Genomic DNA, 56,715 nt, shown 5'->3' with positions numbered 1-56,715 from the left:
CCGGACGGCTGCCCTTCAGGCAGGCCGCGGCCGTCACCGATGTGCCGGGAGTGGTCGACGACTACATCGTCACCACCGAGATCGACGGCACCGACTTCGCGGCAGCGAAGATCGCCGCGATGCGGGCGCACGCCACCCAGATCGAGGTCGCCGAGCCGTACTTCGCCCTCTCCAACGCGCTGGCACAGCCCCTTTTGACCACCGAGTACTACGAGTTGGTACGCGGCAGAAGGGAAGGAGGGAGCCGGGAGAGCGACTTGTTCGAGGGGATTCCCGGCATTTCTTTTGAGGAACAGCAGAACGGAACGGCCCTGTGATGCGTACGCATGGGTATGAGAAACGAGTGGTGCGCCCGCCCGGCTGCCGAGAGGCGGGCCGGCGATGAAGCCGAAGGACCGGTCGGCGAACCGGCCGACGGGTGCGGGAGCGGGCGGACAAAGCAGCGCGCTCGCCCAGCCGTTGACGCTGCCCCCGCTGGGGCGGACCGCCGCCCACCTGGGACTCTTCGTCCTGGGAGCCGTGGTCGGGATGGCGGGCGGACTGCTCCAAGCCGCTTGGTTCCCCGGCGGATTGCTGCTCTCGCTGCTCGGCGCGGCCGGGCTCTTCCTGGGCGGCGCCCGGGCGACGGGCGGCAGATCCGGGGCCGTTGCGCCGGGCGCCGGGTGGATGATCTCCGTCGTCCTGCTGACGTCCACCCGGCCGGAGGGAGACTTCCTGTTCGGCGCGGGAGTCGGCTCGTATCTCTTCCTGCTCGGGGGCATGGCTGTGGCTGTGATGTGCGCCACCCTTGGGTGGGGGCGGCAACCGATCGGGCCCGACGCCCGACTTGGGAAGTGACGTACCACTTCGCCGCAGTGCTCGGGTGCGGGTCCCGTGTGGGTTTCCCACGCGGTCGTGGGATACGCGCCGGAAGTGGCCAGTATGGTGGTGCGCGCCGCCGAGCTGCCCGCTGAGTTGAGGTCGTGACGGGCGGCGGAGCAAACCGGGAGAACCTGCCTTGAGTCGTGAAACTGACACTTCGTCCTCCGGGGCCAATGGGCGCGGCAGCACCGCGTACCCGTCGGGGACACCGCCCTACGGCACGCCCATGGCCACCGAGGGCGGTGCCGACGCGGCCCGGACGGCCGGCGAGCGGCCGGACGGTCCCAAGACCGAGACCACACTGACGACGCGGGTCCGGATCAACATCCCCGGGTCGCGCCCCATCCCGCCGGTCGTCGTCCGCACGCCGGTCGGCGACAGGGAGAGCGGCGCGGACGACGCCGGGTCCGAGTCGCAGACCACCGGCACCATGGCCATGCCCGTGCTGACGGACACCCCGGCGCCCGCGCCGGAACCGCCCGCGCAGGCCGCCGACGACAAGCCGACGAGCGACTGGTTCGCGCCGCGCAGGAACTCGGCGCCGCCACCCACGAGGCCGGGCGGCGGCGCCAGTAATGGCGCCGGTTTCGCCACGGGCGGGATCGGCGGCCCGGGTGCCGGCGCGTCCGGCGGCCCCGGCACGGGCGGCACAGGCCCGCTGGCCGGCGGCCCTGGCGCGCCAGGCGGCCCCGGTGGCCCTGGTGGCGCACAGCCCGGCCCGCGCCCCGGCGCGGGCGCCGGCTCCCGGCCCGGCGGCATGACCGGCCCGGGAGGCCCGGGCGGAGCCGGCGGTACGAACGGCGCCGGGCTCCCCGGTGCCACCGGCGCCGGACCGGTCGCTCCCGGACACGGCGGCGGCACCGGCTCCTTCGACGTGTCGGCCGCGCTGGCCGGCACCAAGCCCGAGCGCGACGACCTGCCGTACTTCTCGGACAACGGCGGCGGCCTCGGCGGCCCGAACGGCCGGTCCGGCCCGGCCGGCCCGACCGGCGGCCCCGTCACCGGCGACAGTCCGCTCGGCCCGCCGCCGGGTCAGAACGGCCAGGGCAGCCCCTTCGGCGGCCCCTCGACGGACTTCTCCGCGCCCGGCGCCTACGCGGGCCCCGGCGGCGGCCTCAGCGACGACACCGCGGTCCTCACCCCGCAGCGGCCCGCCCCCGAACCGGGCACCCCCGGCTACGGCGGCCACGGCCATGCCGACAACCCCTCCGGGCACACCCTGACCAGCGGTATCCCGGTCGTGCCCCCCGGCACCCAGGGCCCGCCGTTCGGCGCGGGCGGCCCCGACGGCGCGGTGCGGCACACCCCGCCGAAGCTGCCCGACCCCGGCCCGCAGCAGAAGTCCGGTTCGCAGAAGTCAGGCTCCAAGAAGAACGCGAAGGCGTCGAAGCCGGCCAAGAAGAAGGGCCGCAGCAAGCTCGGGCTGCTCGTCGGCGGTGTGGTCGTCCTCGGCGGCGGTGTCTACGGCGCCGGGCTCCTCATGAACCACTCCGACGTCCCCAAGGGCACCACCGTGCTCGGCGTCGACATCGGCGGCGGCACCCGCGACGAGGCCGTCAACAAGCTCGACAAGGCCTTCGGCGACCGCACGAACGAGGCGCTGAAGCTCACGGTCGACGGCGAGGCCGTCTCCCTCAAGCCCGACCAGGCCGGACTCCAGTTCGACAAGCAGGCCACGGTCAGCGCCGCCGCCGTCAGCGACTACAACCCCATGACGGTGATCGGCTCGCTCTTCGGCCAGAAGCGGGTCGTGGTGCCCGCCATGCCCGTCGACGAGGAGAAGCTGGAGGCGGCCCTGGCGCGCGCCGCGGGCAGCTCCGGCTCGGCGACCGACGGCACCGTCAAGTACGAGGCGGGCAAGGCCGTCGCCGTCTACGGCAAGGCGGGCAAGGGCATCGACGTCGACGAGTCCACGGACGCCGTCGAGGAGGCGTACCGCACCCAGGTCGAGACCGGCAAGGCCGCCGCCGTTCAGCTCCCGACCACGACGAAGGAGCCGTCGGTCGACAAGGCCGAGGTCGACCGGTTCATGAAGGAGTTCGCGGGGCCGGCGATGTCGGCCAGTGTCACCGTGCAGACGGACGCCGCGCACAGCGTCCTGTTGAGCCCGCAGAACTCCCTGTGGAAGTTCCTCAAGGTCAAGCCGATCGACGGCAAGCTCGTCGATTCCTACGACGAGGCGGCGCTCAAGGAGCTCTACGGCGGCACCTTCGACGACGTCCTCATCACCCGCGCCAACGGCGAGAAGACCGCGGTCACGGTCGAGGACGTCTACGGCGCCCTGCGCCTGGCCCTGAAGAGCAAGACGGACCGGGTGGCGGTCATCGACACCGAACCCAGCTAACGGTTCCGGTCCACGGGGAGGGGGCATCCGGCGCACGCCGGGCGCCCCCTCCCCGTATGCCGGGGACATGCCGGACCATGCGGGGGCCGCGCCGGAGCGCGGATGTCACCGCCGCCGGTATGACTTCTGTCATCCCGCGTTCAGGACCGCCGACACTGCCGGGCACACCCCCGCCGCGACCACGATGGTCCCCATGACGACGACACCGACGACACCGACGACAGCCACGAAGGATTCGACGGTCACGACGACCACGACGACGAGGACCGCCGGCCCGGACGTGGTCGTGTTCGACCGGGTGACCAAGGCGTACGGCGACGTCCGGGCCGTGGACGGGCTGACGCTCACCCTGCACCCCGGGGAGACCGTGGCCCTGCTGGGGCCCAACGGAGCCGGCAAGTCCACCACCCTCGACCTCCTGCTCGGCCTCAAGCACGCCGACAGCGGCACGGTCCGCGTCTTCGGCACCGGCCCGCGCGAGGCGATCGTCGCCGGACGTGTGGGCGCCATGCTGCAGAGCGGCGGCCTGATGGACGAGGTCACGGTCGCCGAGCTGGTCAAGCTGGCCTGCGCCCTGCACCCCAGGCCGTACCCACTCTCCGAGGTGCTCGCCCGCGCCGGCGTCACCCGGATCGCCGACCGCAAGGTCGACAAGCTCTCCGGCGGCCAGGCCCAGCGCGTCCGGTTCGCGCTCGCGACCGCGGGCGACAGCGACCTGATCGTCCTGGACGAGCCCACCACCGGCATGGACGTCTCCGCCCGGCAGGCCTTCTGGGCCACCATGCGCGAGCAGGCCGACCGGGGCCGTACCGTCCTTTTCGCCACGCACTACCTCGAAGAGGCCGACGCCATCGCCGACCGCGTGCTCGTGCTGCACCGGGGCCGGCTGCTGGCCGACGGCACGGCGGCGGAGATCAAGGCGAAGGCGGGCGCCCGCAGGATCTCCTTCGACCTGCCCGACGGCCCGGTCGACGAGACCCGCCTGCGCGCCCTGCCGTTCCTCACCACCCTCGACGTGTCCGGCCGCACCGTCCGCATCCAGTCCACCGACGCCGACGCGACCGTTCACGCCCTCTACGGCCTCGGTGTCTACCCCCGCAACCTGGAGGTCGCCGGGCTCGGTCTGGAGCAGGCCTTCGTCGCGATCACGGCAGCCGAGGAGGCCCGCACATCATGAACGACCTGATCAAGCTGGAACTCACCCGCGCCCTGCGCAACCGCAAGTTCCTCTTCTTCTCGGTGCTCTACCCGTCGATCCTGTTCCTGCTCATCGCGGGCAGCGCCAGCACCACGGAGAAGGTCAGCGGCACCGGTCTGACCCTGCCGACGTACATGATGGTCTCCATGGCGTCCTTCGGCGCCCTCACCGCCGTCCTGATGGGCAACAGCGAGCGCATCGCCAAGGAACGTGAGAGCGGCTGGGTGCGGCAGCTGCGGCTGACGACGCTGCCGGGGCGCGGGTACGTCCTCGCGAAGACCGCGAGCGCCGCCGTGGTGAGCCTGCCGTCCATCGTCGTGGTCTTCGCCGTCGCCGCCACGGTGAAGGGCGTACGGCTCGACGCCTGGCAGTGGCTCGCGCTGACCGGCTCGATCTGGGCGGGCAGCCTCGTCTTCGCCGCCCTGGGCGTTGCGATCGGCTACCTGGCGACCGGGGACGCGGTCCGCCCGATCACGATGATCACCTACTTCGGCCTCTCCATCCTCGGCGGCCTGTGGATGCCGACCACGACCTTCCCGCAGTGGCTCCAGGACATCGCCAGGTGGGTGCCCACCCACGCGTACGCTGCCCTGGGGCAGGCGATCGAACAGAGCCGGGCCCCGCACATCGAGGACATCGTCGTCCTGGCCGTCTTCTTCGCCCTGTTCACGGGCGGCGCGGCCTGGCTGTACCGGAAGGACACGCTGAAGGCGTGAGCGGTTTCGGCATAGGACAGCGCCCGCGGACCTCCTTGCAGAAGAGCGTCAAGTTCTTCTGGATCAGCATCTGGCTCGTCTATCTGAGCGCGCCGGTGAACGACCTGCTGCACGGCGGGCACTCCACCGGCGTCCAGGTCCTCGGCTGGCTCGGCCTGGTGGCCTTCGTCAGCTGGTACTTCGCCCTGGTCTTCCGCGCCGGACGGGGCGAGGGCCATGCCGTGGTGGTCGGTTCGATCGTCGTCCTGACCACCCAGTCGACCGTCCTCGCCCTCACCCTGGGGCGCGAGTGGCTGGTGCTCTTCGTGTACGTGTCGATCTCCTCCGGCGCCGCGCTGCCCCTGCGCCTCGCCCGCTGGAGCATTCCGCTCGTCTCCGCCCTGCTCACCGGGGTCGCCCTCATCGTCCCCGACGGCACGAGGTTCCTGGCCGGACTGCTCCTCCCGGCACTGCTGGGTGGCTTCTCGATGACCGCGTACGGGAACTGATCCGCACCACCGTCGAGTTGCGGCAGGCCCGCGCCACCGTCGCCCAGCTCGCCGCCAACGAGGAACGCCTGCGCCTCGCCCGCGACCTGCACGACCTGCTGGGCCACTCCCTCTCGCTGATCACCCTCAAGAGCGAGCTGGCCGGCCGGATGCTCCCCGGCGACCCCGAGCAGGCGGCCCGCCAGGTCGCCGACATCGAGCAGGTCAGCCGCCAGGCCCTGGTCGACGTGCGCGAGGCCGTCACCGGTTACCGCCGCCCCCGCCTGGACGGCGAACTCGCCGCCGCCCGCTCCGTGCTGACGGCCGCCGACATCACCGCCGACCTGCCCGCCGAACCCGACCTCACCGGCGTCCCCGAGCCCAGCGAGACCGCCCTGGCCTGGGCGCTGCGCGAGGCCGTCACCAACGTCGTACGGCACAGCGGAGCCCACCGCTGCACGGTCGCCCTCGTCCGCCGCCAGACCCTCGGCGGCCTCGTCCTCGAACTCTCCGTCGAGGACGACGGCACGGGCGGCGCCCACCGCGCCGCGGGCATGGCCGACCACGACAGCGCCGCCGGCAACGGTCTGACGGGCCTCGCCGAACGCCTCCAGAAGGCGGGCGGCACACTGGAAGCGGGCCCCGCCCACCACGGCTTCCGCCTGGTGGCCAGAGCCCCCACCGCACCCCCCTGCTCGGACGTAGGATCCGGCGCATGAGCCGCATGATCAAGGTCCTCCTCGCCGAGGACCAGTCGATGGTCCGCGAGGCCCTGGCCGCCCTGCTCGGTCTGGAAGGCGACATCGAGGTCGTGGCCCAGGTGGCCAGGGGCGACGAGGTCCTCGCGGCGGCCCGCGCCCACGACATCGACGTGGCCCTCCTCGACATCGAGATGCCGGGCGTCACCGGAATCGAAGCGGCCGCCGAGCTCCACCGGGCCCTCCCGGCCGTCAAACTGGTCGTCCTCACCACCTTCGGCCGCCCCGGCTACCTCCGCAGCGCCATGGAAGCCGGCGCCGACGCCTTCCTCGTCAAGGACGCCCCAGCCGCCCAACTCGCCGCCGCCGTACGCCGAGTCCTCGCCGGCGAACGAGTCATCGACCCCACCCTCGCGGCCGCTGCCCTCGCCGAGGGCGCCAACCCCCTCACCGACCGCGAACGCGAGGTCCTCCGAGCAGCGGCCGACGGCTCCACCAACGCGGAACTCGCCAAATCCCTCCACCTCTCCCAGGGCACGGTCCGCAACTACCTGTCGACGGCGATCCACAAACTGGCGGTCAGAAACCGCACGGAGGCCGTACGGACCGCAAGGGAAAAGGGCTGGCTGTAGAAGGGATACGGCACTGGTGGCTCCGCCCGGGGACAGCGGAGTTCAGGGGCGCGGGGAACCGCGCGACCAGCCACAACCCACCCGCACCCGCCCGGCGACAGCCCCCGAACGGCGATCAGGCGACCTCAGTTCAGCAGAGCACGAGCCGCATCGGCCTGCCCCCGCACCCGCTCGGCCGCCTCCGCATCCACCCCCGCCACCACATCCGCGTACGCCTCCAACTCGACCGCCCCCCGCACGAACTCCCCCCGACGCACCAGCAACTGCGCCCACTCGTACCGCAACCGCGCCGGATGCGAGGGCAACGCCAACGACAGCTCCAGCGCCCACAACGCCACGTCGGACCGCTCGGGCCGGGCCGCCGCCCACGCCCGCACGTTGTTGAGGATCCGCAGCACCACGTCCAGCGGATCCGCCGGGCTCAGCGTCCCGGGGTCCAGCGGAGCCCCCGTCGCCCCGGCGACCAACAACTCCGCGTCGCCGCCGCTCAACACCCGCCCCCCGTCGAAGGGATCGGCCAGCACCTGCTGGTCGGGAGGCCCGAACCCCACCACGAAGTGCCCCGGCAGCGCGACCCCGTACACCGGAGCCCCCGCCCGCCGGGCCACCTCCATCCACACCACCGACAACAGGATCGGCAGCCCCCGTCGCCGCAGGAGCACCTGGTGCAGCAGTGACGACTCAAGGCGTTGGTAGTCCGCGCCGGAACCACGGAATCCGCACCGCTCACCGAGCAGCTCGGCCGTCGCGACCGCCCACTCACGGGGTCCGCCGGGCCGGAACGGCAGCATCCCGGCCAGCCGGTCGAGTTCGATCTCGGCGGCGTCGATGCCCGCCTCGTCCAGCGCCCCGTCGCCGGCCGCCCCCACCAGCACACACAGCAGGGCCAGGTCGGGCCGTTCGGCCCGTGCCTCCTCCGCGAACCGCCGCCGCACCTCAGCGGCCCGCTCCGGCTCCGGGGGGTGTGGGTCCCGCACAGCGGGGTGGTGCCCGCTCACGACGATCGATACGGCTCGGAACCGCCACGGGAACCATCACCGGATCCGGATCCGGATCCGCCACCGGCACCCTCGGGCGCCGAGTAGTGGTGGTACGAGTGATGCCTCGCGAACCCCATCCCGCCGTACAACGCCCGCGCCCCCAAGTTGTCCGCTTCCACCTGCAACCACCCCGCGGAGGCCCCCTCGTCCAGCGCCCGCCGGGCCAACGCGGCCATCACGGTCGTCGCGAGCCCCCGCCGCCGCTGGGCGGGATCGACCTCGACGGCGGCGAAACCGGCCCACCGCCCGTCCACCACACACCGCCCGATCGCGGCAGGCCCCTCGCCCGCCGCGCCCGGCACCGTCGCGAACCACACCGAGGGCCCGCTCCCGAGCACCTCGAGCGCGACGTCACTGACGCCCTTGCGCTGGTAGCGGCCGAGCCAGGCCTCGTCGGCCGTCCGGGACAGCTCGACCCCGGCCGCCTCCCGGTCCCCGACCGGCGCCAGCGCCCCGACCCACAGCTCGGCGGTGACCTCCCGACGCCAGCCCCGCTGCTCCACCTGGGCGCAGAGCAGCTCCTGCGTGCCCTCCGCGCCCGTGGCGAGCTGTATGTAGGCGGGCAGCCCCCGGGCCGCGTACCAGCCGCGTACGGCGGTCAGGGCCTCGTCCAGGGGCATTCCGGGGGAACCCAGGGGCAGCACCGAGTTGGCCCTCCGGGTGAACCCGGAGGCGGCCCGCAGCTCCCACTCGCCGAGCGGCTCACGCTCGGCCGGCTGCCAGGCCCGCGCAGAGACGTGCGCCAGCTCCGCGTACGAGGCGGCGGGCCCCCGTCGGCGGGCGGGCGCGGCAGGCACGACCTTCCCCGCGACCAGCGACGACTCCTCGATCCGCACCCGCTCGCCGTCGCGGCGCGTGATCAGCAGGACGCCGTCGTCCCATGATGTGAGAACACCAACCGTGTCGGTGAATTTCCCACCCTCGGCCCCACCCGGGTCGACGCGTCGCACCGAGACGCGTTTGCCCACGTCAGCAGCGGAGACACGGATCTCGAGACGTCCACCGGCAGAGATTTCCACAGGTCAGTTCACCCCTCCTGTTCGGATCATGCCCGGGAACGGAGATACTAGATGCGGGCATCGACGACGCCGCGCTCCCGCGCGCCAGGCGGCGGAGCCTGAGGAGGCCCGCCAGCGCCCTATCGAGGAGGAACGACAGCGTGACCTACGTCATCGCGCAGCCTTGTGTCGACGTCAAGGACAAGGCGTGCATCGAGGAGTGCCCGGTCGACTGCATCTACGAGGGCCAGCGGTCCCTCTACATCCACCCGGATGAATGCGTCGACTGCGGTGCCTGCGAGCCGGTGTGCCCGGTCGAGGCGATCTTCTACGAGGACGACACCCCGGAGGAGTGGAAGGACTACTACAAGGCGAACGTCGAGTTCTTCGACGAGCTGGGCTCGCCCGGTGGTGCCAGCAAGCTCGGCCTGATCGAGCGTGACCACCCCTTCGTCGCCGCACTGCCGCCGCAGGCCTGAGAGCGACGCCGCAGGCCCCGGGGTGATGCCCCGGCGGCCCGCATCCGCGCCGCCTCGGTCCCGTACGGCCCGATCACCATGATCGCCGTACGGGACCGAGGCGTTTGCCGTACGAGCAGTACGTAGGTTCCGACCCGCCGCTCGGGAACCTCGGAACGTACGTACGAGAAAGTGAGCCAGATCCCGTGTCCGCAGTCAGCGACCGCCTCCCCGCCTTTCCCTGGGACAAGCTGGAGCCGTACAAGGCGACGGCCGCCGCTCACCCCGGTGGCATCGTCGACCTCTCCGTCGGCACGCCGGTCGACCCGGTGCCCGAGCTGATCCAGAAAGCGCTGGTGCACGCGGCGGACTCGCCGGGCTACCCGACCGTCTGGGGCACGCCCGAGCTGCGCGACGCGATCACGGGCTGGCTGGAGCGCCGTCTCGGCGCCCGCGACGTCACGCACCGCCACGTTCTGCCGATCGTCGGCTCCAAGGAACTGGTCGCCTGGCTCCCCACCCAGCTCGGCCTCGGCCCCGGCGACCGGGTCGCGTACCCCCGTCTGGCCTATCCGACGTACGAGGTGGGCGCCCGGCTGGCCCGCGCCGACCACGAGGTCTACGACGATCCGACGGCCCTGGACCCGGCCGGCCTCAAGCTCCTCTGGCTGAACTCGCCCTCCAACCCCACCGGCAAGGTCCTCTCCAAGGCGGAGCTGACCCGGATCGTCGCCTGGGCCCGCGAGCACGGCATCCTGCTCTTCTCCGACGAGTGCTACCTGGAGCTGGGCTGGGAGGCCGACCCGGTCTCCGTCCTCCACCCGGACGTCAACGGCGGCTCGTACGAGGGCATCGTCGCGGTCCACTCCCTCTCCAAGCGCTCCAACCTGGCGGGCTACCGCGCGGCCTTCCTCGCCGGTGACCCGGCCGTCCTCGGCCCGCTCCTCCAGATTCGCAAGCACGGCGGCATGATGACCTCGTCCCCCACCCAGGCCGCCGTCGTCGCCGCCCTCGGCGACGACGACCACGTCCAGCGGCAGCGCGCCCGCTACGCCGCCCGCCGCGACGCCCTCCGCGACGCCCTCAAGGCCCACGGCTTCCGCATCGAGCACAGCGAAGCCAGCCTCTATCTCTGGGCCACCCGCGACGAGTCCTGCTGGACCACCGTCGCCCACCTCGCCGACCTCGGCATCCTCGTGGCCCCCGGTGACTTCTACGGCACCGCCGGCGACCATCACGTACGCGTGGCCCTCACGGCGACGGACGAGCGGGTGGCGGCGGCGGTGGAGCGCCTGCGGCAGGTGTAGTCAGGTGCGGGCATGCCGAAGGGGCCCGGGGAGAACTTCCCGGGCCCCTTCGGCATGCGAGAGGTCAGCCGATGGATCAGCCGAGCGGGCTCTGCACCGGCAGCTGGCCGGTCGGCAGAGAGCCGCCCTTGGCCACGGAGTCCGTCGGCAGCCCGCCCTTGGTGGCGGTCTTGCTGGTGTCGCCCAGGATCTCACCGGCGGAACCGGCGGTCTCCCCGGCGACCTTCTGCGCCGCGGGCGTCGCCTTCTTGACGGCCTTTCCACCGGTCTTGCCCGCGGCCGGTACGGCCTGCTTGACGGCCTTGCCGCCGGTCTCGCCGGCGAGACCGGTGACGTTCTGCGCCGCGCCGTCCACGGTGTTACCGGCGTTCGCGCCGTCCACGGCGGACAGACCGCCGAGGTTCGGGGTCGCCGGGAGTTCGGGCGCCGCGCTCGCGGAGCCGGCCGCACCGACCACGGAGGCCGCTCCCGCTGCGGTCAGCAGCGCGGCACGGGCGATCCGGCGGGTCAGGGGGAGGGACATGGTGCTCCTTTGACGGAAGAGAACGGTGAAGTGTCCGACTTCGCCCGGGAGTTGACCGTCGAGTGGATGTCGAATCGATCGTTCCGGGCTCGGACGCAGTGACTACCGCTCGAAGTCCGCGAAGGTTGCGGCGACCGGACGTAAAGAGTTGGTAATGCGTCGCATTATCGAATGCTGACAAAAGCGGGCGAATGCCGCCCGATCTGAAAGTCTGCCGAATCCTTACGGCCCTTTGTTCTCAAGGAATCCCGCGATACGAGGGTGAGGGGGCGAAAATCTGCGCACCCCGTCCACGCGACGCGCCGGGCGTACCCCGCACGGGTGAGCCCGAAGGCCTACTGTCCAGTGACGATTCGAACCTCGGTGGCGGAACCGGCCGCCGAGCCGCCCGCCGCGCCCTCGATCTTCCGCCACGCGCCGGCCCGGCCCTCGGCGACCCACTCCCGGCCCGCGAACGAGACGCGCTCGACGCCCAGCCGGGCGGAGTTGGCCACGGCCCAGTGCGCCAGCTCCCAGCCGCGCCGCCGGACCTCGTCGGTGTCCCCGGCGCCCGAGAGGGGGATGGTGACGATCCCGGCGGCGGCGGCGGCGGCGGAGGAGGAGGAGGAGGAGGAGGTCGGGTCGGGTGACGGGATCGCCTGGGCGGAGGGAGTGCCCTCGGAGCTCACCACCGCCGCGGCCGCCTCGAACGCGTCGCCGCCGAAGTCCCGAGCGAGCGCGGTGCGCACCGCGGCCGGGCCGCTCGTGTACGCCGTATCAGTCGTCTCCCGACGCCCCTCGCAGGTCAGCGTGGCCGCCGCGTGCCCGGTCAGCGCGGCGGCGAGCAGCGTGGCGTCCGGTTCGTGCTTGGCGTACGCCTCCGGATAGCCACTGCGCTGCACGCGCTGGGCGGCGACCGTCAGCGGCAGCTCCTCGTAGCCGTCGACCTTGGCGAGGTGCTCGTAGAACTCGCCCGACGCGTACACCGGGTCCTGGATCTGCTGCTCGGTGCCCCAGCCCTGCGACGGCCGCTGCTGGAACAGCCCGAGCGAGTCCCGGTCGCCGTGGCCGATATTGCGCAGTCCCGACTCCTGGAGCGCGGCCGCCAGCGCGATCGTCACGGCCCATTCGGGCAGATCGCGCGAGGTGCCGACCGCCGAGATCGTCGCCGCGTGCGCCGCCTGCTCGGGCGTGAACTCGTACGACGTCCCGTCGTCCTCCCCCGACACGACCACACACCGCGGTGTGCCGTTCCCCCCGGTCAGATACTGCACGGTGAGATACGCGCCGAGCGCGGCCAGCACGACGAGCGCCGCCAGGAAACGCAGCACACGACGGCCGCGGCGACGCGGGCGAGGACCGGGGGAATAGGGGTACGGCTCTGACACGCGGTCCAAGGTACTGGAGAGTAACGGCCGCCGCGCAAGGGTTGTGGACACAGGTACGGAGGTGGCCGGATCCGCTCGCCGGACGGCCTGTCGTACTGGCGCGTTAGGGTCTAGGACATGGCCGAGACCCCGATTGACCTCACGCAGGACGCCGCGCGGCTGACCGCGCAGCTCGTCGACTTCCCTTCCGAGAGCGGCACCGAGAAGCCCCTCGCGGACGCGATCGAGGCCGCCCTGCGCGCCCTGCCGCATCTCACGGTCGACCGGTACGGCAACAACCTCGTCGCCCGTACGAACCTGGGCCACGCGCAGCGGGTCATTCTGGCCGGCCACATCGACACGGTCCCCATCGCGGACAACGTCCCCTCCCGCCTCGACGAGGACGGCGTCCTCTGGGGCTGCGGCACCTGCGACATGAAGTCCGGCGTCGCGGTCCAGCTGCGGATCGCGGCCACGGTCCCGTCCCCGAACCGCGACCTGACCTTCGTCTTCTACGACAACGAAGAGGTCGCCGCCGAGCTGAACGGCCTGAAGCACATCTCCGAGGCCCACCCCGAGTGGCTGGCGGGAGACTTCGCGATCCTCCTGGAGGGCACCGACGGCGAGGTCGAGGGCGGCTGCCAGGGCACCCTGCGGGTCCTGCTGCGGACGAAGGGCGAGCGCGCCCACTCCGCCCGCGGCTGGATGGGCTCCAACGCCATCCACGCGGCCGCCCCGATCCTGGCCAAGCTCGCCTCGTACGAGCCGCGTTACCCGGTGATCGACGGCCTGGAGTACCGGGAGGGCCTGAACGCGGTCGGCATCTCCGGCGGCGTCGCGGGCAACGTCATCCCCGACGCGTGCGAAGTGAAGGTCAACTTCCGTTACGCGCCCGACCGTACGGAGGAGGAGGCCATCGCCCACGTCCGCGAGGTCTTCGCCGACTGCGGGGTCGAGGAGTTCGTGGTGGACGACCACAGCCCCGGCGCGCTGCCCGGTCTGTCCCACCCGGCGGCCGCGGCCTTCATCGAGGCGGTCGGCGGCACCGCCCTGCCCAAGTACGGCTGGACGGACGTCTCCCGCTTCAGCTCCCTCGGCATCCCGGCCGTCAACTACGGCCCCGGCAACCCGCACTTGGCGCACCGGCGCGACGAACGCGTGGACACCGCGAAGATCCTGGCGGGCGAGGAACGTCTGAGGGCCTGGCTGGCGGTGTGAAGTGTCCGGGGTGGCAGTTCATGGCGGACACGCTCGCGTCCCCCGTCCGTAACCCCTATGGATCTACGCTGAGGTGAACCACCAGCACGGCGGAGGGAGCGGACATGGCGACCGGCAACCCCGAGGGCAGTAAGCAGCCACCGGAGGAGCAGCGGCTTGGGCCGGTGCTGCGCAGACGCGCCCAGGTGCAGGCGAGCACGACGGACCAGCGGCTGCTGGACGCGGGCGGCCCCTCGGACTGGGTCCACACGGACCCCTGGCGCGTCCTGCGCATCCAGTCCGAGTTCATCGAGGGCTTCGGCACACTCGCCGAACTCCCGCCCGCGATCAGCGTGTTCGGCTCCGCCCGGACACCGGCCGGCTCACCTGAGTACGAGGCGGGCGTCAAGCTCGGCCGCGGTCTGGTCGAGGCGGGCTTCGCGGTGATCACCGGCGGCGGCCCGGGCGCCATGGAGGCGGCCAACAAGGGCGCCCTGGAAGCGGGCGGCATCTCCGTCGGCCTCGGCATCGAGCTGCCCTTCGAACAGGGCCTCAACCCCTACGTCGACATCGGCCTCAACTTCCGCTACTTCTTCGTACGGAAGATGATGTTCGTCAAGTACGCCCAGGGATTCGTCGTCCTCCCCGGCGGCCTCGGCACCCTGGACGAACTCTTCGAGGCCCTGACCCTCGTCCAGACCCAGAAGGTCACCCGCTTCCCCATCGTCCTCTTCGGCGAGTCCTACTGGGGCGGCCTCGTCGACTGGCTCACCAACACCCTCATCGCCCAGGGCAAGGCCAACGAGAAGGACCTGAGCCTCTTCCACGTCACGGACGACATCGACGAGGCGGTGGCGCTGGTGTCGAAGGAGGCAGGCCGCTAGATCCGTTCCCGCGCCTCTGGCCTTTTGCTTTCAGGGGCGCGGGGAACTGCGCGATCAGCCCCCACCGAACCCGCGGCCGAAATCGGAATTCGGGGGTCGAAGGGGCGCAGCCCCTGGAGGACGGGACGGGTAGGGGCGGCGGGGGCGAGAACCGCCTACGCCAGCCCCCGCCGGGCCACCGCCGGCGCCCGATACCCCGCGATGGACGCCACCATGTCCAACACCTGCCGAGTCTCCGCGACCTCATGCACCCGATACACCCGAGCCCCCAGCCAAGCCGACACGGCAGTGGTCGCGAGCGTCCCCAGCACCCGCTCCTTCACCGGCTTGTCCAGCGTCTCGCCCACGAAGTCCTTGTTGGACAGCGACACCAGCACCGGCCACCCGGTCTCCACCATCTCGCCCAGCCGCCGAGTCGCCTCCAGACTGTGCCGCGTGTTCTTCCCGAAGTCGTGCCCGGGATCGATCATGACGGACTCCCGGGGCACCCCCAGCGACACCGCCCGCTCGGCCAGCCCGACGGTCACCCGGAGGATGTCGGCCACGACGTCGTCGTACGCGATCCGATGCGGCCGGGTACGGGGCTCGGTCCCGCCCGCGTGGGTGCAGACCAGCCCGACCCGGTAGCGCGCCGCGACCTCCGCGAGCCGGGGGTCGACCCCGCCCCACGCGTCGTTCAGCACATCGGCGCCGGCCTCGCAGACAGCCTCGCCGACCTCGTGCCGCCAGGTGTCGACGCTGATGACCACCTCGGGGAACCGCCGCCGCACCTCGGCCACGAAGTCGACCGTCCGCCGAGCCTCCTCCTCGGCGGTCACCTCCTCGCCGGGCCCGGCCTTCACCCCGCCGATGTCGATGATGGCCGCGCCCTCGGCGACCGCCTGCTCCACGCGCGCGAGGGCGGGTTCGTCCTGGAAGGTGGCGCCCTGGTCGTAGAAGGAGTCCGGCGTCCGGTTCACGATCGCCATGATCACCGGCTCGTGCGCGCCGAATTCCCGCTTGCCCAGCCTGAGCATCCGCTGTGACCTCTCCCAGAACGTGCCGCTGACCGACCGTCTTACGCACCCGCCTGCGACCTTAACTGTCAGACTCGCATGGCACGATCGGAGCCGAACACACTTGAGGGGACCCAGCGATGTTCATGTTCTTGTTCCTGGTCGTCGCGCTCGCCGTCGTGGTCGCCGGGGTGACGCTCGCCCTGATGGGCGGCGGCGACAGCGCGGCACTGCCGGAGGCCGCGGGCGAGCGGCTCCAGGACCCGCTCCCGGCGGACCGCCCGGTCAACCGCGCGGACGTGGAGGCGCTCCGCTTCGCGGTCGCCCTGCGCGGCTACCGCATGGTGGACGTGGACGACGCCCTCGGCCGCCTCAGCGCCGAGATCGCCGAGCGGGACGCCCGCATCGCCGACCTGGAGTCCGCACTCGCCGGCGCCCGCGCGGCGACCGTGACCTCGCTGCACAAGCCCGAGGAGGGCCACCACCAGTGACCGACGGCACCGCCCTCGCCGGCCCCGACGGAGCCCTCCGCTGCCCCTGGGCCCGCTTTACCGAGGACTACGTGGCGTACCACGACGAGGAATGGGGCCGCCCCGTCCACGGCGACGACGCCCTGTACGAACGGCTCTGCCTGGAGGCCTTCCAGTCCGGCCTCTCCTGGATCACCATCCTGCGCCGCCGGGAGGGCTTCCGCGCCGCCTTCGCCGACTTCAAGATCGCCGAGGTCGCCGGCTTCACGGAGGCCGACGAGGCACGCCTCCTCGCCGACCCCGGCATCATCCGCAACCGCGCCAAGATCGAGGCGACGGTCGCCAACGCCCGCGTCCTGTCCGACTGGACGCCGGGCGAACTGGACACCCTGATCTGGTCCCACGCCCCGGACCCGACCACCCGCCCGATCCCCAGGATCCTCGCCGACGTCCCGGCGGTGACCCCCGAGTCCACGGCCCTCTCCAAGGCCCTCAAGAAGCGAGGCATCCGCTTCGTCGGCCCGACCACGGCATACGCCCTGATGCAGGCCTGCGGCTTGGTCGACGACCACTTGGAGACATGTGTGGCGAGGAGCAGCGTGCCTCTTTAGAGGTGCGGCGATGCCGTCAGGGGTGCGGCGATTCCGTCCCCGAACCGACTGGACTCAGCGGCCCAGATACTTCGGCTTCTCCTTGTTCACGAACGCCTGCACGGCGATCCCGTGATCCTCGGAGGACCCCGCCCGAGTCTGCAGCTCGTCCTCCTTCTCCAGAGCCTCCTCCAGAGAATGCGTGAGCCCGTACGCCAGCGACTCCTTCAGCGCCGCGTACGCCACGGTCGGCCCCTGGGCCAGAGACAGGGCCACCTTGCGAGCCTGTGCCGTCAGTTCCGCCGCCGGCACGATCCGGTTCGCGATCCCCAACTCGTACGCGTCCTGCGCGCTGATGCTGCGCGGGAAGAGCAGCAGATCGGCGGCCCGGCCGGGGCCGACCACGCGCGGCAGGGTCCACGAGATCCCCGAGTCGGCGGTCAGCGCGACCCCGGCGAAGGAGGTGTTGAAGGTGGCGGTGTCGGCGACGATCCGGTAGTCCGCGGCGAGCGCGAAACCCAAACCGGCCCCGGCGGCCACCCCGTTCACGCCCGCCACCACCGGCTTCGCCATGCCGGTCAGGGCCTTCACGACGGGGTTGTAGTGCTCACGGACGGTGGACATGGTCTGCCCGGAGCCGGTCTCCCGGTCCTGGATCAGCAGCCCGATGTGTTCCTTGAGGTCCTGGCCCACGCAGAACGCCCGGTCACCGGCGGCGGTCAGCAGCACGGCCCGTACGGCGTCGTCCCCGGCCGCGGCCTCCACGGCCTCGCGCAGGGCCACCTTGGTCGCGATGTTCAGCGCGTTCATCGCCTCGGGGCGGTTCAGCGTGATCGTCGCGAGTCCGTCGTGCACCTCGTAGAGCACGGTGTCGGCCATGGCGGTTCCCCTCCGGTGTCGCGGCTTCGACGTACTGGTCAGTAAGCTGTACGTCACAGCACAGCATGGCGGAGATCATCGGTGGTGGCGTGGGTGGGACGTGTGACCTGCGTCAAAGAATCGCGAACGGCCGAGCGGCGAACCGGGCCCCGCGGTGGCGAAGTATCGCAGTCACATCGCCGAATTGGGTGGTTTTGCTCGCGTGCGTTGCCCAAGCGATGCCGACTGATGTTGGTCATCGGGTCATGAGATGCGGGATAATGGCCTGGAAGCAATGTGTTCGATGCCGGTGGCGCGTGTCCCCAGGTGGGACCGTGCCTGCCCTCCAGGGCCGTCGGCTTTGACGATGAGCTGGTTTCAGGAAGGGGAACGAGCATGGCGGCCATGAAGCCGCGGACGGGCGATGGCCCGCTCGAGGTGACCAAGGAGGGGCGGGGCATCGTCATGCGCGTTCCGCTCGAAGGCGGCGGTCGGCTTGTCGTCGAGCTGACCCCTGACGAGGCCGACGCCCTGGGCGATGCCCTCAAGAAGGTCGTCGGCTGACACGCGGAGCGGCCGTACCCTTTCAGCTGCCCCGGCACCGCCCCACAAGGCGGTGCCGGGGCACTGTTGTACCCGGGGGCGATCCGGGGATGACCTTCGGCCGTCTCGGTCCGAGCGCGTCGCTCAGCGCTTGACCGCGCACAGCAGGCCGTCGCCCACCGGGAGCAGCGACGGCATCAGCTCGGGGCTCTCGCGGACCGCGCGGAGCAGCTCCCGCAGACGTATGACCTCGGTGGGCTGAGGGCCCGAGTCGACGGTGCGTCCACTGGCGAAGACGCCCTCGAACGCGACGAGTCCACCGGGCCTGAGAAGGCGCAACGATTCAGCGAGGTAGTCGAGGCACTCCAGCCGGTCTCCGTCACAGAAGACGAGGTCGTACCCCGCGTCCGCGAGCCGGGGCAGCACGTCCAGGGCGTGGCCCGGGATGAAGCGCGCGCGATTGCTCGCGAAGCCGGCCGCGCGGAACGCCTGCCGGGCGAACTGCTGGTGCTCCGGTTCCGGATCCACCGTGGTCAGCACACCATCCGGCCGCATGCCGTGCAGCAGGTGGATTCCGGAGACCCCGGTCCCGGTCCCGATCTCGGCCACCGCCTTCGCGTCCACGGTGGCGGCGAGCACCCGCAGCGCGGCGCCAGTGCCGGGCGACACCGAGCGCAGCCCTGCCTCCCGGGCCCGGTCACGGGCCCAGTGCAGCGCTTCGCCCTCGGCGACAAAGGCGTCGGCGAACGCCCAGCTCGTCAGCCGGTTGCCGGTAATGGCCCTCTCCTTATGTCCCCGTGGTTGCCTGGGCGTGACTGTATCCGTTGCCGTCGGGAACCTGCTGATGGGACCGGTCGTTTAAAGGGATGAGTGAGTGACGGGGGCCGCGACGGGGGGCACGGGATGGGTCGGTACGACGAGCGGGCGCAGGTGCAGGTGCTGACAAAGCCATATGAGCCGGATCAGCGGTATCAGTCATATGAGCCACATCGGCGCACATCAATTTCTTATAAAACCGCTTATCCGGAGCTAACGGGCGAGGTGGCTATGGTAGGGGCTCCACTGGACACCACCAGAGCCGACAGGGGAGGTGCGGCTGCGCCTGTGGATCGGGGAGGAGCGCTGAGGCGCTTTCTCGGATCGGCGGGCAGGCCGAAATCCGTGAACGACACCGCTGACCACCGCCACGCCGCCGACGGCGCACAGACCGCGACCTTCACCACGGACGCGCACGCGCAGGCGTGGACTCCGCCCACGTGGGAGGAGATCGTCAGCACCCACAGCGGCCGCGTCTACCGGCTCGCCTACCGGCTGACCGGCAACCAGCACGACGCCGAGGACCTCACCCAGGAGGTCTTCGTCCGCGTCTTCCGCTCCCTGTCGACGTACACGCCCGGCACTTTCGAGGGCTGGCTGCACCGCATCACCACGAACCTCTTCCTGGACATGGTCCGCCGCAAGCAGCGCATCCGCTTCGACTCCCTCGGGGACGACGCCGCGGAGCGCCTGCCCAGCCGCGAGCCCACTCCCCAGCAGATCTTCAACGACGCGCACTTCGACGCCGACGTCCAGCAGGCGCTCGACACGCTGGCGCCCGAGTTCCGCGCCGCCGTCGTCCTCTGCGACATCGAAGGACTGTCGTACGAGGAGATCGCCGCGACTTTGGGCGTCAAGCTCGGCACGGTCCGCTCGCGTATCCACCGAGGCCGCTCCCAGCTCCGCAAGGCCCTCGCGCACCGCTCCCCGGAGGCCCGGGCCGAGCAGCGTCGCGGGTTCTCGGTGCCGCGGGTGCCCGTGCTGGGAGGAGGGGGCGCGACCGCGTGAGTGGATCCCGTCCTACGCCTGCCGAGCAGCACCTGGGAGACCGTCTCTCCGCCCTCGTCGACGGAGAGCTCGGTCATGAGGCGCGCGACCGCGTCCTGGCACATCTGGCCACCTGCGCCAAGTGCAAGGTGGAGGCGGACGAGCAGCGCCGTCTGAAGAACGTCTTCGCGGAGGCCGCCCCGCCGCCTCCCTCCGAGAGTTTCCTGGCCCGCCTCCAGATGCTCCCGGCGGGCGGCGACACCGACGGCGGCTCACCGCTGGGCGGCCTCGGCGGAAGACTCGGGGGCACGGCCGGCGGGCCGGGGCTCCCCGGTGACCCCTCCGACTCCAGGGAATTCGCCGACTTCGGAGTCTTCGGACCCGGCCGCGACTCCTTCGGGTATCTACCGTCGGGACCACACGGCGGCGCTCTGACGCCGTCGGAGGGCCGTGGTCTGCTCGGTGGCAGGGGTTTCCTCGGTGACCGAGGTTTCCTGAGCGGCCGTGGCTTCCTGGGCGACCAGGGCTTCCCGCGTGACGGACGCGGTCTCTCCGGCGACGCGGACAGGCGCGCGGACGCCGGTGCCGATGAGCGCCGGGTCACGGGCGACCGTGGCTTTCGGATCCATGACGTGAGCCGGCACGAGGCCGAGCGTTCGGCCTCGCGCGGCATGCGGTTCGCCTTCGTGGCGGCCGGCGCCGTGTCGCTGGCCGCGATCGCCCTCGGCGGCATGACCACCGGGGTGCCCGCCGAGACGGCGGACGCCCGGGGCCCAGCCGGCTCCGGCAGCAATGTCACACCGCTGCGGACACAGGCCTCGGGAACCCTTCCTCCCGAGTCCCAGCGCCGCCGGGGAGCCGTCGGGCCACTGTTCGGACAGGGCCAGCGGGCCACCGGCGAGGTGCCGGTGGCGCCGACGGCGATCTCCGCGCCCCTGCTGCCCGGAGTCCCCGCTCCGGCTGCCGAAAGCCGGCAGACCGTGCATCCGCTGACCGCACCGGTCCTGGCGGGCGCCGCCGTCATGTCCCCGCTCATACGTCCGCTCACCGTCGCACCGCCGCTCCAGCCGGCCGGCTGGTCCCCGGCGCCCGAGCTCACCGGGCCGGGCCTGCTGACGGCTCCCGACACCACCTCGTCCCCCACTCCCACCTCGCCCGTCCTCCGCTGACCCCGAGATCTGCGCACCGGCCCGTGAACCTGGTTGAATCCAGAGTGGGCCGTGTCCGCCCGGGCCGGTTCCGGCCTGCGGCACTCGGCGAACGGTGGGCGGCGGGCCGGTCCATGAGACGGGCCCCAGTTGTGGGGAGAACATGAACGAGGGGAAGCCCACGAAGGCGAAGTGGTGGAGCCGACCCCGAGCGCACGGCGCGGGGGCCGGGACGACGGGGGACGACACCGGGCTTACGGGGACCACGGGGGTGCCCGTGGACGCGGTCCGCGCGGAGAGCGGCGGGGGCGATTTCGAGTTGGAGCGGCCCGCGACGGTGCCCGCTCCCGCCGAGGCCGACACCGACCACGACTTCGAACTGGCCCGCCCGGCCACCGAATCCGCGGCCCGCACCGGCACGACGCCGGGCGCCGGCCCGGACGGTGACTTCGAACTGGAGCGGCCGGACGGCGTCTTCGCGTTGGAACGGCCGGCACCGGCCGCGGGCCACGGGGCCGAGACGAGGACCGCTGAGGGAAGCACGTCGGCTTCGGGTGAGGCGACCACGCGGTTGGGGCTGGAGAAGCCGGCGCCGGAGAAGAGCACCCCGGTGGCCGCCACCGTGGTCGCCGACGCCCCGCCCTCGGCTGAGCCCGGCGCCCTGGAGGCCTCTGAGGCACCCTCGGAGCGGCCCAAGCCGCTGCACGCCCCCGATCCCTACAGCACCCCGCCCTACGGCGAGCCCGGCCCCTGGGCGCCCGCCCCGCCGGTCCAGCACCCGGCGACGACTCCCGCGCACGGCACGAACGTCCAGGCGGGGCCACCGGCGCACGCCGTGCCCGCCGCGGTCGGGGCGGGCACGGCACACAGCGTGGCGGCCCCGGCATACGCGGAGGCGACCCCGGCGGCAGCCGCGCCCTCGCCGGTGCCCCCGGCCCACGACACCGCCGTAACGCCCGCGACTCGGCAACCGGCGACGGCCGCCCTGTACCCGGACGCACCACAGCCCGGGGCGGCCCCGTACCCGGACTCCTCCCAGCAGCCTCCAGGGGCCTCGTACGCGTACCCGTCCCAACCGGCGCCGCCTCCCTACGGGGACGCCTCGCATCCCGCTCCCTCTCCGGCTTCGTACGCGGACGCGCGGCAGCCCACATCGCCCGCCTACGCGGACCCGTCGCAACCGCCCTACGCGGATGCCGCCCCAGGCGTCCCGCAGGGGCCGCACGGCCCGTGGCGGAACTACGACCCCTGGGCCGGATCGGGGTCGTTGCAGCAGAACGGGGCCGGTACGGCCGACGTGTCGCGGCAGCCGAGGCGGCGGGGGAAGACGCTGCTCGTCGGGGCCCTGCTGCTCACCCTCGTGTCCGGGGGCGTCGGCGGAGCCGTGGGCGCGTACGTGGAGCGCAACGGCGGGGTCGGGGAAGTCGAACTGCCGCAGTCCGACGGGGGCGTGACCGGGCGGGCGCCCGACAGCGTCGCCGGGATCGCCGCCAGCGCACTGCCCGGCGTCGTCACCCTGCACGTGAGCGGGACGGACGCGCAGGGCACCGGCACCGGATTCGTACTGGACGAGCGGGGCCACATCCTCACGAACAACCACGTCGTCGAGCCCGCCGGCACAAGCGGTGACATATCGGTGACGTTCAGCGGCGGCGAGACCGCCAAGGCCACCATCGTCGGCCGGGACACCGGCTACGACCTCGCCGTCGTCAAGGTCTCCGATGTCAGCGGACTCAAGCCGCTGCCCCTCGGCAACTCCGACGACGTCCAGGTCGGCGACCCGGTCGTCGCCATCGGCGCCCCCTTCGACCTGGCCAACACCGTCACGTCCGGCATCATCAGCGCCAAGGAGCGGCCCATCACGGCCGGCGGCGAGAGCGGTGACGTGAGCGACGTGTCGTACGTGGACGCGTTGCAGACCGACGCGCCGATAAACCCGGGCAACTCCGGCGGCCCGCTCCTCGACGGCAAGGCCCGCGTGATCGGCATCAACAGCGCCATCCGGTCCGCGGGCAGCGGCTCCGAGTCGGACGGCGGGCAGGCCGGTTCGATCGGGCTCGGCTTCGCGATACCCATCAACCAGGGCAAACGCGTCGCCGAGGAACTGATCAACACGGGCAAGGCGAGCCACCCGGTGATCGGCGTCTCCCTCGACATGGACTACACCGGCGACGGCGCCCGGATCGGCGACGAGGGCAGCAGTGGCGGGTCCGCGGTGACGGAGGGCGGCCCGGCCGACCGGGCAGGTCTCCGCTCGGGCGACGTCATCACCGAGGTCGACGGCCAGCGTGTCCACTCCGGCGAGGAGCTGATCGTCAAGGTCCGCGCCCACCGGTCCGGCGACCGGCTGGAGCTCACCCTCCAGCGCGGCGGCAAGGAACAGACGGTCACCCTGACGCTCGGCTCGTCCGACGGCGGCTGACCGAGGGTTCGCCCGCCGAAACGACAGCAACTTCACAGGAGGGGGTCCCGCACCCCCTCCTGCCAGGCAAACAGCTGGGAAAACCAGCTGTGCGGACGTGGTCGGAAGCCGCCCGAAGGTACCGGATCGACGGCATCGCCGGGTACCTTGGACTCGGCCCCGACCACGGAAGACCTGCCGAGGCCGGAGGAACGGGACCGAGGACGTCGCAAGGAGCTTCAGGTGTTCAATGACATAGGCACGTTCGAGCTGGTGGCGCTCGCCGTCCTCGCCGTGCTCGTCTTCGGTCCGGACAAGCTTCCCAAGGTGATCCAGGACGTCACGCGGACCATCCGCAAGATCCGGGAGTTCTCGGACAGCGCCAAGGCGGACATCCGCAGCGAACTCGGCCCGGAGTTCAAGGACTTCGAGTTCGAGGATCTCAACCCCAAGACGTTCATCCGCAAGCAGCTGGACAACGACGAACTGGGGCTGAAGGAGATCCGCAGCGGCTTCGACCTGAAGAAGGAGATGACCGAGCTGACGGACGCGGTCCACGGCCGCGAGTCCGAGTCCTCGTCCTCCTCGGCTGCCTCCGGCTCCGGCTCCGGTGGTTCGTCCGGCGCAGCGGTCGACATGTCCAAGAAGCGCGAGAAGCTCGAACTGGAAGAGCGTCCGCCGTACGACCTCGACGCCACCTGAGCCGTCCGCCCGGTCGCCGTCCGTACGGCCTGCGACCTGCCCTTCCACGCCGTACGCCGGTGTGCTGCCACGCCCCCGGTACGTGATGCGATTCATACCGTCACGCACCCTTGTACGGCCTCAAGCCGCCCGTACGCCGTCCCACGCGCCGGGCGCTTTCCCTGCTGCTCGGAGCGCTGTGGCTATGCTGCCCAGTTGTTGTGCGGACCGTATGGAGAGCGAGCGAGACGCCCGACGGGGGCGGGCCCGCTCCGGTCCGCCGAGAGCAAGGAGGCGTCGGGCAGATGGAGACGACAAGTCGGGTAGGCGCGCAGGCGTCGGCCGCGGAAGGTGGACAACAGGTTCCCTCCGCCCGTCGCACGGTCGACGGCTACCTGCTGGCGCCCTTCCCGTGGTACGGCCTCGATGAGGCCTTCACGGGGCCGCGCTGGCTGATGCAGGTCGGTACGTCGGCGGAAGGTGCCGTCGAGCACGGTTCGATCGGACACGGCGACGAGCCCTCGGTGCGCAACGAGTACACCGCCGCCGCGAGCGACGACGAGGTCAAGGAGCGGTTCGCGGTCGTGGTGACCGTCGCCGCGAACGACGTACGGCGCAGCGCGGACGGTACGGGGGTCCTGGAGGCCACCTCGGTCTCCTCCGCGGCCTGGCTCGCCGGGGTCGGACTGCTGTCCTTCACCTGGCCCGGGCAGCTGGACCACACCCGGCGGGACGACTGGCTGGACCAGCAGACCGAGACGGCGTGGGTCCTGGCGGACGACCTGGCCGGTCCCGACTGGTCGACGCTGTCCCTGCCGGTGGACGGGGTGCCGACGCCGTTCCACTACCGCGAGTCCGAGTTCGGATGGGTCCTCGCGGGGTCGACCTCGGAGGGGATGCACGTGGGGGCGTACGGGAGAGGGATGAGCGCTTATGGGCTCGGCTTCGCCATGATCAAGGACATCGGCTCCTACGACGCCTAGTCCTCACGGGGCAGGCTGAAGGGGGCACCGCGTTGTGGCGCTGCGGTGCCCCCTTCAGCCGTGTTCCCCGCGCCCCTTGAAGGCGCCCCCTGGCTTTGACAGGCGTCCTAGAACTTGTTCCTCGGGGTGATTCCCAGGCTCATGCCTGAGAGGCCGCGCTGGCGGCCGCCGAGCTTGCCCGCGATGGCTCGGAGGGCCGCGCCGGCGGGGGAGTCCGGGTCGGAGAGAACGACAGGGCGGCCCTCGTCGCCGCCCTCGCGGAGGCGGAGGTCGATGGGGATGTTGCCGAGGACCGGGACGGTGGCGCCGGTGGTGCGGGTGAGGCCGTCGGCGACGACCTGGCCGCCGCCCGTGCCGAAGACGTCGACCATCTCGTCGCAGTGCGGGCAGGGCAGGCCCGACATGTTCTCGACGACGCCGACGATCTTCTGGTGGGTCTGCACGGCGATGGAGCCTGCGCGCTCGGCGACCTCGGCCGCGGCCTGCTGCGGGGTCGTGACGACCAGGATCTCGGCGTTGGGGACAAGCTGGGCCACGGAGATGGCGATGTCGCCGGTGCCCGGCGGGAGGTCGAGGAGCAGGACGTCCAGGTCACCCCAGTAGACGTCCGCGAGGAACTGCTGGAGGGCGCGGTGCAGCATCGGGCCGCGCCAGACGACGGGCGCGTTGCCGGGGGTGAACATGCCGATCGAGATGACCTTCACACCATGCGCGGACGGCGGCATGATCATGTTCTCGACCTGGGTGGGACGGCCGTCGGCGCCCAGCATGCGCGGCACGGAGTGGCCGTAGATGTCGGCGTCGACCACGCCCACCTTGAGACCGTCGGCCGCCATCGCCGCCGCCAGGTTCACCGTCACCGAGGACTTGCCGACACCGCCCTTGCCGGAGGCGACGGCGTACACGCGCGTGAGGGAGCCCGGCTTCGCGAAGGGGACCTCGCGCTCGGTCTGGCCGCCGCGCAGCGCGCTCGCCAGCTCCTTGCGCTGTTCGTCGCTCATCACGTCGAGCTCGACGTCGACGCGGGTGACCCCCTCGACCCGCGAGACCGCCTCGGTCACGCGCTGGGTGATCGTGTCGCGCATGGGGCAGCCGGAGACCGTCAGGTACACGGCGACCGCGACCGCTCCGTCCGCACCGATCTCCACCGACTTGACCATCCCGAGCTCGGTGATGGGGCGGTTGATCTCGGGGTCGTTCACCGTCGACAGTGCTTCACGCACCGCGTCTTCCGTAGCCATAGGACGATGGTACGGCGCCCCGCGGGGGCCCTGGGAGCCCTGTCACCGGTCGCCCATGTCACGTCCGCGGGGATGTTCCGGCGGGAATACGGTCCGCGCCTCCCGCCGGCCCTCGCTGCCGTGCTCGTGCAGTTCCCTGGTCAGGTCCTGGAGCTCGGAGCGCAGCCAGTCGCGGGTGGCGACCTCGCCGAGACCGATGCGCAGCGCGGCGATCTCCCGGGTGAGGTACTCGGTGTCGGCGATGGAGCGCTCGTTCTGTTTGCGGTCCTGTTCGAGGTTGACCCGGTCACGGTCGTCCTGGCGGTTCTGCGCGAGGAGGATCAGCGGGGCGGCGTACGAGGCCTGGAGGGAGAGCATCAGGGTCAGGAAGATGAACGGGTAATGGTCGAAGCGCAGGTCGCGCGGGGCCGAGACGTTCCACACCACCCACAGGATGATGACGACGGTCATCCAGACGATGAACCGCCCGGTGCCCAGGAACCGCGCGATCCGCTCCGAGAGCCGTCCGAAGGCCTCCGGGTCCCACTCGGGCAGGAACCTGGCCCGGCGCGGCAGCGGCTGGTCGAGACGGGTGCGTGGGCGCGCGGTGGCCCCGGAGGGCGTGCGCTCCCGCAGGGGCGCCCCGGAGACCGGCGTGCGCTCGCGCATGCCCGCCGCACCGGCATGCGCCCGTTCCCGCCCCCTGTGACGCGCGTCCCGTCCGTCCCGCCCTTCGCGCTCGGACCGCTCAGGAGCCATGGACGACCCCTTCGGCGGGCCCGTCGTCCCGGTTCGCGACCTGGTCCGCTTCCGCGTCCGGGGTGTCGTCCTCGTGCAGATGGAACTCGGTCTCCCGCCAGTCGTCCGGCAGCATGTGGTCCAGCACGTCGTCCACGGTCACCGCACCCAGCAGCGAGCCGCTCTCGTCGACCACGGGCGCCGCGACCATGTCGTACGTCGCGAAGAACCCGGCGACGGCGGGCAGCGCGGCCTCCGGGTCCAGCGACTGGAGATCGTTGTCGAGGATCGAGCTGACCAGGGTGTACGGCGGGTCCCGCAGCAGCCGCTGGAAGTGGACCGTGCCGAGGTACTTGCCGGTCGGGGTCTCGTCCGGCGGCCGGCACACGTACACCTGGGCGGCGAGCGCGGGGGACAGATCGGGGTTGCGGACCCGGGCGAGCGCGTCGGCGACGGTCGCGTCCGGTCGCAGCACGATCGGTTCGGTGGTCATCAGACCGCCCGCGGTCTTCTCCTCGTACGCCAGGAGCCGCCGTACGTCCGCCGCCTCGTCCGGCTCCATCAGGGTCAGCAGGCGTTCCTGCTCCTCCTCGGGCAGCTCGGCGAGCAGGTCGGCGGCGTCGTCCGGGTCCATGGCCTCCAGGACGTCGGCGGCCCGCTCCTCCTTGAGCTTGCCGAGGATCTCGATCTGGTCGTCCTCGGGCAGCTCCTCCAGGACGTCGGCGAGCCGGTCGTCGTCGAGGGCGGCGGCGACCTCGGCCCGGCGCTTGGGGGAGAGGTGGTGCAGCACGTTGGCGAGGTCGGCCGGGCGGAGCTGCTCGAAGGTCGCGAGCAGGTTCTCGGCGCCCTGTCCGTGCTCCTCCAACGAGAAACCGGTGACCGCCGACCACTCCACGGTCAGCGTCTCGCCCTTGTGCCGCCGGAACGCCCCGCCCTTGCCCTTGCGGACGAACACCCGGTCGATCTCCCAGTCCCTGCGGGCCGGCAGCTGCTGCACCGAGATGTCGAGGACGGTGACCTCCTCGCCGGTCTCCACCAGCCGGACCCGGCGGTCCAGCAGCTCCCCGATGACGAGCCGTTCGGTGGGCCGCTGTTCGAACCGGCGCACGTTCAGGACGCCGGTGGTGATGACCTGGCCCGACTCCACGCCGGTGATCCGGGTCATCTGCAGGAAGATGCGGCGCCGCGTGGACAGTTCGACGACCAGCCCCAGCAGCCGTGGGGGCTTGCGGCCCACCCGCAGAATGGCCACCAGGTCGCGTACCCGGCCCACCTGGTCGCCGTTCGGGTCGAAGACGGCGACACCGGAGAGGTGCGAGACGAAGATCCGGGGAGCCACCGCCGCCATGAGCCGCCCCTTTCCTTCCCGTTTTCCTTCCCGTCGTACGGGATTGTCCGCCCAGGAGGGCTTCAGGCTAGCCCGTCCCGATCGGATATGCCCTGGTGAGCGGTGCGGACGGTCTGCCTCCGTGATACGTCCGGGGCCCCGGTACTCTGCGGTACGCCTGGACTCCCCACGAAGAGGTGCATCGCCTGTGACTGTGTTTCCCCGTACCCGAAGGGCCGCACTGGTGAGCGCCGTCTGCACCCTGGTGGCGAGCGGGCTGGGGCTCACCGGGTGCAGCGAGGATCCCGACGAGGGCACCAACGGGGTCGGCAAGCTGCCGCCCGCGACGATCCAGAGCAAGACCAAGGCGGCCGCCACGGCGGCGGAGACGGTCCGGCTGTCCGGCGCCGTGGTGAGTAACGGCAAGACCTACAAGCTGGACATGCGCCTGAAGGAGGACGGCGGCACGGGTTCGGTGACGTCCGAGGGGTCCACCTTCCGGCTGCTGAAGGTCGGCGAGCATCTCTTCCTGAAGGCGGACGCGGACTTCTGGAACCCCGCGGATTCGGAGTCGGGGAAGGGCTCGGAAAACGACTCGGGCAAGGGCGCCGAGGACGGCGACGAGTCGGAGACGGCCGCCGCGGACAAGCTGGACGGCATGTACGTGAAGGTCCCGACCGGCGACCCGGCCTACAAGCGCTTCAGCGGCTTCACCGACAAGGACGTCCTCCTCGCCGGTCTCCTCACCCTGCACGGCACCCTGTCCACCGACGGCCACCACGAGCAGTCCGGCACCCGCACCATCCGCATCACCGGCGACAAGGGCTCCGGCGGCACCCTCGACGTCTCCCTCGAAGGCACCCCCTACCCCCTGCGCCTCGTCCGCGCCGGCGACGCCGGCACGATCCTCCTCACCGACTGGGGCAAGAACTTCACCCTGGAGGAGCCGGACGAGAAGTCGGTCGTCGACTACGGCCAACAACTGCCGACGTCGTAGCCGGGCGGGTCACTCCATGCAGGACCCCGGCCTCGGCCGGACGCAAAACACCGTCCCGGTCAGAACGACTCCACCCCGGCCGGCAACCGGACCCCCGGCCCGGACCAGACACCCGCCCGCCCCGGCTACCCCCGCTTACGCCGCTTGAAGAGCAACCGAGGCACTCCCGCCGGAACCGGCTGACGCGTCGTCGCGGAGGTCGGCAGCGGGGCCGAGGCCAGGTCGTCGTCGGGCAGGGGCAGGGTCGAACCGGTCGGCTCCAGGCGGAGGACACGGCACTCGCGTGCCCAGCGGGCAGGCATCGCCTCGCCGTCGTGGGCGTTGAGGCGCTTGCCCTTGAGCTCGGCGACCGCCGCCTCCCACTCGGGGGAGTCCGGGGGCAGCTCGACGACGTTCGCGGCCCAGCTGACCAGCCGGCCGCCCTTGTCCTTGCTGCGGACGGTCACGACCGCGGTACCCCCGCCGACCAGCCCCGGCAACGGCTGCTCACCCGGCCCGTCGCCGACCACACACGCCGCGCCCTCGTGCCAGACATGCCACAGCGCCCGCGAAGGCGCCCCCGGCGCCCGGCCGTCCTCGCCCCGCACCCAGATAAGCCCGGACTTCTTGGTGGCCTCTTCGACGAGAGCCTGATCGAGCAGCGTGTCGGCGGTCATGGGGGCAGCCTAGCCGGGGCCCGGAAAGGCCCCGGTGGAAGGAAGCTAGAGCCACCCGTTCCGCTTGAGCGTGCGGTGGATGCCGAGGCAGAGCGCGACCGTGACGCCGAGGACGACCGGATAGCCGAACTTCCAGTGCGTCTCGGGCATGTAGTCGAAGTTCATGCCGTACACACCGCAGACCATCGTCGGTACGGCGATGATGGCCGCCCAGGAGGTGATCTTGCGCATGTCCTCGTTCTGGGCGACGGAGGCCTGCGCCAGGTTGGCCTGGAGGATCGAGTTGAGAAGCTCGTCGAAGCCGACGACCTGCTCCTGGACCCGCGCGAGGTGGTCGGCCACGTCACGGAAGTACTTCTGGATGTCCGGGTCGACCAGCCGCATCGGCCGCTCGCTCAGCAACTGCATGGGCCGCACCAGCGGCAGCACCGCGCGCTTGAACTCCATGACCTCGCGCTTGAGTTGGTAGATCCGGCCGGCGTCCGTACCCCGCGGCGTGCCCTTGCGGCCCGGCGAGAACACCTCCGTCTCCACCTCGTCGATGTCGTCCTGCACGGCGTCCGCGACCGCCACGTACCCGTCGACGACATGGTCGGCGATGGCGTGCAGCACGGCCGAGGGCCCCTTGGCGAGCAACTCCGGGTCGTCCTGCAGCCGGTGACGCAGCGCCCGCAGCGAACCCTGCCCACCGTGCCGGACGGTGATGAAGAAGTCCCGCCCGGTGAAGCACATGACCTCGCCGGACTCCACGACCTCGCTGGTGGCGGTGAGTTCGTCGTGCTCGATGTAGTGGATGGTCTTGAAGACGGTGAAGAGGGTGTCGTCGTACCGCTCCAGCTTCGGCCGCTGGTGCGCGTGCACCGCGTCCTCCACGGCCAGCGGGTGCAGCCCGAACTCGGCCGCGATACCGGCGAATTCGGCCTCGGACGGCTCGTGCAGGCCGATCCAGACGAAGCCGCCGTCGCGGCGCACCTGACGGATCGCCTCGTGCGGGGTCAGGTTCCGGTCGAACGCGACGCGCGCGCCGTCGCGGTAGACGGCGCAGTCCACGACGGCCGTCGTCGCCTCCGCCGGGCGCGTGGCGTCGTACACGCCGCCGTCCTTGCGCAGCGACAGGCGGGAGGGACGGGACGGGCGGACGGCGGCACGCAGGTTGTGGATCATCGACATGAGCAGGCTCCTTCACAACGAAAGGCCGTCGATGACGGTTGGAACTACCCGGAATGGGGACGTTTTGACTGCGGATGTTTGGCACGTCCACAAAGCGGGGAGCACCGCACCGTCGCGGTGACAGCTTCGCCTGATTCAGATCAGCGACATCGGATGGGTGACGTCTGATCGGTGATTCGGATCAAGTCAGGAAAGAAGTGCTCTTCCGTTGCGCGACGACCGAGGACCGACAACTGATGACGATCGACGAGCGGCACGACGCGAGTGAGGGTGGCAGCCGGCAGAGCGTGAACTACGGCTACAGCAAGAGCTACGGGACTCGGCGAGCGGAAGAGCGGGTGGTACTGCACGGTCGACTTCGGTCCATCGCAGCCCCACCTCCTCCGGCCGGTCCCCCGTAAGGGACGTTCCATACCCCGTCAGGGGTTCCCCGTAGGGGAGTCAGTCATCTCAGGTCGAGACGCGAAGGCTTGAGAGCGACGCTTCTGCGTGCTGCCCGCATGCTGTCTCGATCAGGCGCCCCAGACTAACAGTCGGCTGAAGTGTCAAGGCGCCCGTTTGCCGGTTCCTGACGAGTTCTATGCTCGGCTCATGGCTGATGTTCTTCCGTTGGTGGAGGCCCGTTTGCGCACCGCGCTGGGCGAACCGGACGCGCGCGCCGCGGTCACCTTTCTCGGCACGGACCGCATCGAGGTGCTCCGCTTCACCGCCGGCGGCACCGACGGTGACATCGTCCGCTACGCCACGCTCGGCATGTCCGCCCAGCCGATGGCGGACCCCACCGCGGTCCTCGCCGACCCCGTCAAGGGCCCCCGCGCCGAGCTCGTCCTCTCCGTGCGGCGCGGCATCGCCGACACCGGCAAGGTGCTCCGCCCGCTCGCCGTGCTCGCCGCATCACCGCAGGTCGAAGGCGTGATCGTGGCTCCGGGTGCCTCCCTCGACGTGGGCGGGCCGCTGTGGCCCGGTGCCCCCTTCACCTCCGTCCTCGTCGCCGAGTCCGGCGGTCTGGTGGAGGACCTCGAACTCGACGCCCCCGCCGACCCCGTACGGTTCCTGCCGCTCCTCCCGATGACCGCCAACGAAGCCGCCTGGAAGCGGGTCCACGGGGCCCAGGCGCTCCAGGAGCGCTGGCTCACGCACGGCACCGACCTTCGCGACCCGGTCCGCAAGTCCGTCCCTCTGGGCTGACCGACCCTCCTGCCGGTTTGCTCGGCACGTCTTCCCTGTGTGACGGACGGCACGCCGCACGTGACCGGAGGGCCGTCGGGAGGTGGCCGAAAATCGCCGCTTCCCTTGGTCGTGTGGGTAGTTGATCCCGTCGGCCGGCTGGCCGGACCGCCGCCGTCCGGAGCCCGCCGACCGTCCGTCGGCCGGCCGGCGGCTGTGCGCGGAATGTGACGCGCACGCGCCGGACGGGTGATCGTCCTTGACGCGAGGAAGCACGGGGAGGACCGTTGGGCCCTATGAGGGGCGAACCCAGTTGCCCGAAGTGTGGTGGCCGGGTCAGGGCTCCCGGCCTCTTTGCCGACTCCTGGCAGTGCGCCGTGCACGGGACGGTGCACCCGCTGCAGCCCGTGATCCCGCCCAGCGTCGAGGCCCTCAGCGTCGTCGTGCACCGCGCCAAGGTGCCCGTGTGGATGCCGTGGCCGCTCCCGGTCGGCTGGCTCTTCACGGGTGCCGCCTTCGCCGGGGACGACCGCAGCGGCGGTCGCGCCACCGCCGTGGCCTGCTCCGGACCGGGCCCGCTCGGCGGCATAGGCGAACTGGTGCTCATCGCCGAGGAACTCGGCGTCGGCCTCGGTGCGCGGTACGCGGGCATCGACGGCCCCGACCCCGGTCCGTATCTGAGTGTCGAGAAGCCGCCTCAGGCGAAGCTGCTCGCCGCGGGACGGCCGACGCCGCTGTGGCATGTCTCCGGCACGCCGGACGACCGCGCGGTCTTCGCGGGCGAGGCGCTCGGCCTGTGGCTGTGGGCGGTCGTCTGGCCCGAGCAGACGGGACTGCTGATGTACGACGAGCTGGTGCTGACGGATCTGCGGGACGCGGGGGCGGAGGTGGAGTTGCTGCCCTGCGGGGCGCTCTCGCCCCGGATCCTTGAACCGTAGGAGCGCTGGGATCGGAGGTCCGGGCGTTCCGGCGGCAGCGGGTGTCGGTAGACCTTTCCGCCGAGTGCCTGTAGGGGGCACTCGGCGGTTTCGGTTGTGACCGGAGAGCTTCGGAAGGGCGTTATCCTTGAGCGTCCGCTTCCGTTTCGTCTGCGCCTGGAGTCCACGTCGTGCGTATCGATCTGCACTGCCACTCCACGGCCTCCGACGGTACGGACACCCCCGCCGAGCTGGTGCGGAAGGCGGGGGCGGCCGGGCTGGACGTCGTCGCGCTGACGGACCACGACACGACGCGCGGTTACGCCGAGGCGATCGCCGCGCTGCCGGAGGGGCTCACACTGGTCACCGGTGCCGAGCTGTCGTGCCGGCTGGACGGCGTGAGCATGCACATGCTGGCCTACCTGTTCGACTCCGAGGAGCCCGACCTGTTCGCCGAGCGCGAGCTGGTCCGGGACGACCGCGTGCCGAGGGCCCGCGGAATGATCGCCCGACTCAACGAGCTGGGTGTGCCGGTGACCTGGGAACAGGTGGCGCGGATCGCCGGTGACGGTTCCGTGGGCCGGCCGCACGTGGCCACCGCCCTCGTCGAACTCGGCGTCGTAGCGACCGTGAGCGACGCCTTCACCGAGCAGTGGCTCGCCGACGGCGGCCGTGCCTTCGTCGAGAAGCACGAGAGCGACCCCTTCGAAGCCATCCGGCTGATCAAGGGCGCCGGCGGTGTCGCTGTCTTCGCCCATCCCGCCGCCGTCAAGCGCGGCCGGACCGTACCGGAGTCGGCCATCGCCGAGCTGGCCGCCGCCGGACTCGACGGTATCGAGGTCGACCACATGGACCACGACCCGGCGACCCGGGCACGGCTGCGCGGCCTCGCAAAGGAGCTGGGGCTCCTCACCACCGGGTCCTCGGACTACCACGGCAGCCGCAAGACCTGCGTACTCGGCGAGTACACGACCGACCCCGAGGTCTACGGGGAGATCACGCGCCGGGCCACCGGAGCGTTTCCCGTGCCGGGGGCCGGCGGAGCCCGGTAGCTCGCTCCCTCGCGGCTCGCCCTCTCGTCGTACGGCACCCGGCGCTGCCGGCGGTGCCTACCTTCCTGCGCCCACCGTGGTCAGCGGCCGACCCGCCCGCAGGCCACGGTGGTGAGCAGCCCTGTTGTTCTTCCTTCCTCTTCCCGCAAGGCATCCCTGTGCTCGATCCAGCCGTTTTCGGTTCCCTCTTCCTCACCCTCTTCGTGATCATGGATCCCCCGGGGATCACCCCGATCTTCCTCGGGCTCACCGCCGGCCGACCCGCTCGGACCCAGAAGCGGATGGCGTTCCAGGCCGTCTGCGTGGCCGGCGGTGTGATCACCGTCTTCGGGCTGCTCGGGCAGCACATCCTGGACTATCTGCACGTGTCCGTGCCGGCGCTGATGATCGCGGGCGGGCTGCTGCTTCTGTTGATCGCGCTGGATCTGCTGACCGGAAAGACGGACGAGCCGAAGCAGACGAAGGACGTGAACGTCGCGCTGGTGCCGCTGGGGATGCCGTTGCTGGCGGGTCCCGGTGCGATCGTGTCCGTGATCCTGGCGGTGCAGAAGGCGGACGGTGTGGCCGGCCAGGTGTCCGTATGGGCGGCGATCCTGGCGATCCATGTGGTGCTGTGGGTGACAATGCGGTACTCGCTGCTGATCATCCGCGTCATCAAGGACGGCGGGGTGGTGCTGGTGACCCGGCTCGCGGGCATGATGCTTTCCGCGATCGCCGTGCAGCAGATCATCAACGGCGTCACCCAGGTCGTACGCGGCGGCTGAGCCCCGTACCGCTTCCATACACAGGGCCCCGTACGGCATCGCTGCCGTACGGGGCCCTGAAGTGTGAACGGATCCGCGGTACTACGAGGCGGTCGCGTCGGTCGGGCGGATCCAGAGGCGCTGCCCGATGGCGGCGGCCTGCTGCACGATCCGGTTGACGGAGGCGGCGTCCACGACGGTGCTGTCCACGGGTGTGCCGCTGACATCGTCGAGTCGCAGAATTTCGAAGCGCATGGGCTTCTCCCTTCGTCTGGTCATCCTCCTGAGGAGAACTACTGGTGGTGGTACGCGGGTCGTCGGTGCCCGTGCTCCATGTGGATCCAACGGGATGCGTGTTACAAACATTCCCTACGCTAAGGAAATTTTTCGAGAAGCTAATTACTGCCTGGTAAGCGGAGTGTGCGCCAAGCTGTCGTGAGGGTGTCTACCGGGAAACTGGAAGACTGATTGGGACCGGTTGTGTTCGCAGCGTGACCGCCGGGACAATGGCTGCATATGAACACCGACGACCTCACGGCGCTCGGCGCCCGCATCGACCGTACGAACGAACTGCTCCATCGCATGCTCGCCGAGGTGGCGAAGACGCCCTCGACGCATTCGATCTTCGTCGATGCCGGGTACCTGTACGCGGCCGTGGGACGGCTCGTGGCGGGCACGGAGGACCGGCGGTCCTTCGACCTCGACGCCGAAGGGCTCATCGACGCCCTGATCGACAAGGCGCGCACGATCTTCGCGGACAGCCGGCTGCTGCGCGTCTACTGGTACGACGGGGCGCGCCGCCGCATCCATACGGCGGAACAGCAGTCCATCGCCGAACTGCCCGACGTGAAGGTACGGCTGGGCAACCTCAACGCCAACAACCAGCAGAAGGGCGTCGACTCCCTCATCCGCACCGACCTGGAGTCCCTGGCCCGGCACCGCGCGATCAGCGACGCCGCCCTCATCGGCGGCGACGAGGACCTCGTCTCGGCGGTCGAGGCCGCGCAGGGGTACGGGGCGCGGGTCCACCTGTGGGGCATCGAGGCACCCGAGGGCCGCAACCAGGCCGAGCCGCTGCTCTGGGAGGTCGACAGCCAGCGCACCTTCGACCTCGACTTCTTCAAGCCGTACGTGTCACGGCGGGCCGCCGCGACGTACGAGGCCACCGGCGGGGCCCGGCCCAGCCGCGAGGACGTCCGCTTCGTCGGCGCACAGATCGCCGCGAAGTGGCTCGCCGCCCGGGGCCGGGAGACCCTTCAGGAACTGCTCCACGGCCACCCGTACCTCCCCGGCTCCGTCGACCAGGACCTCCTCGTCGAGGCGGAGGGACTGCTCCAGTACTCCCTGCGGGGCCAGGCGGATCTGAGACGGGCGCTGCGGGACGGGTTCTGGGAGCACTTGCGCGCGCAGTACTAGCGCTCGGTGACCCTGGCCCCGACCCCGTCCCAGAAGCCGATGAGGGCGTCGGCCGTCGCCTTCGGCCGGTCCGTGTTGGGGGAGTGCTCGGCGCCGCGGATCACGGTGCGGTGGGCGCGCAGTCGTACGGCCATGTCGTCGAGGACCGGGATCGGCCAGGTGTCGTCGCGTTCGCCGGACAGGACGTGCTTGGGCAGGTCCACGGCGGCGAGTTCGGCGACGCGGTCGGGTTCCGCGCAGAGTTGGCGGCCCGTGGCGATGAGCTGGGCCGGCGTGGTGGCGAGCCAGCGGCGGCGGAGGTCGGAGCGGTCGTCCAGACCCTCGTCGAGGGCGCCCGTGGCGGTCTCCTCCGGTGTCTCCATCGCCTGGATGGCGTCCCACACCTGCTCCATGTCCATCACGGCCAGGGCGTCCCGCAACAGCTTCACGCGCTGCTGCTGGTCGGCCGAGATCTGGGCGGGGCCCGAAGCCATGAGGGTGAGCGAGGCGAAGGGGGTGGCGTCCCGCAGTACGGCCGCGCGGGAGATCTGGCCGCCGAGGGAGTGGCCGACGAGGTGCAGGGGGCTTCCGTCGCCCACCGCCGCAGCCTGGGCGAGGAGGTCCTTCGCCAACTCCGCCTGCGCGTACGGTGCCTCGTCGCGCTCGGCACCCGGGCTCTCGTACTGGCCGCGTCCGTCCACCGCCACCGACCGGTAACCCGCCTCCGCCAGCGGCTCGTGCAGCGCGATGAAGTCCTCCTTGCTCCCGGTGAACCCCGGCACGAGCAGCACGGTCCCCTTCACCGCCGTCCCCGCGTCGATCACGGCGAACTCCCCACGAGGGGTACGCAGACGGTGGGCGCGGGCGCCGGGGGGTGGGGTGAAGGAGGGGGGACGGCTCATGGGGGGAGGGTAGCCGGAGGGGTTCGCCCCCGCCGCCCCTACCCGTCCCATCCCGTTCCTGGGGGCTGCCGCCCCCCAGATCCCCGCTGTCGGCCGGAACGCCTCGTCCTCGAACGCCGGACGGGCTGGGGGCGCCTGGGGCGGGCCGTGCAGCGCAGACCGTAACCAATTCAGCTCCGACCGCGATCATTTCAGCCCCTCCGGCGTTTGAGGAGCGGGGTCCGGGGCGGAGCCCCTGGGATGGGACGGGTAGGGGCGGCGGGGGCGAAGAACGCCCCTGGCAACGCCGAAGGCCCGGCCCCCGCAAAGGGGAACCGGGCCTTCGGCGTTGCGACTGGTCAGCCCTCCGTGGACTCCACGGCAACCGCAGCCTTACGCGTGCGACGCGGCTTCGTGGCCTGCTCCTCCGTCGGCTGGGCAGGCACCACGGCCTCGGCCGCAGCCGCGACCTTGCGCGTCCGGCGACGCGGCTTCGCGACCTCGACCGTGTCGACGGCGACCTCGACAGTGGCCTCGGCGGCGTCCACGACGGTCTCCGCGACCTTGCGCGTCCGACGACGCGGCTTGGCCGGAGCCTCGTCCGCCGACTCGGCGGTCACGGCCTCCGGAGCCTCAACCACGGGCTCCGCGGTCTTGCGGGTCCGGCGACGGGCCTTGGGCGCGGCCTCTTCGACGACGGGGACGGCGACGGCCTCTTCGACCACGCTCACGACGGGTTCCGCGGTCTTGCGGGTCCGGCGACGGGCCTTGGGCGCGGCCTCTTCGACGACGGTGACAGCAGCGGCAGCGGCCTCCTCGACCACGCTCACGACGGGCTCCGCGGTCTTGCGGGTCCGACGGCGGGCCTTGGGCGCGGCCTCTTCGACGACGGTGACAGCAGCGGCAGCGGCCTCCTCGACCACGGCCTCGGCGGTCGCCGCAGCCTTACGGGTACGACGGCGCGGCTTGGCCGGGGCCTCGGCCGTGTCGAGCGCGACCTCCGCGGCGACGGCGGTCTCGGCGACGGGTTCGATCGCCGCCTCCGCCGTCTTGCGCGTGCGGCGCCGACGCGGCTTGGGGTCCTCTTCGACGGCCTCGACCGGCTCGGCGGGCGCAGCGGGCGTGGCCTCGACCGTTTCGACCACGGCCTCCGCCCGCTCCGACGGCCTACCCGCGACCGCTTCGTTCGCTCCGGCCCGGGTGCGGCGCCGACGCCGGGGCGTGCGGGGCTCGGACTCGGCGGTGTCGACGACCGGGGTCGTCACGGACGACGAGGGCGCGGTCGCCGTGGCGGCGGCCCTCGCCTCCGGGGCACCGCCCTCAGAGGCCGTGCCGTTGCGCGTACGGCGGCGCTGGCGCGGGGCGCGAGCCGGGCGCTCGCGCTCGGCGGCCGGGGCGGCGGAACGGCCGCCACGACCGCGGGCGCCGCGGCCGCCCGGCTCGCCGAGGTCTTCCAGCTCCTCGGCGTCCAGCCCGGCCCGGGTGCGCTCGGAGCGCGGCAGGACACCCTTCGTGCCCGCGGGGATGCTCAGTTCCTCGAAAAGGTGCGGGGACGTGGAGTACGTCTCCGGCGGGTCGTTGAACCCGAGGTCCAGCGCCTTGTTGATGAGCTGCCAGCGCGGGATGTCGTCCCAGTCGACGAGGGTGATCGCGATGCCCTTGGCACCCGCGCGGCCCGTACGGCCGATGCGGTGCAGGTACGTCTTCTCGTCCTCGGGGGACTGGTAGTTGATGACGTGGGTGACACCCTCGACGTCGATACCGCGAGCGGCGACATCGGTGCAGACGAGGACGTCGACCTTGCCGTTGCGGAAGGCACGCAGGGCCTGCTCGCGGGCGCCCTGTCCGAGGTCGCCGTGGACCGCGCCGGAGGCGAAGCCACGCTGCTTGAGCTGGTCGGCGAGGTCGGCGGCGGTGCGCTTCGTACGGCAGAAGACCATGACCAGTCCCCGGCCGTCGGCCTGCAGTATGCGCGCTACCAGCTCGGGCTTGTCCATGTTGTGCGCGCGGTAGATGTGCTGCGAGGTGTTCGCGACCGTCGCACCCTGGTCGTCCGGCGCGGTGGCGCGGATGTGCGTGGGCTGAGACATGTAACGGCGGGCCAGACCGATGACCGCGCCCGGCATGGTCGCCGAGAACAGCATGGTCTGGCGCCTGGCCGGAAGCATGTTGATGATCTTCTCGACGTCGGGCAGGAAGCCCAGGTCGAGCATCTCGTCGGCCTCGTCGAGGACCAGGCACTTGACGTGCTTGAGGTTCAGCTTCTTCTGGCCGGCAAGGTCGAGGAGTCGTCCCGGCGTGCCGATGACGACGTCGACGCCCTTCTTGAGGGCCTCGACCTGGGGCTCGTAGGCGCGGCCGCCGTAGATCGCGGTGACGCGTACGTTGCGCACCTTGCCGGCGGTCTGGAGGTCGTTGGTGACCTGCGTGCAGAGCTCGCGGGTGGGGACGACGACGAGCGCCTGCGGGGAGTCGACGAGGTCCTCGGGCTTGGCGCGGCCGGCCTCGACGTCGGCGGGGACGATGACGCGCTCGAGGAGCGGGAGGCCGAAGCCGAGCGTCTTGCCGGTGCCGGTCTTGGCCTGGCCGATGACGTCGGAGCCCGAGAGGGCGACCGGGAGCGTCATCTCCTGGATGGGGAAGGGGTTGATGATGCCGACGGCCTCAAGGGCCTCGGCCGTCTCGGGAAAGATGCCGAGATCGCGGAAAGTCGTAGTCAGGGTGCTGCCTCTTCTGTGTACGCGGTGTGAGGCGAGCGCGGGGGTCGTGTCGGACCGTGCCTGGGACGTCGGCCGCCTCACGGGCGGACCGTGTGGCACGGGACCACTGCCGACGCTCTAGCGCTCATACCGCTGAGGGGGTCCCCTCCGGACGCCGTACGCATCGATGCCGTACGGAAAAGGAGGGCTGTCGGGTCGGAGCCGATCGGGCCACCGACCGGGCATCCTCATACGTGCGGCCTGTCGAGATTCCGTCGAGATACGTCGACGTACCAGCAGGCGCATTACCACCATACCCCGGAATCGCGCATATGCGATGGCCGATTTGGTCACGTAGTCGTCGTCACACTGAATGACCAGGCCCTTCCGCCCTGCGAGGAGCGGGCTATTGTGCGCTTCATGACCACGTCTGACAAGCCTGAGAACCCCACCGGCAGCGAGTCCACCGACACCACCGACACCACCGAGGTCACCGGGATCGCCGCCCAGGACTGGGCCCGGGCCGCCGGCGACCCGCAGTATCGTGCTGCGGTCGTGGATCTGCTCGGAGCGCTGGCGTACGGGGAACTGGCCGCGTTCGAACGGCTCGCGGAGGACGCGAAGCTGGCGCCGACGCTCGTCGACAAGGCGGAGCTGGCCAAGATGGCGGCGGCCGAGTTCCACCACTTCGAGAGGCTCCGGAACCGGCTCACCGAGATCGGCGCGGAGCCCACTCGGGCCATGGAGCCGTTCGTCGACGCGCTCGACGGCTTCCACAAGCAGACCGCGCCGTCGGACTGGCTGGAGGGACTCGTCAAGGCGTACGTCGGCGACTCGATCGCCAGCGACTTCTATCGGGAGGTCGCCGCGCATCTGGACTCGGACACCCGGGGGCTGGTGCTCGCCGTCCTCGACGACACCGGGCACGCCGGGTTCGCCGTCGAGAAGGTGCGGGCCGCGATCGACGAGGACCCGCGGGTGGGCGGGCGACTGGCGTTGTGGGCGCGTCGGTTGATGGGGGAGGCGCTGTCGCAGTCGCAGCGGGTGGTCGCCGACCGGGACGCCTTGTCCACGATGCTGGTGGGCGGGGTCGCGGACGGGTTCGATCTGGCGGAGGTGGGGCGGATGTTCTCGCGGATCACCGAGGCGCACACGAAGCGGATGGCCGCGCTGGGCTTGGCCGCTTGAGCGCCTAGTCGCCGTGGGGTGATTTGTCGTTGTGCGGGTGCGGGTGTTTCGTGGCTGGTCGCGCCATTCCCCGCGCCCCTTCAGGGGCTTGGCCCCTACGCGGGTGCTGAGCTGCTGTGCCGAAATCGCCCCGTCGGGCGCAGCAGCAGGGAGAGTGACGCCGCGGCGACGATCAGGGCGCCGGAGAGGACCAGCAAGTAGTTCGCGGAGCCGAGCGCGGTGTGCGTGAGGAAAGCGCCGAAGAGGGCGCCGGCGATGCCGGTCGGGAGGACCAGGGTCCGCGACGGCAGGCGGTGCGGGAGCCGATAGGCGGCGGCGCAGGCCAGGGCGAAACCGAGGATCGCGGATCCGAGTGCTTCCAAGAACATGATCGGGGTCCCTCCCGCACGGCCTGGCCTGGGCAAATCGGTCGTAGCCGGTCCTACCCGCGAGTCACGGAACGCAATCATTCTCTGTGGATGAGATGTGATCGATCCGTGCGGTTCGGGCCTTGCGGGCCATGAGGTGCGGGCATACGGAAGGGGCGCGGTGGTTTCACACCACCGGGCCCCTTCCGCACGCCTCTTGACGCCCCTTGACTACAGCGCGCTGAAGCCGACCTTGCGGACGGTCGGCTCGCCGATGTCGATGTAAGCGAGACGGTCGGCAGGGATCAGCACCTTGCGGCCGTGCTCGTCCGTGAGGCTCAGCAGCGCCGACTTGCCGGCCAGCGCCTCGGCAACGGCACGCTCGACCTCCTCGGCACTCTGACCGCTCTCCAGAACGATCTCGCGGGGCGCGTGCTGCACGCCGATCTTGACCTCCACGGCTATGTCCCTCCGACGGTCAGTGAAGTGCGCGGGCATCCGCGCCGTACGCAGCACACATTAGCCCGGTGAGGGGACGTACACGCTCCGCCTGAGAACGCCAGGAGCGAACAGGGCGGGGGAACAAAACCTCGGGCCCGGTGACGTGGTCACCGCACGGGCCCGGGGCCGTGCCGTGGTCAGTGGTGGTCGATGCCGTGCAGGGGGAAGCCGGCGATGCCGCGCCAGGCCAGCGAGGCGAGCAGCTGGACCGCCTGCTCCCGCGGGACGCTGCGGTCGCTGTGCAGCCACGACCGGGCCACCACCTGGGAGAGGCCGCCCAGACCCGAGGCGAGGAGCATCGACTCCGCGCGCGAGAGACCGGTGTCCTCGGCGATGACGTCGCAGATGGCCTCGGCGCACTCGTTGGCGACTTTGTCGACGCGCTCGCGCACGGCGGGCTCGTTCGTCAGGTCCGACTCGAAGACCAGGCGGAAGGCGCCGCCCTCGTCCTCGACGTACGCGAAGTAGGCGTCCATCGTGGCCCGGACGCGCTGCTTGTTGTCGGTCGTCGACGCGAGCGCGCCGCGTACGGCCTGGATGAGGGACTCGCAGTGCTGGTCCAGCAGGGCCAGGTACAGGTCGAGTTTGCCGGGGAAGTGCTGGTAGAGCACCGGCTTGCTGACGCCCGCGCGCTCGGCGATGTCGTCCATCGCGGCCGAGTGATAGCCCTGCGCCACGAAGACTTCCTGGGCGGCGCCCAGCAACTGGTTCCGTCGGGCTCGGCGCGGCAGGCGTGTGCCCCGCGGGCGCGCCGCCTCTGTCTGCTCGATGGCTGTCACGCCGCCTCCCAAGATCGTCCACATGCGGTGTGCGCCGCGTCGCCATCGTACTTTTCGGTAACCCCGGTGTGCGCGGTACGAGCGCAGAATTTCATGGACCGGACAGCGGGGAAAGTGCCGCGGACCATATCAAACACGGGCAGGGCGGGCAGGAGGAAGCCCTTTCTCATCACCGATCGTCGCCTTTCGCGTCCCCGGTGGCCGTCCCCGGTGGCCGTCCCGGGTGGTCGTCCCAGGTGAGCGCCGGGTTACCGGTAGTCGTCCTCGTCGAGGGAGACGACCCGGGCCTGTTCCGCGAGATCGGCCTCGTTCGCGGCGCCCGGGTCGGCGTCGGTCAGCGGGTCGTCCCGGTCCTGTGCGACGTCCGTGCGCTGCTCGGCGGCATCGGCCTCGGGGGCCTCGACGTCGTCGATCTCCATGGAGTCGTCCTCGACGAAGGTGTCGGGATCGGTCGGGTCAACGGCCATCGCGGGTTCCCCTTCCTGATGCTGCCCCGGTACCGCCGGAATGTCCTGGCTGTCCTTGACATTCCCGATGTCGTCAAGGCGGCACGGGCCATGTACGGGTGCCCTGGTTACGAGCCTAGGAGACAGCCGATCGGGACGCTATGTGATTCGGCCGTCGTCTCGCGGTGATCCTTCCGTACGGCCCGAGTGCTCCCTCCGGGCCCGTCAGCGCTCCCTCCGTGCTCGTCCGCGTTCCCTGCGCGCCCCGGTCTAACCCGTGCGTACTGGCGCGATATCCGCCGCGACATCTGGCGAGATCTGTGACGGCGAACACAGGCGAACACATGAGCCACTGCGTGATCGTCTCGTAACATTGCCGCATGTCTTCGACCGAGCTGCCGTCCCTGCTGACCGCCACCGCGTCGCCGAAGGCGAGTGCCGTGCGGGTGGCGCCCGGGGAGCGGATGAGATCGGTCCGGCTGCCGGGGATCACACTGGCGGTGCGGTCGAGACCGCCGGCCCGCGAGGGACTGCCGCCCGCCCTGTACGTCCATGGCCTGGGCGGCTCCTCGCAGAACTGGTCCGCGCTGATGCCGCTGCTCGACGGGCTCGTGGCCAGTGAGGCGATCGACCTGCCCGGCTTCGGCGACTCGCCGCCGCCGGACGACGGCAACTACTCGATCACGGGACACGCGCGCGCGGTCATCCGTCACCTCGACGCCGCCGGGCGCGGCCCCGTGCACCTCTTCGGCAATTCCCTCGGCGGCGCGGTCACCACCCGCGTCGCCGCCCTGCGCCCCGACCTCGTCCGCACCCTGACCCTCGTGTCGCCCGCGCTGCCGGAGCTCCGCGTCCAGCGGGCCGCCCTGCCGACCGGGATGCTCGCCCTGCCGGGCGCCGCCGCCCTCTTCACCCGCTTCACCAGAGGCTGGACCGCCGAGCAGCGCGTACGGGGGGTCACGGCCCTCTGTTACGGCGACCCCGGCCGCGTCACGGAGGAGGGCTTCCGCAACGCCGTGGAGGAGATGGAGCGGCGCCTCCAACTCCCGTACATGTGGGACGCGTTGACGCGGTCCGCGCGCGGGATCGTGGACGCGTACACGCTGGGCGGACAGCACTCCCTCTGGCGCCAGGCCGAGCGCGTCCTCGCCCCGACCCTGCTTGTCTACGGCCGCCGCGACCAACTCGTCGGCTACCGAATGGCCCAGCGCGCCGCCCGCTCCTTCCGCGGCTCCCGCCTCGTCTCCCTGCCGGACGCGGGGCACGTGGCGATGATGGAGTACCCGGAGGCGGTCGCCGCGGCGTTCCGTGAACTGCTGGTCGACACAGGGAATTTGAGTGACGGCGGCCCGGTCCGTGGCCCCGGACCGGGCGGCGCTGACGGTGACACGACTGCAGCGGAGGGGTCCGCCACGGGCTCTCCAGGTGTGGGGAGCTGAGGCGCGCGTGGGACGGCACAGCCGCAAGGGGCGGGCGCCGAAAGGCGATACGAGCGGGAGGGCGGGGCCCCGGACGAACACGTCCGCGGAGCCGGACGACGGCGCGCCGGCGGCGCCGCGGCCACCGGAGGCGGCCGGGCCTCCGGGAGCCCGCGCGCCTGCTCACGGCGGCCCGCGCTATCCCGGCGGCACGCCCGCGCACGGTTTTCCCCGGCTTCCTGACGGCACGCCGGCGCACGGTATGCCGCGTTTCCCCGACGCGACGCCTTCGCACGGTTTTCCCCGAGCGCCTGATGGCACGCCCTCGCACGGCGGCCCGCGCTATCCCGACGGCACGCCTTCGCACGGTTTTCCCCGCCTCGCCGACGGTGCCCCGGCCCGCGGTTTTCCGCAGAGCCGTGGTGATCACCCCGAGCAGCGTGAAGCGGGTGGGGGCTGGGGGCAGTCGGGTGGTGGTGGGCGCCAGACGGGTGCCGGACGCGGCGTGGCGCACGGGGCTCCCGCGGAGGCCCCATATGGTGTGCCGCACGAGGCGGCGGCTCCCGGCGCCCCGTACGGCGTGCCCCCTGAGAGTTCTGGCCGCCGCGTCCCCATTCCCCGGCAGCGGCAGGAGACCATGCCCCCCGGTGGCCCCCGCCAGGCCTATCTGGATGCCTTCAACGAGGTCGACGACGTCTTCGCGCCCGGCCGGACGCACCGCGCCGCGTGGGATGCCGATGCCGGCGTCCGGGTCGAGACGGCTCTCGAAGAGAAGCCGCTGCGCGACGGCGACCCGCCCACGGTCGTCGAGACGGCGAAGGGCGGAAAAGGGCGGACGTTCGCCGGGATCGCCGCCGCCGCGGTCACGACCGTGCTGGCTGTCATCGTGGGCGGACAGGCGGTCGGCGGACAGGACGACACCGCCACTCGGACGCAGGCCGCCGAGGCGGGCGACCGCGATGTGCGCGACACCTCACGCAGCGACAACCGGCCCACACCGTCCAGTACGCCGAGCGCGAGCGTGACCCCACTGTCGTACGACGAGAAGATGGGCAAGAAGTACACCCTCGCCGCGGACCTGGAGGGAAACGGGAAGTTCGAGGCGGCCAAGGGCTTCGACAAGGCGCCGGGCAAGGGGCAGAAGTTCCGCTACCGGGTCGATGTCGAGAAGGGGCTCGGACTGGACGCCGAGCTCTTCGCCGAGGCCGTGCAGAAGACCTTGAACGACGAGCGCAGTTGGGCCCACGGCGGTGGCCGTACGTTCGAGCGGATCTCCTCCGGGACGCCGGACTTCGTGATCACGCTGGCGAGCCCTGGCACCACCGCGACCTGGTGCGCCAAGTCGGGCCTCGACACGACCGTGGACAACGTGTCCTGCGATTCGGCCGCCACCGAACGCGTGATGATCAATGCGTACCGCTGGGCCCAGGGGTCGAAGACATACGGTGATCAGATCCATGCGTACCGGCAAATGTTGATCAACCATGAAGTCGGTCACCGTCTCGGCTACAGCCATGTGACCTGCGACAAGGACGGCGAACTCGCGCCCGTCATGCAGCAGCAGAGCAAGTTCCTCACCTATGACGGGATCACGTGCAAGGCCAACCCGTGGGCGTACCCCGGGAGTTGAGGGGAGTTTCGCCTCGGTGGGGCCTGGTGGGGCCTGGTGGGGCCTGGTGGGGCCTGGTGGGGCCTGGTGGGGCCTGGTGGGGCCTGGCGACGCACGATGCCGATCCCGTTCGCGTGCGCACGAGTTCAGCGGCGGCAGGCGCCGGCGCGTCGGCATAGCGCGTGCCCTCGCTGCCGAGCTGACGCCAAGTAGTCGCTTGATCCCCTAGCGCGACAAAACGCGTTCCGCTAGGGAAAGTTACGACCGTTCACCCCTTTTGGTGGTGCGATGGACAACCGTCCGTCGCGCCACCGCCTTGTCCGCATACGTTCGTCCCGCTGCGAGCCGCCGGGTGAACGGCGGCTCCCCAAACGGGAGATCGGGGGTGCACGCGTGCGCATCGGACTGCTTACGGAGGGTGGCTATCCGTATGTGAGCGGTGACGCCAGGCTCTGGTGCGACCGACTCGTACGTGGGTTGGAGCGACACGAGTTCGACATCTACGCGCTCAGTCGGAGCGAGCGGCAGGAAGACGAAGGCTGGATCCCGCTGCCGCAACAGGTCAGCCGGGTCCGTACGGCCCCGCTGTGGACGGCTGAGGACGACGGCGTCGTCCATGGCCGCCGGGCGCGCAGGCGCTTCGCGGAGGCGTACGGCGAACTGGCGGCGGCGGTGTGCTCCGGGGGCGGGGGCGGGCCGGTCGGCGCTGCCGGGTTGCTCGAAGTGGTGGGGGGAGCCGGGGCCGATGGGACCGGGGATGCCGCGAAGGCCCGGGATGCCCGGGATGCCGGGAAGGCTTCCGAGGGTGGTTCCGATGTCGAGGCGGACCGTTTCGGCAATGCGCTGTACGGGTTGGCCGAGTTGGCCCGCGACGAGGGCGGACTGGTGGGTGCGCTGCGCTCGGAAGTCGCGGTGCGGACACTGGAGCGCGCTTGTCGTGCGCCGGGCGCACTACGCGGGGCCCGCGAGGCGCGCGTACCGGATCTGCTGACAGTCGCCTCGCACCTCGAACGCGCCCTACGCCCCCTCTCGCTCGACTGGTACGAGGACGACGGGCTCGGCTCGGTCGACCTGTGCCACGCGGCGGCGGGCGGCTCGGCCGCACTGCCCGGGCTGCTGGCCCGCCACTTCCACGGGGTGCCGCTGCTGGTCACCGAGTACGGCGTGCCGCTGCGGGCGCACTACCTCGGCGCCTCCGGGGAGGCGCCGGTGCGCGCCCTGCTCGCGGCCTTCCACCGGCGGCTGACCGCCGAGGTCTACCGACAGGCCGCCTGCCTCACCCCCGGCAACACCCACGCCCGCCGCTGGCAGGAGCGCTGCGGCGCCGACCGCGCCAGGATCAGGACGGTCTATCCCGGCATGGAGGCGTCCCGTTTCGCGGAGGTCGGCGAGTCACCGGAGTGCGCTGACCCGCACACGCTGGTCTGGGTCGGCCGCATCGAACCCGCCAAGGACCTGATCTCCCTGCTGCACGCCTTCGCCGAGGTCCGCCGGGCCGAGCCCAAGGCGCGGCTCAGGATCGTCGGGGCCGCCGCGGGCACCGAGGGGGCCGCCTATCTGGGCCACTGCAAGGCTCTGGCCGCACAGCTCTTCCCCGACGAGGCGGACGGCATCCACGCGGTCGGTGACAACCCCGTCTCCTTTGAGGAGGTCGGCGACCCGGCCGTCCCCGACCTGGCCGATGCGTACGCGGCGGGTGCCGTGGTGGTGCTGTCGAGCGTCGTCGAGGGCTTCCCGATCAGTCTCGTCGAGGCGATGTTCTGCGCCCGGCCGACGGTGTCCACCGACGTGGGCGCGGTCGTGGAGGTCATCGGCGGCACCGGGCTCGTCGTCCCGCCGCGCAATCCGCGGGCGCTCGCCGAGGCGTGCGTGGCACTCCTGCGTGAACCCGAGCGCCGCGCGCGCCTCGGCGCGGCCGCCCGCGCACGAGCCCTCGAACTCTTCACCGTCGAGCAGAACGTCGCGGCATTTCGTGGCATCTACCTGGAGGTCGTCTCCCACGCCCCGGTACGCAAGGTCGTCCTCGACGACACCGGCGAACCACTGCCGTTCGGAGCCCCCGCCGAGGCCCATGTGCCCGGCCGGTGGACCGAGTCACGGCTGGTGGCGGGGAGCCTCGGGGTGGCCGGGGTCGCCGGAGTCGCAGGCCTCGGCGGAGTCGTCGCCGGCCGCCCGCGCTGGGCCCTCGACGAGTCGGCCCGGGCCACGACACCGGTCCGCGCCACGACCTCGGGGATGACGACGCCGGATGCGACGCCGGTACCGGCTTCGGCTACAGCACCGGTTCCGGCTCCAGCCGCAACGCCTGGCACGGCTTCGGCTTCGGCTTCGATTTCGGCTTCGGCTTCGACTCCGGCACCGGTCGGGGCCGCTGCGGCGTCTCCTGACGCGGCGGCCGGGGAGCCGGTGCCCGCGGTGGAGGGGGCGCGATGAGCGAGCTGAAGCTGGACGGGCTGCACAGGTGGGACAGGCTGGAGGGGCTACACGAGGGGGACGGGCTGGACCGCTCGGGCGCACTGAGTGGAGCGGGTGAGCCGAGTGAGCTGAGCGAGCCGGGGCATCGGAAGCTGCCGGGTGACACCGATGCCGGGACCTTGCCCGGTCCGGAGTCCCCCCTGGATGTCATGGGCTCACCCGGCGCCGTCGGCCCACCGGATTCCGCCGGCATACCGGGCGTGATGGTTCCCCCGGCCGACGGCTCCACCGCTGCCGTCCCCAAGCCCGCCACCCCCAGACGCGGTGGCGTCGACCCCGTGAAGGCCTTGATGCACCGGCACCGGGAGCTCTGCGAGCGGGCGGTCGACCCGCTGGAGATCGCCGCCGGGCTGGAGGCGCACGGGGTGACCGACCGGACGGCCGCCCGCTTTCGGCACCGGGACGTGTTCTCCCTCGCCGAGGAGATGTACGCACGCGTGTCCCGAGACGCGCAGGCATCCACGGAGCGCGAGCCGATGACGAGTGCGCCCGGCGCGCGTGGCGGATGGGCCGTGCTCGCCCTGCTGCCGGGCGCACTGTGCGCGGCGGCCGTGACCGGAGTACGGCTCACCGACGGCCAACCGCGCCTCGCGGTAGCCGCCGGCGGTGCGCTCGCCGTGGCGCTCGGCCTCCGCGTGGCCCTCCGACGGGGCCCGCTACGCACCCCGTCCGGCACGACGAGCCGTATCCGCGTCTGGACCTGCTGGCTGATCGCGTACGCCCTCCTCGGCGACGGTCTGCTCGCCGCCGGACTCGACGGCGGCCCCCACGGCCTCTGGCCCCTGGCCACCGCGCCCCTGCTCGCGCTCGCTCTGTCCTGCGCCCCCGCCATCTGGTGCGCCCACCTCCTCTCCGTACGAGCCCGCCGCAAACTCGCCGCCAGCCGAGGCCTCGCGGAGTTCGCCGACTCCGTGAAACCCCTGATCCTCGGCGTGTTCGCGCTCCACCTGTGCGTCCTGGGCGCCCTGCTCGCGCTGTGCGGAGCGGTCCTGGGCGAGCCCGCCGAATACGCCGGAGCGGGCGCCCTCGGCGCACTCCTCCTGCTCGCCCGCCTCCTCACCGCGCACGGCTTCGCCCACGCGCCGGCCATCGCCCTCCACACGGCCGCCCTGGCCGAGGCGATCGCGTTGGCCACCGTCTTCGCGAGCCGCCTGCCCGGCTGCTCCTTCCTGGCCGCCCCGGTCGAGACCGTCGCCGACGTCTGGGGGCCCGGCGCCGTCCCGGCCCTCGTCTGCGGCACCGCGGCGCTCGTCCTGCTAGTCCACGCCACCCGCACGCTGACCCGGGCCTCGGCCCACGTCCTGCCTTCGGAGGCGACCTGACCCCACCTCGGTCTTCGCCACGGCGGTCGCACACCGCGGTGGCGGATCCGAGCCCGACTGACGCGCGGGACTTCCGTCCCGTCCGTCCCCTCCCGCGGGGCCGACACCGCGGGCCCACCTCAGCACTCACGGCACCACCCCAGAAGGAGAACGCCAGATGATCACCTCCCGAACCGGAGAACCCGCCCCGGGAGCCGCCCGATGAGGGTCCTGCTGATCGGAGCCAACGGATACCTCGGCCGCTTCGTCGCCGAACGTCTGCTCGCCGACCCGGCCGTGCAGCTCACCGCTCTCGGCCGGGGCGACGACGCCGACGTACGGTTCGACCTCGCCACCGGCAGCCCTGGAGCGCTCACCCGCTTCCTGGACGCCGTCCACCCCGGAGTCGTCGTCAACTGCGCGGGCGCCACCCGCGGCGGAGCCCGCGAACTCACCCGGCACAACACGGTCGCCGTCGCCACCATCTGCGAGGCCCTGCGCCGCAGCGGCTGCGGGGCACGCCTGGTGCAGCTCGGCTGCGGCGCCGAATACGGCCCCAGCCAGCCAGGCTCCTCCACCCCGGAGGACGCCGTGCCCCGTCCCGGCGGCCCGTACGGCGTGAGCAAACTCGCCGCCACCGAACTCGTCCTCGGCTCCGGCCTGGACGCCGTGGTCCTCCGTGTCTTCTCGCCCGCCGGACCCGGCACCCCCGCCGGCTCGCCGCTCGGCCGCCTCGCCGAGGCCATGCGCCGCGCCATGCAGTCCGGCGACGGCGAACTCAAACTCGGCGGACTCGGCGTCCAGCGCGACTTCGTCGACGTACGCGACGTCGCCCGCGCCGTCCACGCCGCCTCGCTCTCCGCCGCCCAAGGCGTGATCAACATCGGCTCGGGCCGTGCCGTGCGTCTCCGTGACGCCGCCGCCGTCCTCGCCCGCGTCGCCGGCTACGGCGGCGCCCTGCACGAACTCGACGCCCCGCCCGGCCCCCTCAGGCCGACCATCGGCCACCCCCGTCCCGAACCGGACCACGCCGGCCCCGTCTCCTACCCCTACCCCGACGGCTGCGGCAGCTGGCAGCAGGCCGATGTGCGCACCGCCCGCGACCGGCTCGGCTGGCGGCCCCGGATCAACCTGGAGGAGTCCCTCGCCGACATCTGGATGGAGGCGGCATGCCGTATCTGACCCCCGCCGCGTCCGGCACCGCGAGCACCGACTTAAGCCTCGGCTTCGGCATTCCCGGCTATGCGCACCCCCTCGTCGCTCCCCTGGAATGGGGCGAACTCACCCGCCCCGGCACCCCACTGCACTGGGTCGTCCTGAACATCTCCGACGGCCCCGGCACCCGCCCCGACCCCCGCTGCCTGGAGGCCGCCGGACGGCTGCGCAACGCGGGCATCCGTGTCCTCGGCCACCTCGACCTGACATATGGCGCGCGTGCCTTCGGCGAGATCTTCACCGACGCACAGCGCTATCTCGACTGGTACCAGGCCGACGGCTTCCTGCTGGACCGCTGCCCCACCGAGCCCAGCGCGCTCCCCGAGATCCGCCGCACGGCCACCACGCTCCGTGCGGTCCTCGGCGGCGGCCACATCGTCCTCGGCCACGGCACCCACCCGTACCCGGGATATGCCGAGACAGCCGACCAACTGGTGACCTTCTCCGGCCCCTGGAGCGACTACCGCTGGTCGCAGGTGGCCGAATGGACCGCCGACCATCCGCCCGAGCGCTTCTGCCACTTCGTCCACGGTGTCCCGCGCGGCCACCTCGACGAGGCGCTGCGCATCGCCCGCTGGCAGGGCGCCGCCACGATCTACTTCACCGACCGCACGGACCGCGGCGGCCGGACCGACCCCTGGGAGACGATGCCCGGCTACTGGGACGAAATCGTCTCGCTGGTTGGAACAGGTGTCTCGGAATGAAAGAGGGCGTGGCAGTGTTACGGGGAGAACAACTGTAGTGATTGACCGACCAACGGAGTCCCCGTGTCGCTGCCACCCCTGGTCGAGCCCGCTTCCGAGCTCACCGTAGACGAGGTCCGCAGGTACTCCCGCCACCTGATCATCCCCGACGTCGGGATGGACGGGCAGAAGCGGCTGAAGAACGCCAAGGTGCTCTGTGTGGGCGCGGGCGGCCTGGGCTCGCCGGCGCTGATGTACCTGGCCGCCGCGGGCGTCGGCACGCTCGGCATCGTGGAGTTCGACGAGGTCGACGAGTCGAACCTGCAGCGCCAGATCATCCACAGCCAGGCCGACATCGGCCGCTCCAAGGCCGAGTCCGCGCGCGACTCCGTCATCGGCATCAACCCGTACGTGAACGTGATCCTCCACGAAGAGCGGCTTGAGGCCGAGAACGTGAAGGAGATCTTCAGCCAGTACGACCTGATCGTCGACGGCACGGACAACTTCGCGACCCGTTACCTGGTCAACGATGCCGCCGTGCTGCTGAACAAGCCGTACGTCTGGGGCTCGATCTACCGCTTCGACGGCCAGGCCTCCGTCTTCTGGGCCGAGCACGGCCCCTGCTACCGCTGCCTCTACCCGGAGCCCCCGCCGCCGGGCATGGTCCCCTCCTGCGCCGAGGGCGGTGTCCTCGGCGTGCTGTGCGCGTCCATCGGCTCCATCCAGGTCAACGAGGCGATCAAGCTCCTCGCGGGCATCGGCGAGCCCCTCCTCGGCCGCCTGATGATCTACGACGCCCTGGAGATGCAGTACCGCCAGGTCAAGGTCCGCAAGGACCCGAACTGCGCCGTCTGCGGCGAGAACCCCACCGTCACCGAGCTCATCGACTACGAGGCCTTCTGCGGCGTCGTCTCCGAAGAGGCCCAGGAAGCGGCCGCCGGCTCGACGATCACTCCCAAGCAGCTCAAGGAGTTGATCGACGACGGCGAGAACATCGAGATCATCGACGTCCGCGAGATCAACGAGTACGAGATCGTCTCCATCCCGGGCGCCAAGCTGATCCCGAAGAACGAGTTCCTCATGGGCACCGCCCTGGAGACCCTCCCGCAGGACAAGAAGATCGTCTTGCACTGCAAGACGGGTGTCCGCAGTGCGGAAGTCCTCGCGGTCCTGAAGTCGGCCGGCTTCTCCGACGCCGTCCACGTCGGCGGCGGTGTGATCGGCTGGGTGAACCAGATCGAGCCGCACAAGCCGGTCTACTAGACACAGGCCTTCCTGGAAGGGGCTCGGCACCACGGGTGCCGGGCCCCTCTCCGCTGTGGGGCCGACTACGTGCAGACCTTGCCGTCCTTCGGCACACTCCCGTCCAACAGATACGCGTTCACCGTCGAGTCGACACAGCTGCTGCCGCTGCCGTACGCCCCATGGCCCTCGCCCTTCCAGGTGAGCACCACACCGACGCCCTCGCCCAACTCCTCGGCCATCTTCTGCGCGCCCTCGTACGGTGTCGCCGGGTCCCCGGTGTTGCCCACCACGAGGACGGCCTCCGCGCCAGGTGCGCTCACCTCCGGGGAGTCCGTCAGGCCGGACACCGGCCAGTCGTGGCACCAGCCCGCGGTGTCCCAGCCCAGGTACTCGCCGAAGACGGGCGAGATCTCCCGGAATTCGGGGAGCAGCTTCTTCGTCTCCTCCGGTGTGGGCCGCTGCTTCTGGTCCAGGCACGATATGACTCGTTGTGAGTGGGTCGTCGTGCCGTAGCTGCCCGACGGTTCGCGCTCGTTGTAGCCGTCGGCCAGCGCGAGCAACTCGGTGCCGTCGCCGTCCTCGGCCGCGTCGAGCGCGCTGGTCAGGGTCGGCCAGCTCTGCTCGCTGTAGAGCGGCAGAACGATGCCGGTGATCGCCAGCGTCTGGGTGAGCTCACGGCCGGACGTCGTCGCCAGCGGCTCGGCGTCGATCCGCTCCAGCAGGTCCTCGATCTTCCGAGTGCCTTCCTTCGGGTCCTGGCCCGTGGACGTGAGGTAGTTGTCGAGAGCGCGCTGGAAGCCCAGGGCCTGGTTCTTCGCGTGACCCACCGTGTCGGCGGTCGGGTCGACCACCGCGTCCAGGACCAGCCGCCCCACATTTTCGGGGAACAGGTGGGCGTAGACGCCGCCGAGTTCGGTGCCGTAGGAGATGCCGAAGTAGTGGAGCTTGTCGTCGCCGAGGACCTGGCGCATGAGGTCCATGTCACGAGCGGTCTCGGTGGTCGAGACGTGCGACAGCAGCTTGCCCGCCGCCTTCTCGCAGCCGGCGCCGAAGTCGGTCGCGTCCTTGAAGAAGGCCGTCTCCTCGCTCGCGTCGTCCGGTGTGGCGTCCACCGACTCGCCCGCCTGGATCTCCTTGTCGCTACGGCAGCGCACCCCCTCGCTGTCGGCGACCCCGCGCGGATCCCAGCTCACCAGGTCGTACCGCTTGTGCAACTCGTCGGTGAGCGCCGCGTAGGACGGCAGCATCGACACGCCGGAGCCGCCGGGGCCACCGAAGTTGAACAGGAGCGAACCGAGTCGTTCACTGTCGCCGCCGGTCGCCTTGCTGCGGATCAGCGCGAGCCCGATCGTCCCGCCGTCCGGCTTCGTGTGGTCCAGCGGCACCTCCAGCGTCGCGCACTGCCAGTCGCCGCCCGGCGCCGGACCCTCCGATGTCGCTTCGCAGCTCCCCCAGTCGAGCTTCTGGGACGCCGGCGAAGAGGCCGAGCCCTCTTTGCCGTCCGTACCGTCGTCCGTCCTCTCGTCCGTGCCGCCACTACAGCCGGCGAGCAGCAACACGGCCGCGGCCAGAGCCGCTCCGCGCGGAAATCGCGCCATGAGTGCGTTCCCCCCTCTTGCGATACCGTCCGCCGCATGTCGCGAATGGCAGTGATGCCATGGTATGCGGACTGCCCGGAACACCGAGATGGCCTGTGGATAACGATCTGACCTGCATGTTTACGAGCAGATCGTGCCGGCTTTCGGTACCTTCCCCGTCAGTAGATAGCCGTCCACGGCCGTCTTCACGCACGCATTCCCGCTGTCGTACGCACCGTGCCCCTGCCCCCTGTACGTCAACTCGACACCGACTCCCGCCCCGAGCGCCTCGGCCATCCTCCGCGCGCCCTCGTACGGCGTGGCCGGGTCGCCCGTGTTGCCGATCACGAGGATCGGGGCCGAGCCCGGAGCACGCATATCGGGATGGTCGGCCGCGCCGGCGACGGCCCAGTCGGTGCAGGTGAGCATGGACCAGGCCAGCCATTCGCCGAAGACGGGAGAGGCCGCCCGGAACTCGGCCAGCTTCGTCTCCACGTCCTCGGCGGTGTAGCGCTGCTTGGCGTCGGCGCAGCTGATGGAGACGTTCGCCGCGGTGATGTTGCTGTACTCGCCGTTCTCGCTGCGCCCGTTCATCAAGTCGGACAGCAGCATCAGCAGGCCGTCGTCCCCGCCGTATGCCTGATCGAGACCCTCGGTCAGATACGGCCACAAGTCCTGGGAGTACAGGGCCTGGGCGATGCCGGTGGTGGCGGCGACCTCGGTGAGGTCGCGGGGGAAGGTTCCGGGGATCGGCTTGCGGTCGAGGTCGCCGAGCAGCTTGATGATCCGGTCCTGGACGTCCTGCTCGGTGTCACCGACCGGGCATTCCTCCGCCTTCGACACGCAGTCCCGCGCATAGTTGTCGAGCGCCAGCTGGAAGCCCTTGGCCTGTCCGAGCGAGCTCTGCTCCGGTGTCCGCGTCGGGTCGACCACCGCGTCGAACACGGCCCGCCCCACGTTCTTGGGGAACAGGTGGGCGTAGACGCCGCCGAGTTCGGTGCCGTAGGAGATGCCGAAGTAGTGGAGCTTGTCGTCGCCGAGGACCTGGCGCATGAGGTCCATGTCACGGGCCGCGTCCGTGGTGCGGACGTGCGGGAGGGTCTTGCGGGAGTTCTTCTCGCAGGCGGAGTTGAACGTCTTCGTGTTGTCGAGGAGCTCCTTTCGCTCGGCCGCGTCGTCCGGTGTCCCGTCCTGCTGGAAGTACTCGTCGAGTTCGTCGTCGTCCTCGCACTCGATACCCGCGCTGCGGCCGACGCCGCGCGGGTCGAAGCTCACCAGGTCGTAGCGGGCGCGCAGTTGGGCATAGTCCTCGCCGAAGCCGGGGAGCGTCTTGACGCCCGAACCGCCGGGGCCGCCGAAGTTGAAGACGAGCGAGCCGATGCGCTGCCCTTCGGCGCCGCTGGACCGGGCCCGGATCAGCGCGATGGGGAGCGTGTCGCCGTCGGGGTCGTCCCAGTCGAGGGGGGCCTTCATGGTGGCGCACTGCCAGACCTCGCCGTCCGGCAGCGGCGAGGGCGCGGTGCCACCGCCCTCGGACTCCGACGGTGCCTCGCAGGTCTTCCAGCTCAGCTTCTGGGCCGTCAGGTCCTCGTCGTCGCCTTTGGCCTCGTCGCCGCAGCCCGCCGCCGACAGGGCCAGCAGTACGGCGATGGCGGTCACGGCGATGGTGCGCGGCCGGGGCGGGGTGGGCATGTTCCCATCCTGGAGCCGCCCGGGTCGGTGCGCTCGGGGCGCGGTCCGTGCGGGTGAGACGCGGGACAGGCCTGTAGGCGCGCGTGGGGCACTGTCCGGCTCGTCACGCGCGCGTGACGACCACCCGCGTACACCT

General features: G+C 71.3%; 53 protein-coding genes and 1 pseudogene (1 of these 54 only partly in view). 33 read left to right on the top strand and 21 right to left on the bottom strand.

The window, feature by feature from the left end:
* The 7 genes and pseudogenes from mshB to I8N67_RS25520 form a co-directional block, all read left to right on the top strand.
* Positions 1-317, top strand: the final stretch of a protein-coding gene (mshB, locus tag I8N67_RS25550) for an N-acetyl-1-D-myo-inositol-2-amino-2-deoxy-alpha-D-glucopyranoside deacetylase (protein WP_200305931.1). Its footprint begins 655 nt before the window's first position; 317 of the gene's 972 nt are visible here — the last part of the coding sequence; its start codon lies beyond the left edge, outside the window; its stop codon occupies positions 315-317.
* A gap of 64 nt (positions 318-381) precedes the next feature.
* Positions 382-837, top strand: a complete 456-nt coding sequence (locus I8N67_RS25545) for a DUF6113 family protein (protein ID WP_200305929.1) — start codon at positions 382-384, stop codon at positions 835-837.
* 160 nt (positions 838-997) lie between these two features.
* A complete protein-coding gene (locus I8N67_RS25540; RefSeq protein ID WP_200305927.1) occupies positions 998-3,205 on the top strand; it encodes a hypothetical protein in 2,208 nt (735 codons plus the stop codon).
* A gap of 193 nt (positions 3,206-3,398) precedes the next feature.
* Positions 3,399-4,382: an ABC transporter ATP-binding protein gene (locus I8N67_RS25535; RefSeq protein ID WP_234046270.1), complete on the top strand. Its 984-nt coding sequence runs from the start codon at positions 3,399-3,401 to the stop codon at positions 4,380-4,382.
* The gene (locus tag I8N67_RS25530; RefSeq protein ID WP_200305925.1) at positions 4,379-5,119 is read left to right on the top strand and encodes an ABC transporter permease; all 741 of its coding nucleotides are present in this window, start codon (positions 4,379-4,381) and stop codon (positions 5,117-5,119) included. Before I8N67_RS25535 ends, I8N67_RS25530 begins: the two co-directional genes overlap by 4 nt.
* Positions 5,116-6,305, top strand: a pseudogene (locus tag I8N67_RS25525) (sensor histidine kinase). Before I8N67_RS25530 ends, I8N67_RS25525 begins: the two are co-directional and overlap by 4 nt.
* Complete coding sequence (locus tag I8N67_RS25520; RefSeq protein ID WP_200305923.1) at positions 6,302-6,916, top strand: response regulator transcription factor; 615 nt, start codon at positions 6,302-6,304, stop codon at positions 6,914-6,916. The pseudogene I8N67_RS25525 and the gene I8N67_RS25520 overlap by 4 nt, the downstream one beginning before the upstream one ends.
* Before the next feature lie 125 nt (positions 6,917-7,041).
* Here the strand turns inward: I8N67_RS25520 and I8N67_RS25515 are convergent, their stop codons facing one another.
* Entirely contained in the window at positions 7,042-7,893 is an 852-nt protein-coding gene (locus tag I8N67_RS25515; RefSeq protein WP_307835373.1) for a transglutaminase-like and tetratricopeptide repeat-containing protein, read from the bottom strand.
* A gap of 17 nt (positions 7,894-7,910) precedes the next feature.
* Positions 7,911-8,975 carry a GNAT family N-acetyltransferase gene (locus tag I8N67_RS25510; RefSeq protein WP_200305919.1) on the bottom strand — a complete coding sequence of 355 codons (1,065 nt, stop codon included), beginning with the start codon at positions 8,973-8,975 and terminating at the stop codon, positions 7,911-7,913.
* Between the two features lie 140 nt (positions 8,976-9,115).
* Here I8N67_RS25510 and fdxA point away from each other — a divergent pair, with 140 nt between their 5' ends.
* The gene (gene fdxA / locus I8N67_RS25505; protein WP_005480604.1) at positions 9,116-9,433 is read left to right on the top strand and encodes a ferredoxin; all 318 of its coding nucleotides are present in this window, start codon (positions 9,116-9,118) and stop codon (positions 9,431-9,433) included.
* Positions 9,434-9,618: 185 nt separating this feature from the next.
* Positions 9,619-10,719 carry a bifunctional succinyldiaminopimelate transaminase/glutamate-prephenate aminotransferase gene (locus tag I8N67_RS25500; protein ID WP_200305917.1) on the top strand — a complete coding sequence of 367 codons (1,101 nt, stop codon included), beginning with the start codon at positions 9,619-9,621 and terminating at the stop codon, positions 10,717-10,719.
* A 76-nt stretch (positions 10,720-10,795) separates the two neighbouring features.
* Here I8N67_RS25500 and I8N67_RS25495 read toward each other — a convergent pair whose 3' ends face one another.
* Entirely contained in the window at positions 10,796-11,242 is a 447-nt protein-coding gene (locus I8N67_RS25495) for an ATP-binding protein (protein ID WP_200305915.1), read from the bottom strand.
* A gap of 335 nt (positions 11,243-11,577) precedes the next feature.
* The gene (locus I8N67_RS25490) at positions 11,578-12,609 is read right to left on the bottom strand and encodes a heavy metal transporter (RefSeq protein ID WP_307835372.1); all 1,032 of its coding nucleotides are present in this window, start codon (positions 12,607-12,609) and stop codon (positions 11,578-11,580) included.
* 117 nt (positions 12,610-12,726) lie between these two features.
* On the opposite strand from I8N67_RS25490, the gene dapE reads away from it, so the two are divergent.
* Complete coding sequence (gene dapE, locus I8N67_RS25485) at positions 12,727-13,806, top strand: succinyl-diaminopimelate desuccinylase (RefSeq protein WP_200305913.1); 1,080 nt, start codon at positions 12,727-12,729, stop codon at positions 13,804-13,806.
* A 104-nt stretch (positions 13,807-13,910) separates the two neighbouring features.
* Positions 13,911-14,669, top strand: a complete 759-nt coding sequence (locus I8N67_RS25480) for an LOG family protein (protein ID WP_200305911.1) — start codon at positions 13,911-13,913, stop codon at positions 14,667-14,669.
* Between the two features lie 155 nt (positions 14,670-14,824).
* Here I8N67_RS25480 and folP read toward each other — a convergent pair whose 3' ends face one another.
* Positions 14,825-15,685 (bottom strand): dihydropteroate synthase, encoded by an 861-nt coding sequence (folP, locus tag I8N67_RS25475; protein ID WP_200305909.1) that lies wholly within the window; start codon positions 15,683-15,685, stop codon positions 14,825-14,827.
* Positions 15,686-15,804: 119 nt separating this feature from the next.
* Between folP and I8N67_RS25470 the strand changes: the two genes are divergently transcribed.
* Both I8N67_RS25470 and I8N67_RS25465 read left to right on the top strand, forming a co-directional pair.
* Complete coding sequence (locus I8N67_RS25470; RefSeq protein WP_200305907.1) at positions 15,805-16,155, top strand: DivIVA domain-containing protein; 351 nt, start codon at positions 15,805-15,807, stop codon at positions 16,153-16,155.
* On the top strand, positions 16,152-16,745 hold the full coding sequence (locus tag I8N67_RS25465; protein WP_200305905.1) for a DNA-3-methyladenine glycosylase I: 594 nt from the start codon (positions 16,152-16,154) through the stop codon (positions 16,743-16,745). The genes I8N67_RS25470 and I8N67_RS25465 overlap by 4 nt, the downstream gene beginning before the upstream one ends.
* Before the next feature lie 54 nt (positions 16,746-16,799).
* On the opposite strand, the gene chcB is transcribed toward I8N67_RS25465, so the two are convergent.
* Complete coding sequence (chcB, locus tag I8N67_RS25460) at positions 16,800-17,603, bottom strand: 2-cyclohexenylcarbonyl CoA isomerase (protein WP_200305903.1); 804 nt, start codon at positions 17,601-17,603, stop codon at positions 16,800-16,802.
* Between the two features lie 375 nt (positions 17,604-17,978).
* Here chcB and I8N67_RS25455 point away from each other — a divergent pair, with 375 nt between their 5' ends.
* The gene (locus I8N67_RS25455; RefSeq protein ID WP_003966491.1) at positions 17,979-18,146 is read left to right on the top strand and encodes a DUF3117 domain-containing protein; all 168 of its coding nucleotides are present in this window, start codon (positions 17,979-17,981) and stop codon (positions 18,144-18,146) included.
* A gap of 123 nt (positions 18,147-18,269) precedes the next feature.
* Here I8N67_RS25455 and I8N67_RS25450 read toward each other — a convergent pair whose 3' ends face one another.
* Positions 18,270-18,971, bottom strand: coding sequence for an O-methyltransferase (locus tag I8N67_RS25450; protein WP_307835374.1), 702 nt, complete (start codon positions 18,969-18,971; stop codon positions 18,270-18,272).
* Between the two features lie 201 nt (positions 18,972-19,172).
* Between I8N67_RS25450 and sigE the strand changes: the two genes are divergently transcribed.
* The 5 genes from sigE to I8N67_RS25425 all read left to right on the top strand — a co-directional run bounded on the left by sigE (position 19,173) and on the right by I8N67_RS25425 (position 25,141).
* Positions 19,173-19,949 carry an RNA polymerase sigma factor SigE gene (sigE, locus tag I8N67_RS25445; RefSeq protein ID WP_200305901.1) on the top strand — a complete coding sequence of 259 codons (777 nt, stop codon included), beginning with the start codon at positions 19,173-19,175 and terminating at the stop codon, positions 19,947-19,949.
* Entirely contained in the window at positions 19,946-21,097 is a 1,152-nt protein-coding gene (locus tag I8N67_RS25440; protein WP_200305899.1) for an anti-sigma factor family protein, read from the top strand. The genes sigE and I8N67_RS25440 overlap by 4 nt, the downstream gene beginning before the upstream one ends.
* 142 nt (positions 21,098-21,239) lie before the next feature.
* Complete coding sequence (locus I8N67_RS25435; protein WP_200305897.1) at positions 21,240-23,498, top strand: S1C family serine protease; 2,259 nt, start codon at positions 21,240-21,242, stop codon at positions 23,496-23,498.
* 222 nt (positions 23,499-23,720) lie between these two features.
* Complete coding sequence (locus I8N67_RS25430; protein WP_200305895.1) at positions 23,721-24,179, top strand: sec-independent translocase; 459 nt, start codon at positions 23,721-23,723, stop codon at positions 24,177-24,179.
* Positions 24,180-24,463: 284 nt separating this feature from the next.
* Positions 24,464-25,141, top strand: a complete 678-nt coding sequence (locus I8N67_RS25425) for a hypothetical protein (RefSeq protein WP_200305893.1) — start codon at positions 24,464-24,466, stop codon at positions 25,139-25,141.
* A 107-nt stretch (positions 25,142-25,248) separates the two neighbouring features.
* Here I8N67_RS25425 and I8N67_RS25420 read toward each other — a convergent pair whose 3' ends face one another.
* The 3 genes from I8N67_RS25420 to I8N67_RS25410 all read right to left on the bottom strand — a co-directional run bounded on the left by I8N67_RS25420 (position 25,249) and on the right by I8N67_RS25410 (position 28,447).
* A complete protein-coding gene (locus I8N67_RS25420; RefSeq protein ID WP_200305891.1) occupies positions 25,249-26,382 on the bottom strand; it encodes an Mrp/NBP35 family ATP-binding protein in 1,134 nt (377 codons plus the stop codon).
* A 42-nt stretch (positions 26,383-26,424) separates the two neighbouring features.
* Entirely contained in the window at positions 26,425-27,030 is a 606-nt protein-coding gene (locus tag I8N67_RS25415) for a DUF1003 domain-containing protein (RefSeq protein WP_200305947.1), read from the bottom strand.
* A gap of 79 nt (positions 27,031-27,109) precedes the next feature.
* A complete protein-coding gene (locus tag I8N67_RS25410; RefSeq protein ID WP_200305889.1) occupies positions 27,110-28,447 on the bottom strand; it encodes a magnesium transporter MgtE N-terminal domain-containing protein in 1,338 nt (445 codons plus the stop codon).
* A gap of 187 nt (positions 28,448-28,634) precedes the next feature.
* On the opposite strand from I8N67_RS25410, the gene I8N67_RS25405 reads away from it, so the two are divergent.
* Positions 28,635-29,423 carry a hypothetical protein gene (locus I8N67_RS25405; protein WP_200305887.1) on the top strand — a complete coding sequence of 263 codons (789 nt, stop codon included), beginning with the start codon at positions 28,635-28,637 and terminating at the stop codon, positions 29,421-29,423.
* Positions 29,424-29,548: 125 nt separating this feature from the next.
* Here the strand turns inward: I8N67_RS25405 and I8N67_RS25400 are convergent, their stop codons facing one another.
* Both I8N67_RS25400 and I8N67_RS25395 read right to left on the bottom strand, forming a co-directional pair.
* Positions 29,549-30,079, bottom strand: a complete 531-nt coding sequence (locus tag I8N67_RS25400) for a hypothetical protein (RefSeq protein WP_200305885.1) — start codon at positions 30,077-30,079, stop codon at positions 29,549-29,551.
* A 45-nt stretch (positions 30,080-30,124) separates the two neighbouring features.
* On the bottom strand, positions 30,125-31,249 hold the full coding sequence (locus tag I8N67_RS25395) for a magnesium and cobalt transport protein CorA (RefSeq protein WP_200305883.1): 1,125 nt from the start codon (positions 31,247-31,249) through the stop codon (positions 30,125-30,127).
* A 591-nt stretch (positions 31,250-31,840) separates the two neighbouring features.
* On the opposite strand from I8N67_RS25395, the gene I8N67_RS25390 reads away from it, so the two are divergent.
* From I8N67_RS25390 to I8N67_RS25375, 4 genes are all read left to right on the top strand, one after another.
* Complete coding sequence (locus I8N67_RS25390; RefSeq protein WP_200305881.1) at positions 31,841-32,437, top strand: suppressor of fused domain protein; 597 nt, start codon at positions 31,841-31,843, stop codon at positions 32,435-32,437.
* Positions 32,438-32,712: 275 nt separating this feature from the next.
* Positions 32,713-33,354 (top strand): DUF6758 family protein, encoded by a 642-nt coding sequence (locus I8N67_RS25385; RefSeq protein WP_200305879.1) that lies wholly within the window; start codon positions 32,713-32,715, stop codon positions 33,352-33,354.
* 170 nt (positions 33,355-33,524) lie between these two features.
* Positions 33,525-34,385, top strand: coding sequence for a PHP domain-containing protein (locus I8N67_RS25380; RefSeq protein ID WP_200305877.1), 861 nt, complete (start codon positions 33,525-33,527; stop codon positions 34,383-34,385).
* A 158-nt stretch (positions 34,386-34,543) separates the two neighbouring features.
* Entirely contained in the window at positions 34,544-35,149 is a 606-nt protein-coding gene (locus tag I8N67_RS25375; RefSeq protein WP_200305875.1) for a MarC family protein, read from the top strand.
* Between the two features lie 81 nt (positions 35,150-35,230).
* Here the strand turns inward: I8N67_RS25375 and I8N67_RS25370 are convergent, their stop codons facing one another.
* Positions 35,231-35,383 (bottom strand): DUF8834 family protein, encoded by a 153-nt coding sequence (locus I8N67_RS25370; RefSeq protein WP_200305873.1) that lies wholly within the window; start codon positions 35,381-35,383, stop codon positions 35,231-35,233.
* Positions 35,384-35,644: 261 nt separating this feature from the next.
* Between I8N67_RS25370 and I8N67_RS25365 the strand changes: the two genes are divergently transcribed.
* Positions 35,645-36,544: an NYN domain-containing protein gene (locus I8N67_RS25365; RefSeq protein ID WP_200305871.1), complete on the top strand. Its 900-nt coding sequence runs from the start codon at positions 35,645-35,647 to the stop codon at positions 36,542-36,544.
* Here the strand turns inward: I8N67_RS25365 and I8N67_RS25360 are convergent.
* Together I8N67_RS25360 and I8N67_RS25355 are read right to left on the bottom strand one after the other, a co-directional pair.
* Complete coding sequence (locus I8N67_RS25360; RefSeq protein WP_200305869.1) at positions 36,541-37,425, bottom strand: alpha/beta fold hydrolase; 885 nt, start codon at positions 37,423-37,425, stop codon at positions 36,541-36,543. The genes I8N67_RS25365 and I8N67_RS25360 overlap by 4 nt on opposite strands.
* 338 nt (positions 37,426-37,763) lie before the next feature.
* On the bottom strand, positions 37,764-40,031 hold the full coding sequence (locus I8N67_RS25355; protein WP_234046274.1) for a DEAD/DEAH box helicase: 2,268 nt from the start codon (positions 40,029-40,031) through the stop codon (positions 37,764-37,766).
* A gap of 483 nt (positions 40,032-40,514) precedes the next feature.
* Here I8N67_RS25355 and I8N67_RS25350 point away from each other — a divergent pair, with 483 nt between their 5' ends.
* On the top strand, positions 40,515-41,291 hold the full coding sequence (locus I8N67_RS25350; protein WP_200305865.1) for a ferritin-like fold-containing protein: 777 nt from the start codon (positions 40,515-40,517) through the stop codon (positions 41,289-41,291).
* Positions 41,292-41,386: 95 nt separating this feature from the next.
* Here I8N67_RS25350 and I8N67_RS25345 read toward each other — a convergent pair whose 3' ends face one another.
* The 4 genes from I8N67_RS25345 to I8N67_RS25330 all read right to left on the bottom strand — a co-directional run bounded on the left by I8N67_RS25345 (position 41,387) and on the right by I8N67_RS25330 (position 43,385).
* Positions 41,387-41,659 carry a hypothetical protein gene (locus tag I8N67_RS25345; RefSeq protein ID WP_200305863.1) on the bottom strand — a complete coding sequence of 91 codons (273 nt, stop codon included), beginning with the start codon at positions 41,657-41,659 and terminating at the stop codon, positions 41,387-41,389.
* 210 nt (positions 41,660-41,869) lie between these two features.
* Positions 41,870-42,097, bottom strand: a complete 228-nt coding sequence (locus I8N67_RS25340; protein WP_200305861.1) for a DUF3107 domain-containing protein — start codon at positions 42,095-42,097, stop codon at positions 41,870-41,872.
* Between the two features lie 179 nt (positions 42,098-42,276).
* Complete coding sequence (locus I8N67_RS25335; RefSeq protein WP_200305859.1) at positions 42,277-42,918, bottom strand: TetR/AcrR family transcriptional regulator; 642 nt, start codon at positions 42,916-42,918, stop codon at positions 42,277-42,279.
* A 248-nt stretch (positions 42,919-43,166) separates the two neighbouring features.
* Positions 43,167-43,385 carry an Rv3202a family protein gene (locus I8N67_RS25330; protein WP_200305857.1) on the bottom strand — a complete coding sequence of 73 codons (219 nt, stop codon included), beginning with the start codon at positions 43,383-43,385 and terminating at the stop codon, positions 43,167-43,169.
* Between the two features lie 359 nt (positions 43,386-43,744).
* Between I8N67_RS25330 and I8N67_RS25325 the strand changes: the two genes are divergently transcribed.
* The 7 genes from I8N67_RS25325 (at position 43,745) to moeZ (ending at position 53,328) form a co-directional block, all read left to right on the top strand.
* Positions 43,745-44,803, top strand: coding sequence for an alpha/beta fold hydrolase (locus tag I8N67_RS25325; protein ID WP_200305855.1), 1,059 nt, complete (start codon positions 43,745-43,747; stop codon positions 44,801-44,803).
* Between the two features lie 7 nt (positions 44,804-44,810).
* On the top strand, positions 44,811-46,412 hold the full coding sequence (locus I8N67_RS25320; protein WP_200305853.1) for a DUF3152 domain-containing protein: 1,602 nt from the start codon (positions 44,811-44,813) through the stop codon (positions 46,410-46,412).
* A 372-nt stretch (positions 46,413-46,784) separates the two neighbouring features.
* Complete coding sequence (locus I8N67_RS25315) at positions 46,785-48,824, top strand: DUF3492 domain-containing protein (RefSeq protein WP_200305851.1); 2,040 nt, start codon at positions 46,785-46,787, stop codon at positions 48,822-48,824.
* A complete protein-coding gene (locus tag I8N67_RS25310) occupies positions 48,821-50,188 on the top strand; it encodes a hypothetical protein (protein WP_234046264.1) in 1,368 nt (455 codons plus the stop codon). Before I8N67_RS25315 ends, I8N67_RS25310 begins: the two co-directional genes overlap by 4 nt.
* Positions 50,189-50,389: 201 nt before the next feature.
* On the top strand, positions 50,390-51,349 hold the full coding sequence (locus I8N67_RS25305; RefSeq protein WP_200305849.1) for an NAD-dependent epimerase/dehydratase family protein: 960 nt from the start codon (positions 50,390-50,392) through the stop codon (positions 51,347-51,349).
* Positions 51,337-52,086, top strand: a complete 750-nt coding sequence (locus I8N67_RS25300) for a spherulation-specific family 4 protein (RefSeq protein WP_200305847.1) — start codon at positions 51,337-51,339, stop codon at positions 52,084-52,086. Before I8N67_RS25305 ends, I8N67_RS25300 begins: the two co-directional genes overlap by 13 nt.
* Positions 52,087-52,149: 63 nt before the next feature.
* Positions 52,150-53,328, top strand: a complete 1,179-nt coding sequence (moeZ, locus tag I8N67_RS25295) for an adenylyltransferase/sulfurtransferase MoeZ (RefSeq protein WP_200305845.1) — start codon at positions 52,150-52,152, stop codon at positions 53,326-53,328.
* 65 nt (positions 53,329-53,393) lie between these two features.
* On the opposite strand, the gene I8N67_RS25290 is transcribed toward moeZ, so the two are convergent.
* Complete coding sequence (locus I8N67_RS25290; protein ID WP_200305843.1) at positions 53,394-54,908, bottom strand: alpha/beta hydrolase; 1,515 nt, start codon at positions 54,906-54,908, stop codon at positions 53,394-53,396.
* Between the two features lie 120 nt (positions 54,909-55,028).
* Positions 55,029-56,579, bottom strand: coding sequence for an alpha/beta hydrolase (locus I8N67_RS25285; RefSeq protein ID WP_200305841.1), 1,551 nt, complete (start codon positions 56,577-56,579; stop codon positions 55,029-55,031).
* Positions 56,580-56,715 lie beyond the last annotated feature (136 nt).

It is taken from the genome of Streptomyces adelaidensis, from assembly GCF_016598475.1.
Classification (GTDB): Bacteria; Actinomycetota; Actinomycetes; order Streptomycetales; family Streptomycetaceae; genus Streptomyces; species Streptomyces adelaidensis.
This window is presented reverse-complemented; position numbering and strand designations above follow the sequence as displayed.

Bases quoted from the DNA above. Each gene is read 5' to 3' on its own strand.
- I8N67_RS25545 (WP_200305929.1), top strand. From the start codon at position 382: ATGAAGCCGAAGGACCGGTCGGCGAACCGGCCGACGGGTGCGGGAGCG.
- I8N67_RS25535 (WP_234046270.1), top strand. From the start codon at position 3,399: ATGACGACGACACCGACGACACCGACGACAGCCACGAAGGATTCGACG.
- I8N67_RS25530 (WP_200305925.1), top strand. From the start codon at position 4,379: ATGAACGACCTGATCAAGCTGGAACTCACCCGCGCCCTGCGCAACCGC.
- I8N67_RS25520 (WP_200305923.1), top strand. From the start codon at position 6,302: ATGAGCCGCATGATCAAGGTCCTCCTCGCCGAGGACCAGTCGATGGTC.
- I8N67_RS25495 (WP_200305915.1), bottom strand. From the start codon at position 11,242: ATGTCCCTCCCCCTGACCCGCCGGATCGCCCGTGCCGCGCTGCTGACC.
- dapE (WP_200305913.1), top strand. From the start codon at position 12,727: ATGGCCGAGACCCCGATTGACCTCACGCAGGACGCCGCGCGGCTGACC.
- I8N67_RS25480 (WP_200305911.1), top strand. From the start codon at position 13,911: ATGGCGACCGGCAACCCCGAGGGCAGTAAGCAGCCACCGGAGGAGCAG.
- folP (WP_200305909.1), bottom strand. From the start codon at position 15,685: ATGCTCAGGCTGGGCAAGCGGGAATTCGGCGCGCACGAGCCGGTGATC.
- I8N67_RS25470 (WP_200305907.1), top strand. From the start codon at position 15,805: ATGTTCATGTTCTTGTTCCTGGTCGTCGCGCTCGCCGTCGTGGTCGCC.
- chcB (WP_200305903.1), bottom strand. From the start codon at position 17,603: ATGGCCGACACCGTGCTCTACGAGGTGCACGACGGACTCGCGACGATC.
- I8N67_RS25455 (WP_003966491.1), top strand. From the start codon at position 17,979: ATGGCGGCCATGAAGCCGCGGACGGGCGATGGCCCGCTCGAGGTGACC.
- sigE (WP_200305901.1), top strand. From the start codon at position 19,173: ATGGTAGGGGCTCCACTGGACACCACCAGAGCCGACAGGGGAGGTGCG.
- I8N67_RS25435 (WP_200305897.1), top strand. From the start codon at position 21,240: ATGAACGAGGGGAAGCCCACGAAGGCGAAGTGGTGGAGCCGACCCCGA.
- I8N67_RS25425 (WP_200305893.1), top strand. From the start codon at position 24,464: ATGGAGACGACAAGTCGGGTAGGCGCGCAGGCGTCGGCCGCGGAAGGT.
- I8N67_RS25420 (WP_200305891.1), bottom strand. From the start codon at position 26,382: ATGGCTACGGAAGACGCGGTGCGTGAAGCACTGTCGACGGTGAACGAC.
- I8N67_RS25415 (WP_200305947.1), bottom strand. From the start codon at position 27,030: ATGCGCGAGCGCACGCCGGTCTCCGGGGCGCCCCTGCGGGAGCGCACG.
- I8N67_RS25410 (WP_200305889.1), bottom strand. From the start codon at position 28,447: ATGGCGGCGGTGGCTCCCCGGATCTTCGTCTCGCACCTCTCCGGTGTC.
- I8N67_RS25400 (WP_200305885.1), bottom strand. From the start codon at position 30,079: ATGACCGCCGACACGCTGCTCGATCAGGCTCTCGTCGAAGAGGCCACC.
- I8N67_RS25395 (WP_200305883.1), bottom strand. From the start codon at position 31,249: ATGTCGATGATCCACAACCTGCGTGCCGCCGTCCGCCCGTCCCGTCCC.
- I8N67_RS25390 (WP_200305881.1), top strand. From the start codon at position 31,841: ATGGCTGATGTTCTTCCGTTGGTGGAGGCCCGTTTGCGCACCGCGCTG.
- I8N67_RS25385 (WP_200305879.1), top strand. From the start codon at position 32,713: ATGAGGGGCGAACCCAGTTGCCCGAAGTGTGGTGGCCGGGTCAGGGCT.
- I8N67_RS25370 (WP_200305873.1), bottom strand. From the start codon at position 35,383: ATGCGCTTCGAAATTCTGCGACTCGACGATGTCAGCGGCACACCCGTG.
- I8N67_RS25365 (WP_200305871.1), top strand. From the start codon at position 35,645: ATGAACACCGACGACCTCACGGCGCTCGGCGCCCGCATCGACCGTACG.
- I8N67_RS25360 (WP_200305869.1), bottom strand. From the start codon at position 37,425: ATGAGCCGTCCCCCCTCCTTCACCCCACCCCCCGGCGCCCGCGCCCAC.
- I8N67_RS25355 (WP_234046274.1), bottom strand. From the start codon at position 40,031: ATGACGCTCCCGGTCGCCCTCTCGGGCTCCGACGTCATCGGCCAGGCC.
- I8N67_RS25345 (WP_200305863.1), bottom strand. From the start codon at position 41,659: ATGTTCTTGGAAGCACTCGGATCCGCGATCCTCGGTTTCGCCCTGGCC.
- I8N67_RS25330 (WP_200305857.1), bottom strand. From the start codon at position 43,385: ATGGCCGTTGACCCGACCGATCCCGACACCTTCGTCGAGGACGACTCC.
- I8N67_RS25325 (WP_200305855.1), top strand. From the start codon at position 43,745: ATGTCTTCGACCGAGCTGCCGTCCCTGCTGACCGCCACCGCGTCGCCG.
- I8N67_RS25310 (WP_234046264.1), top strand. From the start codon at position 48,821: ATGAGCGAGCTGAAGCTGGACGGGCTGCACAGGTGGGACAGGCTGGAG.
- I8N67_RS25305 (WP_200305849.1), top strand. From the start codon at position 50,390: ATGAGGGTCCTGCTGATCGGAGCCAACGGATACCTCGGCCGCTTCGTC.
- I8N67_RS25300 (WP_200305847.1), top strand. From the start codon at position 51,337: ATGCCGTATCTGACCCCCGCCGCGTCCGGCACCGCGAGCACCGACTTA.
- I8N67_RS25290 (WP_200305843.1), bottom strand. From the start codon at position 54,908: ATGGCGCGATTTCCGCGCGGAGCGGCTCTGGCCGCGGCCGTGTTGCTG.
- I8N67_RS25285 (WP_200305841.1), bottom strand. From the start codon at position 56,579: ATGCCCACCCCGCCCCGGCCGCGCACCATCGCCGTGACCGCCATCGCC.